The 57,671-nt window shown below is 38.5% G+C and carries 51 protein-coding genes and 1 tRNA gene (1 of these 52 running past the window's edge); 19 read left to right on the top strand and 33 right to left on the bottom strand.

Annotated features, from left to right (window positions below; translation table 11 throughout):
* The 6 genes from G6R09_RS08355 to G6R09_RS08330 all read right to left on the bottom strand — a co-directional run.
* Positions 1 to 771, bottom strand: the 5' portion of a protein-coding gene (locus G6R09_RS08355) for a diguanylate cyclase domain-containing protein (protein ID WP_163921649.1). 564 nt of this gene lie to the left of the window's left edge; 771 of the gene's 1,335 nt are visible here — the first part of the coding sequence; the start codon lies at positions 769 to 771; the stop codon falls past the left edge of the window.
* A gap of 299 nt (positions 772 to 1,070) precedes the next feature.
* A tRNA-Ser gene (locus tag G6R09_RS08350) sits at positions 1,071 to 1,161 on the bottom strand.
* A gap of 80 nt (positions 1,162 to 1,241) precedes the next feature.
* Positions 1,242 to 2,036: a phosphorylase gene (locus tag G6R09_RS08345; protein WP_163921646.1), complete on the bottom strand. Its 795-nt coding sequence runs from the start codon at positions 2,034 to 2,036 to the stop codon at positions 1,242 to 1,244.
* Between the two features lie 18 nt (positions 2,037 to 2,054).
* A complete protein-coding gene (locus tag G6R09_RS08340; RefSeq protein ID WP_163921643.1) occupies positions 2,055 to 2,444 on the bottom strand; it encodes a hypothetical protein in 390 nt (129 codons plus the stop codon).
* Between the two features lie 110 nt (positions 2,445 to 2,554).
* Positions 2,555 to 3,421 (bottom strand): tetratricopeptide repeat protein, encoded by an 867-nt coding sequence (locus G6R09_RS08335; RefSeq protein ID WP_163921640.1) that lies wholly within the window; start codon positions 3,419 to 3,421, stop codon positions 2,555 to 2,557.
* Positions 3,422 to 3,901: 480 nt separating this feature from the next.
* Positions 3,902 to 5,050, bottom strand: a complete 1,149-nt coding sequence (locus tag G6R09_RS08330) for a polysaccharide export protein (RefSeq protein ID WP_065166168.1) — start codon at positions 5,048 to 5,050, stop codon at positions 3,902 to 3,904.
* Between the two features lie 1,178 nt (positions 5,051 to 6,228).
* Here G6R09_RS08330 and G6R09_RS08325 point away from each other — a divergent pair.
* On the top strand, positions 6,229 to 6,708 hold the full coding sequence (locus G6R09_RS08325) for a hypothetical protein (protein ID WP_107204458.1): 480 nt from the start codon (positions 6,229 to 6,231) through the stop codon (positions 6,706 to 6,708).
* 89 nt (positions 6,709 to 6,797) lie between these two features.
* Here G6R09_RS08325 and htpX read toward each other — a convergent pair whose 3' ends face one another.
* Positions 6,798 to 7,682: a protease HtpX gene (htpX, locus tag G6R09_RS08320; RefSeq protein WP_065166171.1), complete on the bottom strand. Its 885-nt coding sequence runs from the start codon at positions 7,680 to 7,682 to the stop codon at positions 6,798 to 6,800.
* A 387-nt stretch (positions 7,683 to 8,069) separates the two neighbouring features.
* On the opposite strand from htpX, the gene G6R09_RS19850 reads away from it, so the two are divergent.
* The gene (locus G6R09_RS19850) at positions 8,070 to 8,234 is read left to right on the top strand and encodes a hypothetical protein (protein WP_205522989.1); all 165 of its coding nucleotides are present in this window, start codon (positions 8,070 to 8,072) and stop codon (positions 8,232 to 8,234) included.
* A 63-nt stretch (positions 8,235 to 8,297) separates the two neighbouring features.
* Here G6R09_RS19850 and bioD read toward each other — a convergent pair whose 3' ends face one another.
* From bioD to bioB, 4 genes are read right to left on the bottom strand one after another with little or no spacing between them, the layout of a single operon-like run.
* Positions 8,298 to 9,002 carry a dethiobiotin synthase gene (bioD, locus tag G6R09_RS08315; protein ID WP_163921637.1) on the bottom strand — a complete coding sequence of 235 codons (705 nt, stop codon included), beginning with the start codon at positions 9,000 to 9,002 and terminating at the stop codon, positions 8,298 to 8,300.
* Positions 8,995 to 9,822, bottom strand: coding sequence for a malonyl-ACP O-methyltransferase BioC (bioC, locus tag G6R09_RS08310; RefSeq protein ID WP_163921634.1), 828 nt, complete (start codon positions 9,820 to 9,822; stop codon positions 8,995 to 8,997). Before bioC ends, bioD begins: the two co-directional genes overlap by 8 nt.
* The gene (gene bioF / locus G6R09_RS08305; RefSeq protein ID WP_163921898.1) at positions 9,812 to 10,951 is read right to left on the bottom strand and encodes an 8-amino-7-oxononanoate synthase; all 1,140 of its coding nucleotides are present in this window, start codon (positions 10,949 to 10,951) and stop codon (positions 9,812 to 9,814) included. The genes bioC and bioF overlap by 11 nt, the downstream gene beginning before the upstream one ends.
* Complete coding sequence (gene bioB / locus G6R09_RS08300) at positions 10,938 to 11,990, bottom strand: biotin synthase BioB (RefSeq protein ID WP_163921632.1); 1,053 nt, start codon at positions 11,988 to 11,990, stop codon at positions 10,938 to 10,940. Before bioB ends, bioF begins: the two co-directional genes overlap by 14 nt.
* A gap of 207 nt (positions 11,991 to 12,197) precedes the next feature.
* Between bioB and bioA the strand changes: the two genes are divergently transcribed.
* From bioA to G6R09_RS08265, 7 genes are all read left to right on the top strand, one after another.
* Entirely contained in the window at positions 12,198 to 13,460 is a 1,263-nt protein-coding gene (gene bioA, locus G6R09_RS08295; protein ID WP_163921895.1) for an adenosylmethionine--8-amino-7-oxononanoate transaminase, read from the top strand.
* Between the two features lie 172 nt (positions 13,461 to 13,632).
* Positions 13,633 to 14,196 carry an LON peptidase substrate-binding domain-containing protein gene (locus tag G6R09_RS08290; RefSeq protein ID WP_065166175.1) on the top strand — a complete coding sequence of 188 codons (564 nt, stop codon included), beginning with the start codon at positions 13,633 to 13,635 and terminating at the stop codon, positions 14,194 to 14,196.
* A 610-nt stretch (positions 14,197 to 14,806) separates the two neighbouring features.
* A complete protein-coding gene (locus tag G6R09_RS08285) occupies positions 14,807 to 16,390 on the top strand; it encodes an L-lactate permease (protein WP_163921630.1) in 1,584 nt (527 codons plus the stop codon).
* Positions 16,391 to 16,494: 104 nt separating this feature from the next.
* The gene (locus G6R09_RS08280; RefSeq protein ID WP_065166177.1) at positions 16,495 to 17,214 is read left to right on the top strand and encodes a (Fe-S)-binding protein; all 720 of its coding nucleotides are present in this window, start codon (positions 16,495 to 16,497) and stop codon (positions 17,212 to 17,214) included.
* A 12-nt stretch (positions 17,215 to 17,226) separates the two neighbouring features.
* Positions 17,227 to 18,642: a LutB/LldF family L-lactate oxidation iron-sulfur protein gene (locus G6R09_RS08275; protein WP_065176627.1), complete on the top strand. Its 1,416-nt coding sequence runs from the start codon at positions 17,227 to 17,229 to the stop codon at positions 18,640 to 18,642.
* A gap of 11 nt (positions 18,643 to 18,653) precedes the next feature.
* Complete coding sequence (locus G6R09_RS08270; protein WP_065166178.1) at positions 18,654 to 19,397, top strand: lactate utilization protein C; 744 nt, start codon at positions 18,654 to 18,656, stop codon at positions 19,395 to 19,397.
* A 144-nt stretch (positions 19,398 to 19,541) separates the two neighbouring features.
* Positions 19,542 to 20,444, top strand: a complete 903-nt coding sequence (locus G6R09_RS08265; RefSeq protein ID WP_065166179.1) for a LysR family transcriptional regulator — start codon at positions 19,542 to 19,544, stop codon at positions 20,442 to 20,444.
* Here G6R09_RS08265 and G6R09_RS08260 read toward each other — a convergent pair.
* On the bottom strand, positions 20,441 to 21,655 hold the full coding sequence (locus G6R09_RS08260) for an ROK family protein (RefSeq protein WP_065166180.1): 1,215 nt from the start codon (positions 21,653 to 21,655) through the stop codon (positions 20,441 to 20,443). The genes G6R09_RS08265 and G6R09_RS08260 overlap by 4 nt on opposite strands.
* Positions 21,656 to 21,925: 270 nt before the next feature.
* On the opposite strand from G6R09_RS08260, the gene queE reads away from it, so the two are divergent.
* The 5 genes from queE (at position 21,926) to G6R09_RS08235 (ending at position 28,603) form a co-directional block, all read left to right on the top strand.
* Positions 21,926 to 22,606, top strand: a complete 681-nt coding sequence (gene queE, locus G6R09_RS08255; protein ID WP_065166564.1) for a 7-carboxy-7-deazaguanine synthase QueE — start codon at positions 21,926 to 21,928, stop codon at positions 22,604 to 22,606.
* Positions 22,607 to 22,869: 263 nt separating this feature from the next.
* Positions 22,870 to 24,270 carry an asparagine--tRNA ligase gene (gene asnS, locus G6R09_RS08250; RefSeq protein WP_065176628.1) on the top strand — a complete coding sequence of 467 codons (1,401 nt, stop codon included), beginning with the start codon at positions 22,870 to 22,872 and terminating at the stop codon, positions 24,268 to 24,270.
* A 202-nt stretch (positions 24,271 to 24,472) separates the two neighbouring features.
* Entirely contained in the window at positions 24,473 to 25,774 is a 1,302-nt protein-coding gene (locus tag G6R09_RS08245) for a GGDEF domain-containing protein (RefSeq protein ID WP_065166182.1), read from the top strand.
* 183 nt (positions 25,775 to 25,957) lie between these two features.
* The gene (locus tag G6R09_RS08240; RefSeq protein WP_065166183.1) at positions 25,958 to 27,244 is read left to right on the top strand and encodes a GGDEF domain-containing protein; all 1,287 of its coding nucleotides are present in this window, start codon (positions 25,958 to 25,960) and stop codon (positions 27,242 to 27,244) included.
* 168 nt (positions 27,245 to 27,412) lie between these two features.
* Positions 27,413 to 28,603: an amino acid aminotransferase gene (locus tag G6R09_RS08235; protein WP_065166184.1), complete on the top strand. Its 1,191-nt coding sequence runs from the start codon at positions 27,413 to 27,415 to the stop codon at positions 28,601 to 28,603.
* A 74-nt stretch (positions 28,604 to 28,677) separates the two neighbouring features.
* Here the strand turns inward: G6R09_RS08235 and G6R09_RS08230 are convergent, their stop codons facing one another.
* Both G6R09_RS08230 and G6R09_RS08225 read right to left on the bottom strand, forming a co-directional pair.
* Entirely contained in the window at positions 28,678 to 28,983 is a 306-nt protein-coding gene (locus tag G6R09_RS08230; RefSeq protein ID WP_060996693.1) for a hypothetical protein, read from the bottom strand.
* A 219-nt stretch (positions 28,984 to 29,202) separates the two neighbouring features.
* Positions 29,203 to 29,577 carry a hypothetical protein gene (locus tag G6R09_RS08225; protein WP_065166185.1) on the bottom strand — a complete coding sequence of 125 codons (375 nt, stop codon included), beginning with the start codon at positions 29,575 to 29,577 and terminating at the stop codon, positions 29,203 to 29,205.
* A gap of 297 nt (positions 29,578 to 29,874) precedes the next feature.
* Between G6R09_RS08225 and G6R09_RS08220 the strand changes: the two genes are divergently transcribed.
* Entirely contained in the window at positions 29,875 to 30,537 is a 663-nt protein-coding gene (locus tag G6R09_RS08220) for a DUF2982 domain-containing protein (RefSeq protein WP_163921627.1), read from the top strand.
* Between the two features lie 2 nt (positions 30,538 to 30,539).
* Here the strand turns inward: G6R09_RS08220 and G6R09_RS08215 are convergent, their stop codons facing one another.
* The 6 genes from G6R09_RS08215 to G6R09_RS08190 all read right to left on the bottom strand — a co-directional run bounded on the left by G6R09_RS08215 (position 30,540) and on the right by G6R09_RS08190 (position 37,368).
* Positions 30,540 to 31,835, bottom strand: coding sequence for an MFS transporter (locus G6R09_RS08215; RefSeq protein ID WP_065166186.1), 1,296 nt, complete (start codon positions 31,833 to 31,835; stop codon positions 30,540 to 30,542).
* A gap of 31 nt (positions 31,836 to 31,866) precedes the next feature.
* Positions 31,867 to 33,417 carry a signal transduction histidine-protein kinase/phosphatase UhpB gene (uhpB, locus tag G6R09_RS08210; RefSeq protein WP_163921625.1) on the bottom strand — a complete coding sequence of 517 codons (1,551 nt, stop codon included), beginning with the start codon at positions 33,415 to 33,417 and terminating at the stop codon, positions 31,867 to 31,869.
* Positions 33,417 to 34,025, bottom strand: coding sequence for a transcriptional regulator UhpA (gene uhpA / locus G6R09_RS08205; RefSeq protein WP_163921623.1), 609 nt, complete (start codon positions 34,023 to 34,025; stop codon positions 33,417 to 33,419). The genes uhpB and uhpA overlap by 1 nt, the downstream gene beginning before the upstream one ends.
* Before the next feature lie 208 nt (positions 34,026 to 34,233).
* Positions 34,234 to 34,887 (bottom strand): MBL fold metallo-hydrolase, encoded by a 654-nt coding sequence (locus G6R09_RS08200; protein ID WP_163921621.1) that lies wholly within the window; start codon positions 34,885 to 34,887, stop codon positions 34,234 to 34,236.
* A gap of 79 nt (positions 34,888 to 34,966) precedes the next feature.
* Positions 34,967 to 35,521, bottom strand: a complete 555-nt coding sequence (locus G6R09_RS08195) for a YcbK family protein (protein ID WP_163921617.1) — start codon at positions 35,519 to 35,521, stop codon at positions 34,967 to 34,969.
* Between the two features lie 152 nt (positions 35,522 to 35,673).
* Positions 35,674 to 37,368, bottom strand: coding sequence for a murein L,D-transpeptidase (locus G6R09_RS08190; protein WP_163921615.1), 1,695 nt, complete (start codon positions 37,366 to 37,368; stop codon positions 35,674 to 35,676).
* A 582-nt stretch (positions 37,369 to 37,950) separates the two neighbouring features.
* On the opposite strand from G6R09_RS08190, the gene G6R09_RS08185 reads away from it, so the two are divergent.
* Positions 37,951 to 38,451 (top strand): MarR family winged helix-turn-helix transcriptional regulator, encoded by a 501-nt coding sequence (locus G6R09_RS08185; protein ID WP_065166192.1) that lies wholly within the window; start codon positions 37,951 to 37,953, stop codon positions 38,449 to 38,451.
* Between the two features lie 204 nt (positions 38,452 to 38,655).
* Positions 38,656 to 39,501 carry a LysR family transcriptional regulator gene (locus G6R09_RS08180; RefSeq protein WP_065176631.1) on the top strand — a complete coding sequence of 282 codons (846 nt, stop codon included), beginning with the start codon at positions 38,656 to 38,658 and terminating at the stop codon, positions 39,499 to 39,501.
* Here the strand turns inward: G6R09_RS08180 and G6R09_RS08175 are convergent.
* The 9 genes from G6R09_RS08175 to cmoM all read right to left on the bottom strand — a co-directional run bounded on the left by G6R09_RS08175 (position 39,452) and on the right by cmoM (position 52,449).
* A complete protein-coding gene (locus G6R09_RS08175) occupies positions 39,452 to 40,231 on the bottom strand; it encodes a TSUP family transporter (protein WP_065166193.1) in 780 nt (259 codons plus the stop codon). The genes G6R09_RS08180 and G6R09_RS08175 overlap by 50 nt on opposite strands.
* A 135-nt stretch (positions 40,232 to 40,366) precedes the next feature.
* Complete coding sequence (locus G6R09_RS08170; protein WP_065166194.1) at positions 40,367 to 40,825, bottom strand: group II truncated hemoglobin; 459 nt, start codon at positions 40,823 to 40,825, stop codon at positions 40,367 to 40,369.
* A gap of 120 nt (positions 40,826 to 40,945) precedes the next feature.
* Complete coding sequence (gene torA / locus G6R09_RS08165) at positions 40,946 to 43,426, bottom strand: trimethylamine-N-oxide reductase TorA (protein WP_163921613.1); 2,481 nt, start codon at positions 43,424 to 43,426, stop codon at positions 40,946 to 40,948.
* Between the two features lie 71 nt (positions 43,427 to 43,497).
* Entirely contained in the window at positions 43,498 to 44,682 is a 1,185-nt protein-coding gene (gene torC, locus G6R09_RS08160; protein ID WP_065166196.1) for a pentaheme c-type cytochrome TorC, read from the bottom strand.
* Positions 44,683 to 44,722: 40 nt separating this feature from the next.
* A complete protein-coding gene (locus G6R09_RS08155) occupies positions 44,723 to 44,893 on the bottom strand; it encodes a periplasmic nitrate reductase, NapE protein (RefSeq protein WP_065166197.1) in 171 nt (56 codons plus the stop codon).
* A 216-nt stretch (positions 44,894 to 45,109) separates the two neighbouring features.
* Positions 45,110 to 49,570 (bottom strand): chromosome partition protein MukB, encoded by a 4,461-nt coding sequence (gene mukB / locus G6R09_RS08150; protein WP_163921611.1) that lies wholly within the window; start codon positions 49,568 to 49,570, stop codon positions 45,110 to 45,112.
* Positions 49,570 to 50,316, bottom strand: a complete 747-nt coding sequence (gene mukE, locus G6R09_RS08145) for a chromosome partition protein MukE (protein WP_065166199.1) — start codon at positions 50,314 to 50,316, stop codon at positions 49,570 to 49,572. Before mukE ends, mukB begins: the two co-directional genes overlap by 1 nt.
* Positions 50,297 to 51,619, bottom strand: coding sequence for a chromosome partition protein MukF (gene mukF / locus G6R09_RS08140; RefSeq protein ID WP_065166200.1), 1,323 nt, complete (start codon positions 51,617 to 51,619; stop codon positions 50,297 to 50,299). Before mukF ends, mukE begins: the two co-directional genes overlap by 20 nt.
* On the bottom strand, positions 51,616 to 52,449 hold the full coding sequence (gene cmoM / locus G6R09_RS08135; RefSeq protein WP_065166201.1) for a tRNA uridine 5-oxyacetic acid(34) methyltransferase CmoM: 834 nt from the start codon (positions 52,447 to 52,449) through the stop codon (positions 51,616 to 51,618). The genes mukF and cmoM overlap by 4 nt, the downstream gene beginning before the upstream one ends.
* Before the next feature lie 119 nt (positions 52,450 to 52,568).
* On the opposite strand from cmoM, the gene elyC reads away from it, so the two are divergent.
* Positions 52,569 to 53,375: an envelope biogenesis factor ElyC gene (elyC, locus tag G6R09_RS08130; protein ID WP_065166202.1), complete on the top strand. Its 807-nt coding sequence runs from the start codon at positions 52,569 to 52,571 to the stop codon at positions 53,373 to 53,375.
* 213 nt (positions 53,376 to 53,588) lie between these two features.
* Entirely contained in the window at positions 53,589 to 53,825 is a 237-nt protein-coding gene (locus tag G6R09_RS08125; RefSeq protein WP_065166203.1) for an RNA-binding protein, read from the top strand.
* 87 nt (positions 53,826 to 53,912) lie between these two features.
* Here the strand turns inward: G6R09_RS08125 and kdsB are convergent, their stop codons facing one another.
* From kdsB to msbA, 4 genes are read right to left on the bottom strand one after another with little or no spacing between them, the layout of a single operon-like run.
* Positions 53,913 to 54,659: a 3-deoxy-manno-octulosonate cytidylyltransferase gene (gene kdsB, locus G6R09_RS08120; RefSeq protein ID WP_065166204.1), complete on the bottom strand. Its 747-nt coding sequence runs from the start codon at positions 54,657 to 54,659 to the stop codon at positions 53,913 to 53,915.
* The gene (locus G6R09_RS08115) at positions 54,659 to 54,838 is read right to left on the bottom strand and encodes a Trm112 family protein (RefSeq protein ID WP_065166205.1); all 180 of its coding nucleotides are present in this window, start codon (positions 54,836 to 54,838) and stop codon (positions 54,659 to 54,661) included. The genes kdsB and G6R09_RS08115 overlap by 1 nt, the downstream gene beginning before the upstream one ends.
* Positions 54,819 to 55,853: a tetraacyldisaccharide 4'-kinase gene (gene lpxK / locus G6R09_RS08110; protein ID WP_163921609.1), complete on the bottom strand. Its 1,035-nt coding sequence runs from the start codon at positions 55,851 to 55,853 to the stop codon at positions 54,819 to 54,821. Before lpxK ends, G6R09_RS08115 begins: the two co-directional genes overlap by 20 nt.
* A 2-nt stretch (positions 55,854 to 55,855) precedes the next feature.
* Positions 55,856 to 57,613 (bottom strand): lipid A ABC transporter ATP-binding protein/permease MsbA, encoded by a 1,758-nt coding sequence (gene msbA / locus G6R09_RS08105; RefSeq protein ID WP_065166207.1) that lies wholly within the window; start codon positions 57,611 to 57,613, stop codon positions 55,856 to 55,858.
* Positions 57,614 to 57,671 lie beyond the last annotated feature (58 nt).

Here is a 57,671-nt window from a genome sequence, read left to right as displayed (position 1 = left end):
ATCATCAAAATAGTCAACACTGTGTTTACTATGTGAAAGATAAATACCCCACTGTCCAAATGGCAACTTAACTTCTTCATAAAAAAGATAATTATCTATTGCTTTTGGTTGTCCATAAATAAAATTCTTCTGCTGACTATCAGATTCATTAATAATCGACAAGTCATATTTTTCAAAGTTTTTCATCGACGTTAATGTTTCAAATAATTTATCGTAATTAATAACGCCACTTATCACTCCCCAATATTGATTATTATTTGGATAATCATAAAATACTGGAACTCTAACAATTAACGCCTTTCCTCCCTGAATTAAACTAATTGGACCAGAAATTAATATTTGCTTTGTCATTCTTGCTTTGTTTATATCTTTCCATTGTTCAGGATTGTTTTTATAAACAAGTCCAATCGCTTTAGAGTTCTTTTTAAATGGGTAAACAAAATCAATAATATCATTTTTTGCAAATCCGACACTTGTCAAATGTCCGCTTTTTAATATTACAGCTTCAGATATTTTATTTAATACTTCATTACGATTTTCAAAATCTATCGTAGCAATATCTGCCAATGTACTTGTTAAATAAATATCATTAACCAAATTAGATTCTAATTCAAAGCGTAATGCAGCTAAGTTTTCTTTTGCTTTGTTATTAATGTCATGAGTAATTTGTTTATTATAAGTAGAATTAATATTCTCAATCATTACAACACCAATAACGGTTATAACTAAAGTAACAATTAAAAATATTATAGTTTTTCGTTTTCTATCCATAATTAAGTTCTTTATTATTGTTCATTTTTACCACTCCAAATAAGAGTCTGGTTTATAACAATTTAGTAGCATTTCCTTGCTATGACCATTCTAAACCATTTACTTTATATTGCCAACCATTTGAAAATAAAACAAAAAAATTGAGAGATGTATCAAAATTAAGCAATGTTATTATCTTAAAATCAAAAAGCCACTGATGCTTTAGCTATGCGGAGTTGCTTGAGATATTGGAGGATTTAAACCTGCTTTTATACAAACGAAAAAAAACCGTTAATTTTCATTAACGGTTTTCTTAAATTTGGCGGAGAGATAGGGATTTGAACCCTAGATACGCTATAAACGTATGCCGGTTTTCAAGACCGGTGCTTTCAACCACTCAGCCATCTCTCCATGGCCGCTATACTAATCATAACCTTATCAGTTGTAAAGTCTTTATTGAACAACCGCTTAAATATCCAACGATCATTCGCTTATTTTTGCTTAAAACCGCAATCAATTAAAAACTGCATGAAACCATAATGCTCAAGCCACTCTAATTGTTGTTCAGAATTAACTAAAAAACGACCACTGAAATTCACACCATGGCCAGATAAGGTTTCGACCTGATTTTTAACCCGTGGAATAATCAACATCCAGCGTTCAGTTAATAAAATATTATAAGGTAAGCACTCGCTTAAGCCATTAATTAACTTAGTTGTATTTAACTGTAATAATGCTAGTGCATGTAAATAGTCACTGTATAGCTGCTGAGGATCTAATCCTGAATAACGAAATACCGCATGTTTAAATGGTAGCTGACCATTAATAATCTGAGACTCTAACGGAATTGGGGTTCTAACCAATTGCATGTGCCGATGCATTTGACTTGAGCCCGCAATTCGACCAGAGTTAAAAAAACCTAACACATCACTACGAGTAATGCCTTTAACCCATGCCGTAAAGTCCGCTAAGGTTAAAACAGAGGTCTGTGGAATATAATCTTTAGCACAAACCAACAAATGTGGTACAACAATTGGAAAGCGATTTAGAAGACACACATACTTCGCATCCATATCCGTTACATAATCACAATGCGTATATGGCTCAATAAAAGGATCTTGTGCTGAAACCGCTGGCGAATGTTTTATTTTCATATTATCAGTAACCAAATTAACAATATAGTTAACCCCTTGTTGCTGATAAATAATATCATCACTGGTTAAGGGCAATAAATCACCGTTACCCAATCCGATTTTTGTTTGTTCCTCGCAAGCATTCCACAGCATTCTTCTATCCCTTTTTAATTATTCACCAATCTCTTGGGAACAATAATCACAATTTTGAAGTGCGATTTCATGGTTAAAAATAGCCACCCCTTCTGCTGTCATATGTTCAGATATTTGATCGTCAACATCAGCAATGACTGTTGGTTTTATATTTCCGTGATTAATTTCTGACTCAGAATTATCATAATAATTTAGCAATAAAAAATCTTTTGCTTCATCTGCTGAACAAATAATTTTTACCGTAAAATAAGGTTCGTAAACACTACCGCGCTGCTTCAGCATTAAATCAATTTGATCAATAACATCGGCTTTCATTGCTGGTGTTAACCAACCAAGATCGGTTTTTGCTTTTTTAACATGGCAATTAAAACAAGATAATTCATAAGTATAAAACTGAAAGTTAGTCATATTTATTTCTTCCAACATTAATTCTAACTATAAAATTATGCTTCTTCCGTTGTTTTTACTAGCATTAAAAATGCAATGTTGAGTTGTAATTACAACCATAATTAAAAAGTTTAATCATCCACTACGGTTAGTAAAAGTTCAAAACGTTCATTACCGCGTAAGTTTTCAAAATCATCTTCATCTGCCGCTAATTCTCGTAGTGATAGACTATCTTTAATTGCTCGCTCTAAATCTGAAATAGCTTGTTCTTCAACCCCTAAACAAGCATAAGCACAAGCTCGTTGATACAAAGCATGTGCATTAGTATCATCGACTTCCAATACTCGATTACAAAGGCTTAATGCCCAATGGAACTCTCGCATTTCCATTGTCGCGTCAGCTTTATAGGTTAGCGCTTCTAAATCACCTGGTCGTACTTTTAAAATTTCATCATATATTTCTACTTTTTGTTCAGGCGTTTGAGAACTTTGCGCACGTAGCCATAAGTTATGTACTTCGTTAATTTTTTCTATTTCACGGTTATTTTCACTAATAATGCGTGTTTTACGCTTTAAATCGCGCTCTAAGGCTTTAAATTTTTGCTCATAATTTTCAGAAATATCTTTTAGCTGTACTTCTGCCATACGTTTGGTGTTTTCTTTTATTTCGCGCATTGACTGCCAGCCAATTAATGCAATTAATGACGCCACGCCGGCAATGATATAGAAGAAATACGTTACCGTTACATTGGCGTAATTCATCGATTTGTCAGCAACAGCTAATTCCCTATCTGTTATATCACGCGTAATTCGACGTTCGAGATCTTGTTGATCCATTCGTAAAGATTTCAATTCATCTAATACATAACGTTCAATCATAGGTTTTTCATAAATACTTTGCTCAGAATAAGGCTTAGTACTATTTTCATTAGCAGCATGAGTTATAGATACAGGTAGCACAAAATAAAGCACGACTGCACTTAACAACATTTTAAACATAACCTACAACCTTTCAGTAACAATTTGATTTTATATAAGAATAATACGTAAACTTAGCAGCTTTATTTTTTCTATTGTCAGTTTAGATTTAAAATCAATAAAATACGAAAAAACATCACTTTTTGATAAAAATTAGCATCAATGCCTCATTTTTATCAAAAAGTCGCTCTCAGCACCATAAATAATTCCTGTTACACAATAGTTACATCTACAGTTATCAGTGAAAGCCGTCAACATTCCCTCTCAGACACGGATATGCAGGAGAGAAAATGAAAAGTAACAAGAATAAATCATTATGGTTAATTCCTGCGGGTGTTAGCTTATTGCTAGCGCTATTAGGTGTGATCATACTTACGCCAATGATGTAACTTCATCTAGGAGACGCAGTCTGTCTCCCTTACTCTCAACGTATAAAAAAGGGATGCTATTTAGCACCCCTTTTTGAACGTTATCAATTATACCGCTTTAACTTACACTTTCTTATTTAAGGTTAGTGTAGTAATTAAAGCCTTCTGATAAGTTGTTAAAGCCATCAATAGTTGGAACAACCTGACGGATAACACGGTTCCAACGTGCAATCGGAGCAGCAGTCACATAAACAATATCATATGGCTGTAGTTCAAACTCAGTACCAATAACCAATGCTGTCGCATCTTTAATGTTTAACTGGTAAACATTTGCAATCGTCTTATCGTTTGGATTTTTCTTAACATCATTACGTGTTGAACGAATAACGAAAATACCAGTAGCATCAGCCTCAAGCTCATTAATACCACCGACATTACTTAACGCTTCAGTTAAGCTCATACCCGCACGATCAATCTTAAGTAGTCTAGGCTGATTAACCTCGCCCATAACAAAGACTTTCTGATCGTCGTTACGTGGAACGTGAATGATATCGCCATTTTGTAATAAACGGTTTTGAAGTAAATCACCACGTTGCATCAGTGCATATAATGAAATCTTCTGATCTTTACCATTACGCGTTAATGTTACATTACGCCAATCAGCATCTGCAGCTAAACCGCCAGACTTATCGATCGCATCAAGTAACGTAAGGGGTACATTGCTAATAGGTTGTTGGCCTGGTGTTTTCACTTCACCAGTAACATATGCTTTTTGAGATCGGAAAGCTGCTACGTTAACATCTACTTGTGGTCTTTCAATATAAGCAGATAAACGATTAGATATAATTTTACGTACTTCAGAAACTGTTTTACCTTGTACGTAGACTTTACCAATGTAAGGGTAAAAAATCGTACCATCAGCATGAACCCAGTTACCCGCTTCACTTGCACTACGGTATGCACCCGCTGGAATCGTTAATTCAGGGTGATCCCAAATTGTAACGTTTAGAATATCCCCAGGGCCAATATGGTATTCATAATGTGATAACTCCGCTTCCAAACGTGGATTTTGCTCAGCTTTCACTTTGGGAATACGATACTGATTAACAGTGTTCGCTGTTAAAGGATAAACATTAACGCGGTCTGAAATGTTAGTACTGTCACCATCAGCAACTTCAACAACATGCTTACCAGACAGTGTTAAGTTTGAACCAGGTACTGTACACCCAGCTAAAGTAGATGAGATTAATGCCGCTATTAGAATTTTCTTTGTCAAATCCATTATAAATTCACATATGTTGTTAAAATAAACTACCGTAATGCACATCTATCTGAATAATTTCAACAATAGTAATATGGCACAATAATTAACGTTCTAATTATTGATTACGATGATTAATATCTAGAGCGTTGTTCTTATCACATATATCATTCATATTTAATATAGTTCAATATCGAACAACCTGGGGATTCAGTTACATTACCGAATAGATATTCCCCATTAAGCTTATGCTAGGTGACCTGTACGCTTTTCAAGCACATAATGAAATAAGACGTTTACCAAACTCATTTCATAGCAATACTTCTACCTATAAGGGATCAACTTTTAGATATCAAAATAGCAATCCGTAATAGCTTTCTATAGTTAATATCGAAAACTACACATTATAAAATATTCACTATATAAATATGGTGTCTCATAAAAAATCTTATTACCACTACCATAATGAGAAAAGCAATAAGACCTTATATAGATATATCGTTAGCGCTGTAAGATACTTTGTAAATCTAGCCTAAGAATATGATATTAGTTAAAAAACAGCCATTAAATTAAAATATTAAATTAAAATAAAATAAAAAGAAAATTTATCATACACTATAAACATATACAAAACAGATGATTACAACAAACCTCAATATAAAAACGTAAAAACACACCGTGATTAACACTATTATCTCTACGCTCAAGTTTTCTGATTTTCAGATTAAATCAGGCCTATATCATTTATTATTTGAATCAAACAGCAAGAAAAAATTAACAACGATGATATAAAAGATATTATTATATCTCTTATAAATAACAAAGATCCCCCTTAATAGTAGCAGATAAAACTTGCGTTGCTTAAAATTCACTCAAAATATTATATAATTATTATGACTCTCTACAATTAATTTGTGTCATTAGGTCTAAAAAACACTTTTCTTAGTCACTTTAAAAAATAAATCATATTTTGTGAATTTAATATTCCATTTTTATTGGTGTTAACCTTTTTACATAAACCTATAATCACTGCCCTAATGATAAGACTATAATTTATCATTATTTTTAGAGTGTATTTTATACTATTAAGCTGTGCAATTTGATCGGCAATCTTCCTCCTTATTGCCAATAATGTACGCCTATAATAAATAAAATATTCATCACCTCAATTAATAGTAATATAAAGAACTATACCCATAATGAAATTAAATAACATAATTAATACTGTCAAATTTTTCCCTTTCTATTTACTTTTTGCTCCTTTTTGGTTTTCTAACGGTGTTGTTGATAAGTTCTACGGTGTGTTTTTTGGTACCTATGCCGGTAATAGTTGGGCAGGCTGGAAAGAATACATTGCGGGTAACTGGGCAAAGAAACCAGTAACAGACTTTCTATTAGTCCCCTCTTTTGACTACCTTTTCCCTGTGCTAATGTTATTACAAATATTACCGTTCATTTTATTAGCTGTATCATTCCTAAAAATGGAGTTCATGCCAGGTAAATCAAAGCTATGGTTAAAAGCTGGTATTCTTGCCTCTTTATTTGTCACATCAGCGATGTGCTTTAGCCAAACGCTAGCAGGCACGTCTGATGTTCAATACTTATTCCAATTCTGGGCAGTTTCATTACTGGGTTTCTGGTATGTAGAAAACCAAGAAAAAGCACTACTGAATAAATAGTTGTGTAAATAAGTAAACTGCACCTCAAAAAAAAGCCCCTACATAAATTGTAAGGGCTTTTTTATACATGATAGTAGTTTAGTAAATACTTACTTTACATACTCACCACGACGTAATGCATCAATACGTTTATCTAACGGTGGGTGAGTCATGAATAATTCTGATAATGATTTCTTACCATTAATACCAAACGCCATCATTGAACCTTCTAAATGTGGCTCTTGACTGACTTTTAAGCGTTCAAGTGCGGCAATCATTTTTTCACGACCGACCAATTTTGCAGAACCGGCATCAGCATAAAACTCACGATGGCGGCTATACCACATCGTTAGAATGCTGGCTAAGAAACCAAATAAGACTTCCATGATCGAAGAAACAATAAAGTAAGTCATGTAGCTACCGCCACCTTCCCCTTCTTCACTGTTATTATTAACGCCACTGATTGCACCAGCAACAAGTCGAGAAACAAAAATCACAAAGGTATTTACCACGCCTTGCATTAACGTCATCGTTACCATATCACCATTAGCAACATGACTGATCTCGTGTGCTAATACTGCTTCGGCTTCATCGCGTGTCATGCTGTGGAGCAAACCGGTTGATACTGCCACTAATGAATCATCACGCTTTGCACCTGTTGCAAATGCGTTGATATCAGGCGCATCATAAATAGCAACGGTTGGCATTCCAATTCCAGCTTGTTCTGCTTGACGAGCAACGGTATTAATTAACCAATGCTCAGTTTCATTACGTGGGCTATCAATCACAACCCCGCCAACAGAACGTAGTGCCATCGACTTCGACATCATCAAAGACACTAATGAACCACCAAAGCCAAACAGCGCCGCCATTACTAACAATCCAGAAAGGCTGCCTGGCTTCATTCCTGTTACCGCATAAACAATGTTTAGAACAATACTAAACACCAACATTACGGCAAGGTTCGTTGCTAAAAACAACGCAATACGTTTCATATCTGTTATCTTCTCCAATTGAAAGGACATTATTAATCTAGTTTATACCCTATAGACTATATTCTAACGTCTTATTGGTACATTCAGACTTTTATTACTACTATCTTCAAATAATATGACTGTAAATTAAAGTGCTAAATTGTTACCAATTCTTATCAGCTCAAGCTTTTCCACTCTCTGTATCGCAAAATAACCGCAAAGCTATAAGCTTATCTCGTCATATACTTGTCTTCATCTCACTTTTTTTAACATCACTAGTAACATTTAATTGCAAAAATAAATGCTGATTAGACTTTGGTCGTATTGCTTTAATAGCATAACTCTATTATTGTTTACATATTGTTATGAAACAATGCACGTAAAGACATGAGTACACAGGGAGGATTCATGGCTAATAATGAAAGTTATCAAGTTGCTATAGACATTTTGCGTTGTCATCTTGGTATGTCAATCGATGAAGCGCATAAAGAGCTAGGGCTTGATAACGCTGATAATCCAGTATCAATGACAGATACACAAGAACAATTGATTGGCCTTAACTCAGCTAATTAATTTTATCTTACTTCATTAAAACAAAAGGCACATTGGGTGCCTTTTGTTGCTTATAGCAGGTTGTTATCTTTCGCTTAAAAAACTTACATCAACATATTGAGCTAAATGCTGGTGTGGGGGTATTTCTTTTTCTGATTTGCTCATTGATACATAGGGGATCTCGGCTATTTTTTTCCCCGGTAAGTGCTGCTCTAACCACGTTATCATTGCTGTATAATTATCGGTTACTGGATGTATTTGATTAGCAATCCAACCGACAATAGTAAGGCCATCAGCCTGAATCGCTTCTGCGGTCAATAAAGCATGATTTAGACATCCAAGTTTAACACCAACGACTAAAATAACCGCTAATTGTTCTTGTTTTACCCACGACGAGAGGTAATCAGTAATATTAATAGGCACTCGCCAACCACCAGCACCTTCAATCAGCACATAATCAGCTTGTGCTTTAAGCTTGTTTAACCCTTGTGACAATACATTAAATTCAATTGTTTTATGTTCTTCATTGGCTGCAATATGCGGTGAAACAGGTCGATAAAAGGTATAAGGGTTAACGTCATCATATGTCACTGAAACGGATGATGCTTGTTGGAGCAATAAGGCATCACTATTACGCAATCCTTGCGGTGTATTCTCACTGCCTGATGCTATCGGCTTATACCCTACCATCGCAATATTTGCCTGTTGCGCTGCGTATAAAATTGCACAACTACACACCGTTTTTCCTACATCAGTATCGGTACCTGCAACAAAATAAGCGTTATTCATTGATCAATACTCCAAAACATACTTGATAAGTAGCGGGTAACAAACCATTGTCTAAGCGAAGGTCATCATAAGCTCGTTCTAAATCAATGAATGTTTGTCGACCAACCAAGCCAGAGCGCCGCTGTTGCTGTAAATGTGTGGCACCGATACCTTTTAGATCTTTCATCAGTTTCATTGCCGTTGAGTAATATACCGTTATAGGCTTACACTCTAAGGTTTCAATAGTTAATCCGACTTGGCTAATTTCGGCTGTAATTGTTGTGAGTGATTTAAAGCTATTAACATGTTGCTGATCATCAATATAAGACCATGCTTGAGTTAACTCACTCAACGAGCCTTCAGCTAGCGTTGTAAAAAAAATTTTACCTTGTGGTTTAACAACTCGTTGTAATTCTCGTAGCGGAACAGAAAGATCATCACACCATTGTAAAGCGAGATTACTAAAGGCAATATCATAGCGGTTATCAGCCATCGCAATATTTTCAGCATCTGTTTGTAAATATTGGCAATCTTGTCCACATCGTTGTTGTGCTTGTTGCAACATCTCTGCAGACAGATCAGCCGCTGTCACAGCGAATCCTTGTTGATGTAAAACTGCACTGAAATACCCCGTTCCACAACCCACATCAATCACTGTCGTAGACGACGTAAATGCTGAAATTGGTGGTGCGATAAATGATAATAATTGCTGTCCAACCTGTCGTTGAAATGCCGCTGATTTATCATAATCTTTAGCAGCACGACCAAAGGCATTGGCTATCGCTTGTTTGTTGTTCTGATCGATGCCGCATAGCGGTTTATTGATTAATCTATCTAACATCAACCACCTCATTAAGTGCCATCGCTAACTGACGAACATCGGCATCATTATGGTTTGCAGTAAGTGTAATGCGAAGCCGAGCGCTATTTGGTGCAACTGTCGGCGGACGTATAGCCCCTACTTTAATTCCCCGCTGTTGTAATTGAGCAGCAATTGCCATTGTTTGACCACTATCACCGATAATGATCGGTTTAATCGGTGTCATTGTTGACATCAGACCAATACGCTTATCAAGCTGGTGCGCTAAAGACTCAGACAAAGCCTGCAATTTTTCTCGTCGCCAAGCTTGGGTTTGAATCAATGAACAAGCACAGCTTAAAGCAACAGCCTGTGCTGGAGGCATTGCTGTCGAGTAAATAAAATGACGAGCAAATTGAATCAAATATTCAGCAGTTTCATCACTACACAATACCGCAGCACCTTGTATACCAAAGGCTTTTCCGAAAGTAATAATTAATATATCGGCTTTTATACCGGCAAGATGACAACTACCTTGCCCAGCCTCACCCAATACACCGCAACCATGGGCGTCATCAACCATTAACCAACTTTTATGTTGCGTTGTCATTTCTCGTAATGATGCTAATGGCGCACAATCACCATCCATACTAAAAACACCCTCAGTGACAACTAATGATGCAGTGTTTAGTGTCGGTTTTATTTTTGAAAGCTGTCGCTGTAATACTGACATATCATTATGAGCAAAACGCGTCATTTTCGCAGGCGATAACATACCCGCTTCTATTAAAGAGGCATGATTTAACTTATCTTGAAACAGATGATCTTGTGGCTGCAATAACGTAAATAGCACTGCTTGATTCGCACTAAAGCCACTATTAAATAACAATGCCCGTTGATAGCCCAACCATTGTGTAAGTTGTTGTTCTAAATCTGCATGTGGTGATTGAAACCCTGTCACTAAGGGTGAAGCACTACTTCCTGCACCATATTTAGCCAACCCTTGCTGCCATGCAGCTATAATCTCTGGCTCTTGTGCTAAACCTAGATAATCATTACTGGCAAAATTTATGGTTTTTGAAATGGCATCTTGGCACTGTAATTGTCGGTAAAGGCCTTGCTGCTGACGCTTGATAAGTGCTTGTTGATGACGCTGATTAAAGAGAGGCATCATAAAAAATGTCATCTTTAGTTGGACGTGTAGCAACCCGCTCTACGACTTGCTCTAATAATTCTTGCGCTTGAATATCATCTGGTTTTGCTGTCTGATGTTGGCTATTAATACCAAGTTTGGCAAACAGTTGCATGTCTTTATCTTCACCTGGGTTTGGCGTGGTTAATAATTTACAGCCGTAGAACACAGAATTAGCCCCAGCCATAAAACACAACGCCTGCATCTGCTCATTCATATCCTCACGACCAGCAGACAGCCTCACTGCAGAATGCGGCATCATGATACGGGCAACAGCAATAATACGGATGAAGTCAAATGGATCGACATCCTGCGCATTTTCAAGTGGCGTACCTTTTACTTTTACCAGCATGTTTATTGGTACACTTTCTGGATGAACGGGTAAATTGGCTAATTCCACCAGCAATCCGGCACGATCTCGCACACTTTCTCCCATTCCAATGATGCCACCAGAACAAATTTTCATTCCCGAATCACGCACATGCGCTAAAGTATCTAATCGATCTTGATAGGTACGTGTAGTGATCACATTGCCATAATATTCAGGAGAGGTATCAAGATTATGGTTGTAATAATCCAGCCCTGCAGCTGCTAATGTATTTGCTTGATCAGTGGTTATCATCCCTAACGTCATGCATGTTTCTAAACCTAATTGCTTAACGCCTTGTACCATTTCAAGCAAATAAGGCATATCTCTATCTTTAGGGTTTTTCCACGCCGCTCCCATGCAAAAGCGAGTTGCGCCTGATTGTTTGGCTTTTATAGCAGCATCAAGCACACGCTCGACTTCCAATAACCGTTCTTTTTCTATATCAGTACGATAATGCGCACTTTGAGGGCAATATTTACAATCTTCAGGGCAAGCGCCAGTTTTAATAGAAAGCAAAGTACTTACTTGAACCTGATTAGGCTGATGAAATTGACGATGAATTTGTTGTGCTTCAAACACCAAATCCATAAATGGCTTATTAAATAAAGCCTGCACTTCTGCAACAGTCCAATTACTACGAACTTCCACAATGCGTCCCTCTTTTATGCTTTTTATTTATATCTTGAAATAAAACCAATACCGATTGAGATCACAATCGATTCATAACTCATTGTTCAATAAACAACCACTAAGACACTTATTTGCCTTTCCGTTATTGGCTAGTCTACTAACAGCGCGTAGACTGTCAACCACAAAACATAAATTTGGTTTACAACAGTGCAAAAACAACCCGACATTGATCTTGCTTTTGATCAGCAGCATATTTGGCACCCTTACACTTCAACAGTGTCACCGCTTCCTTGTTACCCTGTAACTAAAGCCAATGGTGTCTATCTTACGCTAGAAGATGGCACCCAATTAATTGATGGTATGTCTTCATGGTGGTCTGCTATTCATGGCTATAACAACCCCCAATTAACAGCCGCAGCTAAAACCCAGCTTGATAAAATGTCCCATGTGATGTTCGGAGGTATCACTCATCAACCCGCGATTGATCTCTGTAAAAAATTAGTCGCAATAACACCATCAGGATTAGATACCGTTTTTCTAGCTGATTCTGGATCCGTTGCCGTTGAAGTTGCACTTAAAATGGCACTGCAATATTGGCATGCTAAAGGTGAGCATAGAGCCAAGTTTTTAACCCTCAGCCACGGTTATCATGGCGATACATTTGCAGCAATGTCAGTTACAGATCCTGACAACTCAATGCACAGTATTTATAAAGGATTTTTACCACAGCATATTTTTACTGATTCACCACAATGTGGTTTCTGGGATCAATGGGATGAAAATGACATTGGTGATTTTTCAAATAAATTGGCGCACAACCACCAACACATCGCAGCGGTAATTTTGGAACCTATAGTGCAAGGTGCGGGAGGAATGCGGCTATACCATCCCACTTACCTGCGTCGTGTTCGCCAATTATGTGATCATTATGGTGTGCTATTAATTGCAGATGAAATTGCGGTGGGTTTTGGACGTACCGGAAAATTATTTGCTTGTGAACATGCAGAAATTAGTCCTGACATACTTTGTGTCGGTAAAGCTCTGACTGGCGGCTATATGACGTTATCTGCCGTTATTACTCAAAAAAGTATTGCAGACACGGTATGCAGCGGTGAAGCTGGATGCTTTATGCATGGACCAACCTTTATGGGGAATCCGCTTGCCTGTGCCGTTGCCAATGCTAATCTCGAACTATTAGAACAAAATAAATGGCAACAACAAGTTGCAGCCATTGAAAACCAACTTGCCAATGAATTACCTCACATTGCTACCCTTGAAAAAGTCAAACAAGTACGTTGGTTAGGTGCCATTGGTGTGATTGAATTACACCAACCCGTTGACATGGTTGCCATACAGCAGGCTTTTGTTAATGCAGGAGTATGGGTTCGCCCCTTTGGTCGTTTAGTTTATATAATGCCGCCCTATATTATTACTTCGAGTCAATTATCATCGTTAACTCAAGCGATATATCAGGTGTTAAACATATAATGCTATTTATCTAAACAGCCTTTTATTTTAATGCAGTATCATAAAGCAGACATTACTCTATTTTAGTCTGCTTATACTGATTACAGGAGCCCGAGCCACAGAATAATAATGATAATCATATATCGAGCGACCATTTACTTATGTTAAAAACGCATTAGCTAGGGTTATCATTATGCAGTTACCTCTTTTCCCACTTGATATCTATTTGTTACCTAATGGTATTTGCAAATTACGTATTTACGAACAACGCTATATTCGATTAGTAAAACTTGCAACCACCAACCATCATGGCTTTGGGCTATGCATGAAGATTGATGACACCTTATGCCATTTTGGAACTCGCGCGATTATTACTGATTTTGATGCCCTCCCTAATGGGTTTATGAGTATTACTATTAAGGGCGTTGAAATGTTTTTAATTAATAATCACTGGCAAGACAACGATCGTCTTTATATTGGTGATACCTCACCTGTCCCAAATTGGCATAGCAAAGGGATTAATTTTATCGATCAAAGCATTTCAGACAACTTACAGCAACTGTTCCAACAGCATCCAGATCACGCCCGTTACTACCCAGAGCCTAAATTTGATGATATTACGTGGGTATGCCAGCGGTGGCTCGAGATCCTACCATTAGAAGTCAACCAAAAGCAGTGGTTTATGAGTCGTAATGATTGCAGTGCTGCATTATCTTTTCTACACACAGTTATCAGTAATAATGCGAATTTAAAATAAGTAAGTACCACCATAATCATTTTTCACACTCACCGACTTATGAGTAATTGTTTGCGATATTTAATAGAAAGTTAAACTTAATGCAAAATAATAGCTTCCTGTTATTATTTCTCTCTATTAATATATTTAACCACAACTAAATAAGGCTTACTGCATTTCAGATAACCATAACAAATGCATTATTAACCGTATTATTGCTTGTTATCTCGCTTAAATAATCACTGTAGTGATAATCATTACCTTTAATAAAAATAAACAAATAAAACAACGGCAATAAACACCTAAAATATTAGCTTATGTATGCAAATATATTGTTTCCAATAATGCTATAATCATTTGCTCTCCCCTTTTAAAGACAAACTCTAATGCATTGATTTTTTAGTCTTAATAAATAAAACAGTTACATCTATTTTTATGTTCACATCACATTTAATTAATACGTATGATAAATACACAAAAGAAATAGATAGAAAGTTTCTTTTTCCTGCCTAAAATAATATTCCCACTGAGGTAATCAGTACAAATAATACTATTCACATAGTAATAATAAATAAAAATAAAATTCGTCTGTTTGAATATGGAATAAGACGACTCAGTCAGGGAAAAAAACATGCTAAATCTAGCGATATCGATCATTCCAATTTTATTATTAATTTGGATGATGACGAAAAAAAATGCTCTACCTTCACATATTGCATTACCTGTAACCGCATTAATTATCGGTTTTTTACAATTAGTTTATTTTGGCACTAGTGGACGACTATTAACTGCAAATATTATTTCTGGCGCTTTATCAGCAATCACTCCAATTTCTATTATTGCGGGCGCGATTTTATTAAATCGTACCCTCTCAATTTCAGGCTGTGAAGATGTCATAAAACAATGGTTAGAAGGTATTAGTAAAAACCAAATTGGTCAGTTAATGATCATTGGTTGGGCCTTTGCCTTCATGATTGAAGGTGCGTCAGGATTTGGTACGCCCGCTGCCATTGCAGCACCTATTCTAGTCGGACTAGGCTTTAACCCGCTACGGGTTGCAATGCTGGCATTAGTCATGAACTCAGTACCAGTCTCTTTTGGTGCGGTCGGTACGCCAACATGGTTTGGGTTCGGTAACTTAGGGCTTTCTGATACTGAATTACTCAATGTCGGCAGTTTATCTGCCATCATGCACACTGTTGCGGCAATCGTTATTCCAGTTATTGCGTTGAGGTTTATTGTTAGTTGGCAACAAATTCGCCGTAACATTATTTTTATTCAGCTGAGTATTTGGTCATGTACGCTACCTTATGTTTGGCTTGCACAATGGAACTATGAATTTCCAGCCCTAATTGGTGGCGCTATTGGTTTAACATTATCAATCTTTTTTGCACGCTATAACATTGGTTTAGAAAAGAAAGAGCTAACTGACATAGAAAAAACAACGACTACGTTACCTTTTGGACACGTATTTAAAGCTATGGCACCAACTCTATTACTGATCTTTATTTTAATTGTCACTCGTATTAAGCAATTAGGATTAAAAGGCATGTTAAACGACGCAACGCCAATGTGGAATTTCCACTTAGGTTTTGCTGATTTACATATTAGCCAAGCGTTGATTATTCACATCAATCAAATTTTAGGCACTGATACTGCTTGGGCATACAAAACCTTATATGTGCCTGCATTAATTCCTTTTTTCTTGGTTGTTTTTGTGTCGATTCCTTTTTTAAAAATGAACAAAAAACAAGTAACCACCGTGTTTAGCGACACAACATCACGAATAAAAACGCCCTTTATTGCTCTTGTTGGTGCGTTAATTATGGTGAAGTTCATGATGATTGGTGGCGACCATTCACCGATTATGACAACCGGTAATGCTTTTGCGGCACTTTTAGGTAAAAACTGGCAATACTGTGCCGCTTACCTTGGCGCTTTAGGTGCATTTTTCTCAGGTTCCGCGACGGTTTCTAATCTTACTTTTGGTGCGATTCAACAAAGCATTGCTCACACCGTTGGCTTACCTGAAACCATTATTCTGGCCTTGCAATCTGTCGGTGGTGCAATGGGTAATATGGTATGTATCAATAATATTATTGCAGTATCAGCCATTCTTGGTATTGCAAATAAAGAAGGTTACATCATTAAACGAACCGTTATTCCAATGGTTTTATATGGCGTAATTGTCGCAATTGTAAGCATTTTTCTTTAATCACTTAACACAATCGGTTTACGCGCTGTGCCGCAGTGTAACAGGTGTAAACCAACAGTATAACATTAATATCTCAGGCGCCTTTACGCCATTGGAGCAATAAAATGAAGGTAAACTTTTTTGTCACTTGTCTTGGTGATACCGTAAAAGCAGAGGTTGCTAAAAAGACAGTGCAACTGCTTGAACAACTCAAGTGTGAAGTGATTTTTCCAGAACGCCAAGGATGTTGTGGTCAACCAGCACTAAACAGTGGCTACATTGAAAAAAGCAAGCCAGCAATGAAAAGCATGATCGAAGCATTTGAAATTAACGATTATCCAATCGTGACCCCTGCTGGCTCATGCGCCGCTTCAATAAAGAAATATCCACATTATTTAGAAGATGAGCCTGAATGGGCAGCTCGCGCACAAAAAGTTGCTGACCGTTTATTTGAATTGACCCAATTTGTTGTACGCCAATTAGGCGTGGAAAATGTTGGTGCGCGTCTTAAAGGTAAAGGGGTTTATCACCCATCTTGTAGCCTTATTCGTAAATTAGGCGTACGTGAAGAACCACTTATTTTATTAAATAACGTTGAAGGCTTAGAGTTATTACCGATTGATAACCAAGAAACATGCTGTGGTTTTGGTGGTACTTTCTCAGTCAAAATGTCTGAAATTTCAGGTGAAATGGTAACAGAGAAAGTACAGCACATTAGCGCAGTAAAACCAGACTTCTTAATTGGTGCTGATATTAGTTGTCTACTCAATATTGGTGGTCGTATTAGCCGCGAAGGTCAACCAATTAAAGTAATGCACATTGTTGATGTGCTGATGAGTCGTTAAGAGGTCATTCTTATGTCAATGAAAACAAGCAACGTTAAATTTAAAGATCGTATTCATCTAAAAATGAAAGACGAGTCAATGCGTGCCGCCGTTGCCAACGCACAAGAACGTATGTTTAAAAGCCGTGCTGTTGCTGCTGAAAAACTCGGTAATTGGGAAGAATGGCGTGAAATGGGCATGGATATTCGTAACCATGTACTTGAAAATCTTGATTACTACTTAATGCAGCTTAGTGAAAATGTAGAAAAAAATGGTGGTCATGTTTTCTTTGCCGCAACAGCTGAAGATGCAACCAACTACATAGAAACAATTGTACAGAAAAAGAACGCTAAAAAAATCGTAAAATCTAAATCGATGGTGACTGAAGAAATCGGTATGAACCAGATGATTCAACGCAATAATTGCGAAATCATCGAAACGGATTTAGGCGAATATATTCTACAAGTCGATGATTGTGATGCGCCCTCACACATTGTTGTGCCAGCATTACATAAAAACCGCACTCAAATTCGCGAAGTGTTCAAAGAAAAGCTCGGTTATGACGGCACCTCAGATCCTGAAGCCATGACCCGCTTTGTCCGTGAGCATATTCGTCATGATTTCCTTGAAGCAGAAATCGGTATTACTGGGTGTAACTTCGCCATTGCAGAATCTGGCACTGTCACACTAGTGACTAACGAAGGTAATGCACGTCTAGCCACCAGCTTGCCAAAAACCCATATCGCCGTCATGGGCATGGAACGTATTGTTCCTACTTTTGAAGAATTTGATATTGTTGCGAGCCTATTATGTCGCAGTGCCGTTGGCCTACCATTAACAGGTTATGTCACTGCGCTAACAGGTCCTCGTGAGGGTGATAATTGCGATGGTCCAGAAGAGTTCCATCTTGTTATTGTTGATAACGGTCGTTCAAAGATTCTAGGCTCAGAATTCCGCCCAATCTTACGTTGTATCCGTTGTGCAGCGTGTGTTAATACCTGCCCTGCATACCGCCATATTGGTGGGCAATCTTACGGTTCAATCTATTCAGGTCCAATTGGCGCAGTATTATCGCCTTTACTTGGTGGTTATAAAGATTTTAAAGACTTACCCAATGCTTGTAGCTTATGTCGTGCTTGCCATGATGTCTGTCCAGTAAAAATTCCACTGTCTGATTTATTGCTAAAACACCGCCAAATTATGGGTGAAGAAAAAATCACAGCAGCATCAGAACGTGCTGCAATTACGGGTTTTAACTTTATTAACTCTCACCCATTCATCTGGGATAAGACCGTAAAAATGGGCGCGATTATGGCGGGAAAACTGATTAAAGATGGCAAATTGCCATTCAAAGTAGGTCTGCTTAGCGCTTGGACACAAACGCGTGATTTACCCGACCCCGCAGGTCAATCATTCCGTAGCTGGTTTAAAAACAGAAACAATAAATAAGGGACTTCCGCATGTCAGAGCAACGTATTTTTAACCGCGATAGTTTCCTTGATAATATCGCGATACAACTTGGTCGTGAGCGTATTACAGCGCCTGTAGTACGCCCAAATTTAAAATATAACTGTCATAAAGAGGTTTTTGCAAATAAAAGCCCTGATGAGTTAAAAGCCATTTTAGTTGACTACACTGAAACAACATTAGCCTCTCAGGCCGTGGTTACAACCAAAGATAAGCTAACAGAAACGTTACGTAATGTATGTTTTCACTATTGTACTGATGATGGCGAAGGCCTAAATCCTATCGGTGAAACCATCTTTACAGCAGATAATCGTCTGCTAGATATCATTAATCCGAAAGATTTGACTGAAAAACAACATGGCGTCTATATCTGGGATCATAGTGCAGGTTATGAGGCAAATATTGCGGTTGCGGAACGGGCTAAAGTCGGCGTAGTATTTGCCGAACAGGCACTTGCAGAATCAGGTACGATGGTGCTTTACAGCCAAGCTGCACAAGGTCGAGCAGTTAGTTTGCTCCCTGAGGCGTCTGTGTTTATCGTACCTAAAAGTAACATTGTCCCTCGCTTAACCCAAGCGACAGAAGTCTTACATCAAAAAGCACGTAATGGTGAACGTATACCGTCATGTGTAAACTTTATTTCAGGTCCTAGTTCGACTGCAGATATCGAGCTGATCAAGGTTGTTGGTGTGCATGGGCCCGTCTTTGCCACCTACATCATTATTGATGATATGTAGTTTTACCTATCACCAATAGTGATAATCAAACTAGCAGGATGCTAGTGGTTAAGCACTTAAACGGGAATACGAAAAAACGCAGTTATCGGACTGCGTTTTTTTTCGCGTATAATTCGGCAATAAACCGACTCATGGAATATTAATATGCCTGCCATTGATGATCTCGTTCTTTTTACTCAAATTATTGAGCATGGATCGTTCAGTAAAGTTGCTGAACTCAATAACATCACCAAATCTGTTGTTAGTAAACGTATCAGCAAGCTTGAGACAAGTTTAGGATTACAACTTATTTACCGTACCACGCGTAAGCTAACACTGACCGAGCCTGGTGAAGTGCTCTACCATCGAGCAAAAAGTATCAATAATATTGCTCAAACCGCGTTTGATTCTGTTACCGGCTATAGTGAAGCACTCTCAGGTAAAATACGGATGTCAGTCCCAACGATTTCAGGCGAACTGGTGCTAGCGAATGCTGTTTCTAGTTTTTGTCAAAAGCATCCTGGCCTCACCGTTGATATGTCACTTAATAATCACTTTGTCGATTTGGTTGCAGATAACTACGATCTGGTTATTCGTACTGGCTACCTTGAAGACTCAAGCCTTATTGCGCGGCATATTTTTAACTCTCGCTGGGTTATCTGCGCCTCACCCACTTACTTTGAACAACACGGAATACCTGAAACGCCAAAGGCATTAAATAGCCACAATTGTTTAGGTTATAATCCTCAAAGCTCAGGTCCTTTTGAATGGCAATTTATTCGTCAAAATAAGATCTATACCCATAAGGTCAGTGGTAACTTTTCATCAGATAATGCCGCCGCATTAAAAAAGGCGACTCTTGCTGGTAATGGCATTGCATATTTACCGACTTGTTTAGTCTATGACGAATTACAACAAGGAACACTGATTGAAGTATTAGCCGCCCATGCAGGAAAAGTCGTTGGTATTTATGCCGTTTACCCTTACACCCGTAAACCTGCTAAACGCATTCAAGCCCTCATTGAACATATTCGAGAGAGCTACATGGAAATTAAAGAACAATTTTAGCCATCGACCAATTTCATTAATAAATGACCGTCATACAACGCTTGTTTAACTAAAGCAGCCCCAGGCATGGTTGCTTGAGTATAAAAACAACTTTCTTTCAGCTCTAAATCGCGATTATAAATCGGTAAAGTTTGACCAATAATACATTCCATTATTGCCGGATATAAGACCGATTTAGCGCGATTTAACTCGCCGCCAATAAGAATCCGTTGTGGATTAAACAGATTAATCATAATCGCTATTGCTTGCCCAAGATGATGACCAAGATCGATGATAATTTGACGAGCAAGTGCATCACCCGCAACTGCTGCATCACAGATAGCTTCAATGGTTAATGTCGATGCTACCAATGTTGATGTATGCCCTTCTTGTAAACGAAGCGCTGTTTGCTCTAATACTGCCGTTAAGCTGGCAACGGTTTCTAAACAGCCATGATTGCCACAAAAACAGCGCTTACCATAAGGTTTAATCTGAATATGGCCTAATTCACCAATATTACCGGTTCGACCTTGAAGTACCTTATCATCTAAAATAATTCCTGCACCAACACCATGATGGACAGACACTAAAATAGAATTTGAAACCCCTTGTGAATTACCAAACAATTTTTCGGCCAGCGCCCACGAGCGGGTGTCATTACCCACAAATACTGGTAATCCTGTTTCTTGATGAATAATGTCACTTAACGGTAAATTATTTATAGTGTAATGCGGCATTTGTAATACGATGCCTTCATCAGCATTGACAAGTCCTGGTAATGAAACAGCAATGGCTGAAATACGATCAAGAGCACTAACGTGATTAGCAAAAAAAACATTAATTTCAGTTAATAATTTAGACACCACATCATCTTGCTGCACTTGTTTAATATCTTGCCGTTCCTCAACCAAAACATCACCACTTAATGAGTGTAATGCGATGGTTAAATAACCTCGACCTAATCGAATCGATAAAAATTGCCAACCTTCATTGGCAGGTACTAGTCCTATTGCCGGACGCCCACGACTCGTCGATTCTTGATATTGTGTTTCTTTTATTAAATGCGCTTCGATTAATTCACGGGTTATTTTGGTAATACTCGCAGGAGCAAGTTGACTACGTTTAGATAATTCAATCCGTGAAATAGGTCCGTACAGATCAATAAGTTTATATACGCTCCCGGCATTATTTCTTTTAATATGATCAATATGACCTGGCTGAGCGACGTACATGTCGATACTCCTAGGGGAAAAACAGCGCTAAATATCATTCAGTTTCTAATTTTTTTACTTTGCGAACTAATTGTGAAGTCTCTTGTTCTCAGGACGTGACAGATGTCACGAGGAATCCCTAAAGACTTCCGCTTTCGGTTCTGACATAATGATAAATCGACATTTCGTCGAGTATAAATTCAACTAGCAAATTTAATCTCTTGCGTGCTTTTACTCAGCCATATTTACTATGGTCTCTCATTGGTAATGACAAAAGTAGCGGTAGAGAATATGAGGTTCCACGTGTACAAAATTAATGAAGTCTTCGAAACCATTCAAGGTGAAGGTGTATTCACCGGCGTTCCTGCTATTTTTGTTCGTTTGCAAGTCTGCCCTGTTGGTTGCTCATGGTGTGATACTAAACAAACATGGACTGCTGAGCCTGAAGATTTAGTCAGCGTTGAACGCATCATGGTAAAAACAGAAGACTCTCCACTTTGGACACAGCTTGATGCTGATGGCGTTGTAAATTTATTAATTGCTCAAGGTTATACTGCTAAGCACGTTGTTATCACTGGTGGCGAACCTTGTATTTATGATTTACGTCCATTAACGGCGGCATTAGAAACCGCAGGCTTTAATTGCCAGATAGAAACCAGTGGTACTTCTGCTATTTTAACCAGTGATAATACCTGGGTTACGGTATCACCTAAAATCAATATGAAAGCGAAATTACCGGTTTTAACTTCTGCCCTAGCCCGTGCTAACGAAGTTAAACACCCTGTTGGTACACAAAAAGATATTGATCAATTAGATGCTCTTTTGGCAACGGCAACATTACGTAATGATGTCACCATTGCTTTACAACCTATCAGTCAAAAGCCTCGCGCAACTGAGTTATGTATTTCAACCTGTATCGCACGTAATTGGCGTTTATCAATTCAAACCCATAAATATTTAGCGATTGCTTAACTTAAGCCTTTAAAATTATCACACTATAATTTCAACAAATAATAAGGCAATGATAAGGCTCAGTTTGATTATCATTGCTAAAATGATCGTTTCTTAACCGATCTTGTGGGTGAATTATCACTTTCCCACATCAATTTATCAATCTGATGAGATCAATGCTTGATGCTTGACGTAAGAAAGGTAATATTACTAATACAACGATATCTTTAAGCACGTCATACTTTAATTCCAAAGTGAGTGCCTAAACGGAGAATAACTTAAACATGACTTACGCGCCTGTAACAGACGTATTAAGCGGTAAGCTAGCAGTTGACAGTGAAATTACTGTTCGTGGCTGGATCCGTTCACGTCGTGATTCCAAAGCTGGAATTTCTTTCCTTGCCATTTATGACGGCTCTTGTTTCGACCCGATTCAGGCCGTGGTCTCTAATGAGTTAAATAATTACCAGGAAGAAGTACTTAAATTAACAACGGGTTGCTCTGTTGAAGTCACTGGTACTATTGTTGCCTCTCCTGCTAAAGGTCAAGATTTTGAGCTAGTAGCAACCGCAGTTAAAGTTGTCGGTTGGGTTGAAGACGCTAACACTTACCCAATGGCGAAAACACGCCACTCAATTGAGTATTTACGTGAAGTTGCTCACCTACGTCCACGTACTAACGTGATTGGCGCAGTAGCACGTGTGCGTAACTGTCTATCTCAAGCAATCCACCGCTTTTACCACGAGCAAGGTTTCTTCTGGACATCATCACCACTTATCACATCGTCTGATTGTGAAGGTGCGGGTGAAATGTTCCGTGTATCAACACTTGATCTAAACAACCTTCCTTTAGACGATAAAGGCAGTGTTGATTACGATAAAGACTTCTTTGGTAAAGAAACATTTTTAACCGTTTCTGGCCAATTAAATGCTGAAGCTTATGCATGTGCATTAAGCAAAGTTTACACGTTCGGTCCAACTTTCCGTGCTGAAAACTCAAACACTAGCCGCCACCTAGCTGAATTCTGGATGGTTGAGCCTGAAGTTGCTTTTGCTGATCTAAACGATGTAGCAAAACTTGCTGAAGACATGCTGAAGTATGTTTTTGCCGCTGTTCTTGAAGAGCGTCGTGATGATCTTGAATTCTTTGCTTCTCGCATTGATAAAGAAGCTATCACTCGCCTTGAGCAATTTGTTAACGCTGATTTTGCACAAGTGGATTACACTGATGCAATCCAAATTCTATTAGATTCTGGTAAGAAATTTGAGTTCGATGTTGAGTGGGGCATCGATATGTCTTCTGAGCACGAGCGTTACCTTGCTGAAGAACATTTCAAAGCACCTGTTATCGTTAAGAACTACCCGAAAGACATTAAAGCTTTCTACATGCGCTTAAATGATGATGGTAAAACAGTAGCAGCGATGGATGTTCTTGCTCCAGGTATTGGTGAGATCATCGGTGGTGCGCAACGTGAAGAGCGTTTAGACATTCTTGATGCACGTATGGTTGCTATGGGTATCGACCCTGAGCACATGGGTTGGTACCGTGATTTACGTCGTTACGGTACAGTGCCTCATGCTGGCTTCGGTCTTGGTTTTGAGCGTCTAGTTTCTTACGTAACAGGCATGGGTAACGTGCGTGACGTGATTCCATTCCCACGTACTCCACGTTCAGCAAACTTCTAATTTTCATAGTAAGTTCGCCTTTCAAAAAGCCACTTTAAAGTGGCTTTTTTTATGTTTAATTAAAATAAATCAATAAAAGTGCACGCGTAAATACTCACAAGAAATCCAAAATCATTGATTTAATAGCAAAAATAGATTAAATTCCACTTAATAATTCACCAGCAGAATACATTCCACCCTGCTTTTATAATGAAACATCAACATGAGAACGAAGCATTACCCATTTAGCAAACATGCTATTACTTCCCTTAAATATTTTGCTTTATTTCTTTATCTGTTCTCTAGCCTTTATTTAATTTATAACATTTACCATATTGAAAGATTTCACCAACGCTATATTACTAAAATTAAATCGGTGTATTCATATACTCGCCGTTTTAACTCGTATTACAACAATACTCAAGAGGAATATAAAGCAGCAAATCATTATAAAAAAGATAATGTATCATTAATTGTTAATACTGCTAGTCAAGTAAAAGTGCTGTCAAATGGTATTAGTAAATTACGTTCAGAGTTAAACCAACTTACTAATAATAATATTTGGACTATTGCTGTTCTTGAAAATCCCGCTGATTACGCACATTTTGATCCTATTCGGCCAGAATATTTGAATCAATTTGATAAATACGGTGAAAATTCAGTTATGCAACGTATTGTTGAACGAGAAGGTTTACTTAATACATATCAATCTTTTTATGGCTGTAATTTAAAACTTACCGAAAATTACATCGAAGATGGTTCACAAACACGTATTAGAACACTTTATTATCCTATTTATAATAAAATGCATCTTGATGCCCTATTGGCTATTGATATAAAAAGTCAATTTTTAACTGATGCTATAACACAATATAATAATAAATATCTAACAATAATTAATATGAACACACATCATAATATTTATAAAATAGTAGAGTTGCTTCCATGCTCACAATCAAACCCAATGAATATTGGTATTAATTTATTGTCTATTTTAAACGCCGTTTTTTTACCTTCTCTATTATTAAGTCTTTTTTATCGTTATTTTAGAATATACTTTATTAAGAAAAAAGATCATTTTCAGCGAGATCAAATGACAACATTTTATCGTCGAGATTACTATGAGAAAAAATGGCTAAAACAACGTGATTTTAGTTTGTTAATAATAGACATTGATTTTTTTAAAAATATTAATGATACCCAGGGTCATGAAGTTGGTGACGATGTTATACGTCATGTTGCTAATCGAATTAATAACCGTATTCGAACTAAAGATATTGCTGTCCGCTGGGGTGGAGAGGAATTTATTATTACCTTTAAAGATATGACGAATGAACAATTACATATTAAAGCACATCAAATATGTACTTCAATTGCATCAAGTCCTATATTGGGGCTTGATATTACCGTTTCTATTGGTGGTACTACAGCCACTGACACTCACTTTAATGATGTGTATAAAGTTGCCGATAAAGCACTCTATTACTCAAAACACAATGGCAGAAATCAGTACACTATTGTCTAATAAATAGTTAGATAATCATTCTGTTACAATTTTTATTATGCACATTGTAGCACTCAATACCTGCAAGGTATATTTATACTAAAAACAAAATATTTTTATGGAAAAAATTAGTGTTTTTCATTTTAACGTGCCGCATGAACCTATAAAATGCAACCATTGATATTTTCAACCTCATGGATAGTAATGATTATAAATATAAAAGCTTTTTTCAAGAAAACGCTACGTCACTTTAAGCTTTTTAGTTTGTTTTTTATAATCTGCTCTAGCCTTTATTTTATTTATAACATTTATAATATTAATAAATTACATGGCCAATATCTCACAACTTTAAATAATATCTATTCTGCTGCTCGTCGCTTTGGTTCTTTTTATAATAATACCGGTACAGAAGATTTAAAAGAAGGCCAATACTTATTTAACGGCGTTTCTGTCGTTGTCAACTCGTCAACACAAGCAAAAATATTATCAACAGGCATAAACAAGCTACGTTTACAAATAGATAAATTAGCTGAAAACCATATTTGGACAGTGGCTGTTTTTGAAACATCTGCTAAATATTCACATTTTGATCCGCTTCGCTCTGTGTATTTAAAACTCTATGATCATGTGGTACTTAACTCTATTGTTAAAAATGAAGGTCTAACAGATACCTATCAATCCTTTTATGGCTGTAATATAAAGCTAACGGATATATACACTGAACAAGGTACAGATGAAATTCTTCGTACTGTTTATTTCCCTATATATAATAATAAAAAATTAGACGCTTTATTAGCTATCGATATTAATAACTCAATGTTTAAGAATATATTAGATAATTATAATCGTAATAAAATGACAATTATCAATATGAATAATAATAACCTTTATCAAACCCATGATTTATTACCATGCTCAGAAGTTGATCCTATTCATTTAGGCGTTAATTTTTACACTCTACTAAAATTCACCTTTTTACCTTCTATATTATTAATGTTTTTATATCACTCTTTAACAAAACTTATTGCGAATAAAAACTTCATTTTACGTTATGACCAAATGACTCATTTTTATCGTCGTGATTTTTATGAAACAAAACTACTTAATCAGTCTGATTTTAATTTATTAATTATCGATATTGACCACTTCAAGAAAGTGAATGATAACTATGGTCATGAGGTTGGTGATGAGGTTATTCGAGCTGTAACTAAACGAATCAATAATTGTATTCGTAATAATGATATTGCCATTCGTTGGGGAGGAGAGGAATTTATGCTTTCATTCCCAAAAATGAATAGCGAGCAACTTACTAGAAAAGCCCAGCAAATATGTGACTCAATTGCGTTATACCCTATTTCTGATATTGATATTAGCGTATCTATTGGTGGTATTAGCGCAAAAAACATCCATTTTAATGATGCTTATAAAGCAGCGGATCAGGCACTTTACCATTCCAAAAACAACGGTCGAAATCAAGTTACCATTGTTTAAGCTTGGTATTTATAAAGCAACATAACAATACCATCACTTATGGTAAGCGTAAAAATGTACAAAAAATATAAATATATATTCACAATTTTGTTGCATCCTCTTGTCAAGGTTCTATCACTAAGGGTATAAATAGGGACATAACTATTTACTTACCCATGGATGACAAATATGTTTGAAAAGATTACAGCTGCACCCGCAGATCCTATTCTCGGTTTAACAGATGACTTTAAAGCTGATCCTAGAACACATAAAATTAACCTCGGTGTAGGTATTTATAAAAATGAAGCAGGCAATACTCCTGTTTTAGCGACAGTAAAAAAAGCCGAAGCAATTCTATTAGCACAAGAAACAACCAAATCTTATTTAGGTATTCCAGGTACGCCTGAGTATGGTCTAGCAGTACAACAACTTCTCTTTGGTGAAGACTCTACCCTAATTGCAGAAAAGCGTATTCAAACAGCACAAGCTCCTGGTGGTACAGGCGCTCTACGCGTTGCTGCTGAATTTATTAAACGCCAGTTAGGTGAGGTTACGGTTTGGATCAGTAATCCTACATGGGCTAACCACCATGGCGTATTTGGTGCTGCGGGTTTAGAGACTAAAACATACGGTTATTATAACGCTGACACAAAAGATATCGATTTTGATGCGACGATTACAGATCTTAATCAAGCAAAATCAGGTGATGTTGTCTTGCTTCACGGTTGTTGCCATAACCCGACCGGTATTGATCCAACCAATGCCCAATGGCAAACATTGGCTAAACTTTGCCTAGATAAAGGCCTATTACCTATGTTTGATTTTGCATACCAAGGCTTTGCTCGTGGTGTGGAAGAAGATGCTCAAGGATTGCGTATCTTTGCTGATCAAGTGCCAGAACTTCTTGTTGCAAGTTCATTTTCGAAAAACTTCGGTCTTTATAACGAGCGTGTTGGTGCTTTTACCTTAGTGGCTCAAAATGCACAACAAGCTGCAATTTCTTTTAGCCAAGTAAAATCAATTGCACGCGTTATTTATTCAAATCCACCAGCACACGGTGCTGCTATTGTTACTCAAATTCTCAACGATGCGGTATTGCGGGCAGAGTGGGAACAAGAAGTTGCTGACATGCGTGATCGTATTCAAGAAATGCGGGTACTTTTTGTAGCGACACTAAAACAATGTGGTGTCGACGCTGACTTTAGTTTTATTGAACGTCAAAATGGTATGTTCTCATTTTCAGGCCTCAACAAAGATCAAGTCGATCGTCTTAAAAACGAGTTTGCTATCTATATTGTTGGTTCTGGCCGTATCAGTGTTGCAGGCATGACAAAATCAAACATGCTGCCATTATGTCAGGGAATTGCTGCCGTTTTATAAGCAATAATAGCTAACATAAACCATAAAAAAGAGGATATTTATCCTCTTTTTTATCAACTATTGTAATAATAATATTAGCCTGATTTGTTTAATGGTAGAACATTACAATAAAGATCATGTTCATAATGTTTCTCTAGTTGTTCACGCCAAGGCCGCTGTGTTATTGGTACTAGATAAAACATTTCTCTTGTTGTGTCAGTGACAAACGCCATCCCTTGTCGCATAACTTCATAATGTATATCGTGAATATAGCCAAGAGAAAAACTCTGTCTCCCCGTCAGCATGTTGATATCTTCGCGACTAAAAGATACTCCCTGTGTGTCATCTGCAAATCGTTCAAGTAGCCAACCAGAAAATTCCTTTGCACTTATCATCGTCATAAGATCAGTTTCTCCGAATTTTACGCACTCCTTGAGAATCATTCTCTATCTAATAGTTATAGCAGAGTACAAAACAACCGTAACTGTTATTTATATAAAGATAATAATAGTCTAAATAATTACAGTAGTATTAAAGAGATGAAAAAAATAGCATTACGGAGAGAATTGAAACAAACAACAAAAAACCCGCTTCTTAACGAGAAGCGGGATTGGCATCTCTTAAAGTGCTTTATATAACACTTTATTCCCTGCCAACTGGATACGTTCCACTAACCCTTCTTCAGTTAGTTTTTTTAACGCACCGGTAGCCCAAGAAGCTGCTTTCGCATCTTCCTGACCTGCTTGTAAACCAATACCTTTGGGATTTAATCCGTCGGTATTATTAACGATAATGTCTAACACTTGTTGCTGTTTAGGCGTTAATGTCACCACTGATTTAGAAGCAACAACTGGCTGAACCGTCACTGCAACTTCTACTTTTTCAATTACTGTTTCAATTTTTAGAGTATCGTTAACTGCAGAGATGGTATTAGTTAAAAGGGGTTTCTGTTTATGCAGTTTTCGCTGGATATTACGTTTGTGAGAAATTCTCATGGTTTTATTTGCTCCGTTACACTACTTTCGATCACCACTATTTTCAGCGAGAAAAAGTGAGCGCGTTTTATACCAAGGTTATTTCGCAATTACCAGTAAACGATTATTTATCCATCAATAAATATGATCACTCGCAAATGAAAGTCAAATAATCATGAATTTTGGCATACTATAAGTAAAAACAAGCCTAAAAATCGTCATATTCATCGAAATACGTTTTAAAAATACACGTCTAAAATATATTTGATAACAGCATTGATAGAATTATTATAGCAATAATGGTCAAAGGAGGTCGTAATGGAGACGCTTCATATTCATGCAGAAAAATTAACACCCAAACATTATATTGGGTTATTTATCGCCATAATGACTATAACCCTCGCTTTTATAAGTTATTTCAAATCGCAATTATCAGCGCTTAGCGTTGGTATTATGGTTATTTTAATGATGTTAATGTTACTGCTGATGATAAAACTGATGAATTCGCCAACCGTCAGTTTTACACTGTCCTTTATGCACTGCCAATATCATAGTCGTTACGGTGGGTGGACAACAACATGGCACAATATTGCCGATATCGGTCATGCAACGCTGGGCACTCAGGGCTGGTACACATCCCTGCCTTGGATCGGCATTCGTTTAACAAATTATGATGATTTTATTGGTTCCATTTGCCCACGTGTCGCCTCTAGAATATTACTGGAACAACGTGTTTTACTGGCCATGGCGCTGAAATCTCAGCCTAATTCACCCTATCTACTTGAAGATATGCTATTTGATGACTCACCTTTTATTACAACCAATGGTGAGCAATTTCGTGGACTACAAGCCATGCTTGCCAACCGAATGCGTTATAATAGAATCTTCTTTGGGTTTGATTTTTTTATTGCTGATGATGTTATTGATAGGCCTGTTGCGGATTTCATTGGACTCTTACGCCGCTATAAAGCGGCAGCTTAACATTATGATAATGGTACCTTCGTGGCTGTTTGTACTTTAAGAAAAGGTAGTAATAATAATCCAATAAAAGCTGACGCCACAGATATCACCACAAAAAAACCAGTCCAATGGTAATGGTTCATAATGATTGCCAGCGGATATCCAGCTAACGCCGCTCCCATATAGGCAAATAACCCCACAAAACCCGTAGCGGCACCAACAGAGTCTTTATGAGAACACTCAGCAGCAGCCATACCAATCAACATTTGTGGCCCAAAGATAAAAAAACCAATCGCAAAAAAACAGCCAGATTGTAATATATAGCTCGTCACTGGCATTACCCATAACGCCGCAACCGCTAAGAATATGCCCATCGCAAACAGTAAAATCATTGGGCCACGATTACCACCAAACAATTTATCAGATCCCCACCCGCCAACCAACGAACCTAAGAATCCACCCACCTCAAATAATGACAATGCGCCATTCGCAGATAGTAAACTATAGTGATGCTGCTCGGTTAAGTAGAGATTTCCCCAGTCATTAATTGCTGTTCGCACGATATAAACTAATACATAGCTCACCGCAAGTAGCCACAAATACTTATTGGTTAATACATATTTAAATAATATTTGCCGCTGCGAAAGACCAATACCTTCATTTTCTTGAGCTATTTCTAAATGATCATGACGCCATGAACCAATACTGGGTAGCCCCATCGCTGTTGGCTTATTTCGCAATCGCCAACATAAGCCAAGACCAATCACAATCGCGATGATGCCAGGAATAAAAAAGCCATAGCGCCAGCCATAATGCAGCGTTAAAAAGCCAACCAGCAGCGGAATAAATGCACCACCAACATTATGGGCGGTATTCCAACATGACCACCATAATCCACGTTCAGATCGCGAATACCAACTCGTCAGCAGTTTAGAACATGCAGGCCACCCCCAACCTTGAAACCAAGCATTAGCGACCCACAGCAACGTAAACACCACAATAGAACTTGAAAAACCAAAACAGATATTAATAATACCGGTAGCAATTAAGCCAGTACCCATAAAATAACGCGGATTAGAACGATCAGATATCATTCCTGATATAAATTTTGAACAGCCATAAGTAAGGTAGAACAAAGTCCCCATCATACCGATGTCTGATTTATCCCAACCTAAATCAGCAATCATTGCAGGCATAGCATAAGTGAAGTTTTTACGGGTTAAATAAAATCCAGCATAACCAATATACATACTCACCATAATATGCAAACGCCAATATTTATAACGTTGTTCTATTGTCGAATGTGATAAATCAGCCATGCTACACCTGAGAATATAAATATATTTATGGTTATGCCAACGGTAATACAATTACCAATGTTGTGCCTGTTACTTGTTTTGGTAATACAAGATGCTGAGATTCATCATAATGGTTACTGATAATTGAACATTGCCCGCCTAACACTTCTACCCGCTCACGGATACCTCGTAAACCAAACCCCTTGAAGGCATCTTCTGCTTTAAATCCAATACCATTATCTTCAATTTGCAATCTGATTTTTTGGTCAATATTTAATTCAATAATAACTTCTGTCGCGTGTGAATATTTAGCAATATTATTTAAAGCTTCTTGGCAAATACGGTATAGCGTCACACTCGTGGTATCACACAATGGTTGCTGAGAGTGTCCCCATGCCATTGCAACATCTACGCCTTTATCTTCTAACTTTAAATCACAGACCACTTGCTCAACCGCTTTTGCTAAACCAAGATCATCCAGTGTCTTAGGTCGCAATCGTGATAACAAGCCCTTGGCCGTATCATAAACATTGAGCGATAACTGTTCGATAGTCGAAGCGCATTGTTGAGTAACAGGGGTTGTTTCTACTCGCTTTAAAATGCTCGCTTGCATTCTTATTGCGGTAATATTTTGGCCAATTTCATCATGTAATTCTCTTGCGACATCTCGTCTGACTGATTCTTCTGTTTTAATTAACTGTCGCGATAATACATGATTTTTCCCTAATTCTGCAGACAGTTTGCGGTTAAGATCCCGTTGACGTTGAATGCCTAGACCTAACAAAATACCGGTTAGACTTTGCGCTGATAGCGATAATAATAAATCGGTGATCTCCATATTATTAACATCACTTCGCGCCGCAATTAAGGCAATGCTATTAAGTAGCGTGCCTAATAATGCCCCTTGCCACCCATGCCGAAAAGCAAACACGATAATGGGTATCGCTAAACAAAATGGCGCAAAGCGACTTAATTCTTCTGGTAAGTTTATTTGCAAAAAGATGTTAGCAATAAAAAGTAATGCGTATAAGCATAGATCACGATAGCGTAATTCTAAGGGGCGAGAAATTAAAGCAACAGTCAGTGGAATCCAAGAACGGCTAAATAAAAAGCTCCATAATAAATAACACGTTGGCACTAACATTAAGCCGCCAGTGATACTAATAAGAAAGATCATCCCGGCAGGTGATACTGAGATTAAGTTAATAGAACTAAACACAATCACCACTACAACATTAATCGTGGCGGTTGATATAATGCTCACAGCCATGACTAATAATTGTCGCCACTGATCGCCATAATAATAACGTCGTAAACACCATAATAATGGCCACGATAAACCACTGGCTATTAATATTGGCCACCACGGTAAATCATTCAGCACTTTAGCCAATAAAACAATTAGCCCCCACTCAGCAATATAAATAAAAAGCCAATAGCGAGCAGCGGTATGTAAGGTTATGCCTAACCGCAAAGAGAAAGGAAACAATAAAATCGCAAGTGCTGGATCACCGACAAAATAAAAAGCAATCACCCACAAACAAAACCAGCTGCAAATAAAAAATAGACATCCGCCTAATGAAGTCAGTAGATATTGCCGCATTACAACACTTCTTGTGGAAAATATTTCGCTAATTCAACATTATTACTCACATTAAGTTTATCCATTGCATTAGCACGATGCACATGAACGGTTTTATGACTCAGCCCTAATTCAATCGCAACCGCTTTCACATCTAAGCCCGTTGCAAGCATTTCACTTATTTGACGTTCACGCTTGGTTAGACAGGCAACAGATTGCTGGTAAGGATCAATGTTACCTAACTGAGTCGTTATATCAGATCCTAAATAACATTGGCCAATAGCGACTTTTCGTACTGCTTGGATAAGCTCATCAGGGCTGCAGCGTTTACTTAAATAGCCTTTTGCTCCCGTCGTAAGTGCTTTATTCACGACTGTTGCCGTATCATGGACACTTAACATAATACATGCCATATGTTGTGATAAGTCTTCAAGTAACGTTAAGCCGCTCTCATTTGGCATTGATATATCAATAATACACACATCAACAACTTGCTTAGCTAATCCATCACGAGCTTCTTGGGCGGAGCTAAATTGACTAACCACTTTGATGTCTGATTCTAATGATAATAATTGCGCAAAACCAGAGCGGACAATAACGTGATCATCAACTAAAGCAACAGTAATCATGACGAAATATACCTATACAAGCATTAAAAAGAACAAATCCAACCCTAATGCGCATAAAATACCGTTTACAATAACCGTACGCAAGTTTTTGGCATGTTAATTATTAACAATAAAAAAACCCATAAAAAAACCACTGACAATAAAACTTATCAGTGGTCTCAAGTTAATCTATTTTGAACTTTTCGCTAACACATCATTAACCAACTCATTAATACAATGGCATTTCATCTGCTACAAACGGGTTTGTGACACGCTCGTGGCCAAAAGTAGACAATGGGCCATGTCCAGGAACAAATGTAACCTCATTACCTAAAGGCCACAGTTTGGTCTTAATCGAATTAACTAATGTTGGATGGTCACCTTGTGGAAAATCAGTACGACCGATACCACCTTTAAATAGCACATCCCCAACAAATGCTACTTTAGCATCTGCACTATAAAATATGACATGACCAGGTGTATGGCCTGGAGTATGAAATATTTGTAGGGTTTGGTTACCAACCTTAACGATGTCACCATCATTTAACCATTGCGTTGGCGCAAAGGGTTCCGTCAATGGAAAACCAAACATTTCACTTTGACGGGGTAAACCTTGCAGCCAAAAATCATCATCTCGTTGAGGGCCAATAATCGGCACATTTAATATCTGAGCAAGAGGCGCTGTACCACCTACATGATCTAAATGTCCGTGGGTTAATAATAATTGAGTAACGTTAACACCAAGTTCTTCAACTACTTGCTGAAGCTGCTGAATATCACCACCAGGATCAATAATCGCTGCTTGGTGAGTTTCATCACACCATACAATAGAGCAATTTTGCTGAAATGGTGTTACTGGCACAATTTTGTATTGAAGACTCATTCATAGTTCCTCGCTGAGACATTATGCAGCGCAGCATGCCACGAATATGACTAAAAATACAGATTGATACAGTAATAAACTACCCTCTCCAATTACGCACAGGCCCAGTATCGATATGAATAAATTGGCTATTTGGATAATAACCCACGCCACCAATATTTAAATCTAGCGCTGCTTTACGTATCTTAGCTAAAGGAACACCTTCAAGATTGAAGTCGATAGCCTGTGCTTTCATATGATAACTTTTCTTGGCAACACCACCACGCTTTGCCAACATCTTATTGGTCTTAGGTGAACGATAACCAGAAAAGAGCTGGGCGTAACCTTCATGACCAAGATAAGATTGAATTTGTGCAATTGCATCATATAAACGACGATCTATACGCGCAATTTCATTTTGGCGAAAATCACGGCAAAGATGATCTAAGCGTCGAACTTCTTTACCAACATAGGTTTTTCCATTGAAATATTTGGTTTCTAACTCTTCACCAGTATGTAAATTGCGCACTAACATTGTACGAGGTGTTGTTGCTTGAAAAGGACTAGCAATTGCAATATTGGGTAATACACATGCGCCTACTGCTAATCCACCTAATGTTAAAAATTTGCGACGACTAATATCTAAATTTGACATATCTTACACAACCGAAAAAATGACCTTTATTTCTAAAGCAATCCATATACCAATATCGCAAAACATTATCTTTAGTTAATAAATCAGTCAAATGCATGAGTCACATAAAATAAAACTTATATCTCTATTTTTAATATATCATTAGGTTACACTCAGTTATTATTGTAAGCAGAGGTTAATGACACCATATTTTGTTGTTGTCTATCATATTCATAAATATCAAACCGATAATTAACTTCTCCCTCATCATTAATCCATGCAGTTTGATAAATAATTTCTACTGGAACTTTTTTGTTTTTACTGAGTCTAATTGTGCGCGTTTTTTTACTTCTAGTATATGTGTTAAATTGCGATTCACTTTTGCCTGAATATTCTAATAATGCAAATGCCAGTGATTTAGACTCAAGTACACGCACACAACCAGAACTCAGTGCACGCTCATGCTTATTAAATAATACCGGGTATGATGTATCATGCAAATAAATAGCTTGGTTGTTAGGTATATTAAATTTATATAACCCTAATGCATTTTTTTTACCCGGTTTTTGACGCAAACGGTATGGGAATTTATTTGATGAAAATAGATTATAAGGAATTGAATTAATATTTATTTTCTCAGAACTTCCCCAGCTACGGATTACCTCATAATTATGGCGCTTTAAATAGCTACGACTGCGTCTGACCTTCGGCAAGATATCTCTTTTAGTAATTGAATTAGGGACATTCCAATATGGATTAAATACCACTGAATTAATCCTTGAGTTAAATATAGGTGTTTGTCGTGTTGGCCGACCAACAATCACTTTACTGGTCATGATCCAACGCCCCTCAAGCCATAAGTTCATATAATAATTAGGGATATTAACAACAACACCGGTATAAATAGTTGTTGACCATAGACGTAACCGCTGTGCATTTAATGCTAATAACCGTACTCGCTGAGTAACATTTAATGCAAGCCATTTCTGAGTTTGAGTACCAATAATACCATCACTATTTAAACCATGCCGCGCTTGAAAGCGCTTTACTGCCAGCACTAGGCTACCTGTATAACGCGATTTATGCTGCTGCTGATAACGCTTAGCTTCCCGTGGCGAAAAATCCCCTAATCGCTCAAGAACGGTGACTAAACTCGACATAAATTGGATTTCATTACCTGGCTCAGCGTTACCGTGAAAAGCAAATACCGGCCAACTAAAAGTTGGATTTGATTCGAGGCGATTAATTGATGCGACTAATTTCTTATATTCAGACGTTTGTGGTTTTAGGCGAACAATAAATTGATTAAATTGATTATTTTCATAATTCATCAGAATATTTTCAATGACAACCTGACTAGGTATGGGAAGTTGTAACGGTGGTTTTTCACCAAATAACCACATTTTTCCTTTACCCTGTAATTGTTCAATAAAACTGAGATAAATTAATAAGGTATCCATTGCTACAACATCATATTGTTGCCAGTTTCGTTGCGGCTGTAATTGAATAAGTAAATGGTATCTTGCTGTTAGCTCTTTATTGACTTGAGATAAACTAATGATTCGCAATTGATCAATAAAATCATTGATTGTTCGCTCATTTTGCCAAAATTGACTAAATCCCGTTGATGAATATAACTCAACTAAGGTTTTAGAATATTTAAGTCGGGTTATATTTGCATTGGCATCTGTGACCCATTGTTGCGCATGATTGAGCATATTCCGTGGTCGTACAGCAGTAGATGTCTTATTCAAAGGCCGTAAATTATCGTCACTAACAATAGGCTGAGAATAGACGCTGGATATCTGCCAAGAAAAACTAACACATACCGTGATGACAATTAAAAAAGTATCTTTTACTACAGCCATTAAATACCTCCGCAACCCATTTCCAACATTTCAAATAAAAATTTATTTGATGATTAAATGTAGAAGAAGATAATGCTCGTAATTCTTAAATATACAACAATGAGTCAACATTTAAGATAATTAGCTCTTTTAATGACAAATATATAATTTCAGAATCAGTAACAATATATCGCAACGATTACTCTCGTCACGTTACATTACGATGGTATAACTTAGCAGCTGGTATTGAGCACCAATGATTATCTCAAATAATAGCTGTTGGAGTAAATTTCGATTGTCTACTAATAGAGACATCTGCTTGCTATATCAGGTTAATGTTTGCGGTGAATGAGTAACAATCACCAATACGGCAGTGTAATTAATAATCATTTTCATTAATGCTGCATGGTAAACACATTTCTGAAATACTAAAGCTCGAGTTTAATAGCCTATAATTACATTTATCTACAAAAATTTTAATTAGAAACCGATAAACAGCAATGAAAAGACAAGAATTCTTGTATACTCTCACCCATCAAAATACCCTATACATCACGATGATTTTATATGGTTATTACGTACAAATTTAATTGGGAGAGTTAGATGGATAGGCACGAAGAAGTACTTATTGCTCTGAGACAAATTATTCGAGCAATAGATCTACATTCTAGGAAATTAAATAAGAATGCCGGACTGACTGGCCCACAGTTGGTATTAATGCGTGCAATCCGTGGTTCTGGCGAAATTACTATTCGCCAACTGTCTAACAACACTAATATGAGTCAAGCAACAGCTACGACTATTCTTGATCGTTTAGAAAAACGAGGTCTCGTTGTTCGTAAACGTAGTGTGCTTGATAAACGTAAAGTGCATGCACATCTTACGGAAGCAGGACTGGCCTTACTTGATAAAGCACCGCTGCCATTACAAGATAGTTTTATCTCTCAATACCAAGATTTGGAAGATTGGGAGCAATCATTACTACTTTCTTCAGTGCAACGCATTTCAACCATGATGAACGCTGAGCACCTTGATGTCGCACCACTACTTGAAGTCGGCAGTATCACCAAGCAAGAAAAAACCAATAGCGAATTAGACGAATAAACAGTTAATCGCTAACAACAGATAATAAAAAACCGATCATTTGATCGGTTTTTTGTATATGCTAATTTGTATTGACTAAATAGCCGCTAAGCAGTGTATTGCCAATATAACACGCTACACAGCACACTATTCTTCAGTCTATCTAGCCCATTGACTCATCATTCCGTATCATTGATTCCTCTCTTTCATCAATGGAATGAACCGATGTTGCTTGAAGGTATTGAAACCTTATTAGTATTAGCTGAAGAAGGTACCATGAGCCGTACTGGCAGCCGATTGTATATTAGCCAATCGGCAGTGAGTAAACGGATTGCCAAACTTGAAACGACATTAGGGACCAAACTAATTATTCCCGCAGGTCGATTAATTAAACTTACCCCCGATGCTCATGCGCTAATAAAAAACGTTGGCCCAAGTTTTAATGAAATTCGCGGCTTAATTTTTGAGCATCAGAATCTAGACGATCAAACGATTATTACGCTAGATTGCTCTGAAACCTTGGTTGCAGGCTATTTAGCCTCAGCATTAGGCAATTATTTTCAGCGTGATAAGTATATTTCAATTACCACTCACCACACGCCTGTCATTGTTGAAAATGTTCAATCAGGTCAAGCTTCTATTGGTTTTTGTGCTGGGCATTTACCAGCAAATTATAACTTTATTGCAGAGCATTTAATCGATGAACCATTTAAGGTTATATTTAATCAACCGCTGTCTGAACTGCCTAAAGCGATTGTCGTGAATGATTTAAAAAATCCGTCCAACATTTCCCAAGCAGCAGTATTGCAAAAGCATGGCATCACACCGTTAATGGAGATGGATTCTTACACAGCCTCAGCACAGTTAGCATTGGCAGGCATGGCACCTGCCCTCGTGCCAAAGTCTATAGTGAAAACCTTAGCAATTGACGATAATTTCTGCTTTGAGTTTGAGGAGTTAGCCGAACTCACTCGCCCTATTAACCTCATTTATCGTCAAAATAGTTATAAATCACCGCGCGTTAAAACCCTAATTGAAACCATTGCGGATGTTGTTGCCACAGCAATTTAATCGCCATTCCCATTGACATGATAACCACCATAGGTCGAATGAAACGCTGGCCTTTGCTAATAACAATATGCGCACCTAACCGTGCGCCAATAAAACCACCAGCAGCCATGATCAAACCCACTTTCCAAATAGGTAAACCTGCCAGAATAAATAAGACTAATGCTGCAATATTAGAAGTGAAGTTTAAAATTTTAGTGCGAGCCGTTGCTTCAACTAGCCCTAACTGTGCAATAACAACAAAACAAATAGTAAAAAATGAACCAGTACCAGGGCCAAAAAAACCATCATAAAAACCAATACTCGTTCCGACAGAAAACGCAAATGCCGCTTCTGATAACTTTGGTGTACCACCGCCTGCGCCTATATTGGGTGAGAATAAAAAGTACAGTGAAATACAAACCAATAATATTGGTATAAGGCTCGTTAGTATCGTCGCATCAATATGTTGTACTAATATTGCTCCGATTGCTGAGCCTGCAAATGTACAGGCAATCGCTAGCCGCATTTGCTTTAAATTCACCAACCCATTACGAACAAAATACCAAGATGCTGAAAAGCTACCAAATGAACTTTGTAATTTATTAGTCGCTAATGCTTGAGCTGGAGGAATACCAACCGATAATAATGCTGGCACTGTCAGCATACCGCCACCGCCAGCAATCGCATCAATGAACCCAGCAGCTAATGCCACCAAAAATAAAATCGCGAGTAGATCTACACCTAATTCCATTTACTATCACTTTTATTAGTTAACACCTTGATAGCAGAATAATAACGGTGATTTGACACAGCGAATAGTGAAAGCTTGGATAGCTATCCATTCCGATTTGGAATTGATTAAATAACAATAATTATACTGATTAAACTAATTTCGATTACGGCACATCTCAGCAGGAAAAGATAAACGAACCATAATAAAGCGTTTTAATAATTCATCATAAGATGATTGAGCATCTAACGCTTTTTGCATACAAGCTAACCATGCTTGCTTCTCAGTGAAACCAATATCAAGATGACGATGAGCACTGGCAAGGTTCATGCGTCCATAACGTTCAACATAACGATCTTCTCCTCCCATCCATCCAATAAGAAAGGTGGTTAACTTTTGTTGTGATTGCGTAAGATCATCACTATGCATTGCACGTATTGTTGCTGCTTCTGGCTCATTATCCATATAGTAATAAAAATCAGCGACCAACTGTTGGACACCCGCCTCACCGCCCGCTGCGATCAAAGTACTATCGCCTTGTCCGAATTCTGGCACATCACGCTTTTTTACACCTGAAAAATCATCGCCCTCAGGAAACTCACTGTTATTAACCATGTTTTAATTATCCTTTTCTTTATTACAGTCCTTTATTAATTGTATAAGAAATGAATAAAGAGCCACCGTAGTGACTCTTTATTATTGATGGTGGATCACGTTCTACTCGCCTATTTTTAATTAACTCACATAGATAGGACCACTGAACGATGTTACAGGAGGAACTTTGCCAGTAAATTTTTCAATATCAACCACAACAGTATTAGCACTGGTCGCTTGCGCTAACTGTGAAGTTGGAATATCAATGGTGACAGTATTAGGATCGCCATAAGTATCTATTGCACCAATGTCGTTATTCAATGGCCCAAACCATGCTCCTTCGTAAATTCTTATTACGCCCGTTGGGTAATCTTCCGATAATACGGCCCCAGCTAATAACTGCCCACGATCATTAAACACCCGTACAATATCACCGTCTTTAATGCCTTTTTTCTTAGCATCATCAGGGTTGATATAAACAGGTTCATGACCTTTTACCGCATAAGTATTACGAAACTCTTCTGAATCACACATTTGTGAATGTAAGCGTTTATTGGGATGGCATGATTGCAGCCAGAATGGAAATTGATTCGATTTAGGGCCACCATGAGAACGCTCTTCTTTTTCAAACCACATTGGGTGGCCTTGGCAATGCTCATAGTTATAACGCGCAATTTTACGGCTATAGATTTCAATAAAACCAGAAGGTGTTCCTAGACTGTTAATCTCAGGATCTTCTCTAAATGCAGCGTGACTAACATAAGTTTGATCGGTTGGGAATTCAACCAGTCCTTGCAACCAAAACTGTTCAAATTCTGGCATTTCATGCTTACCTTTATTCGCTTTTCGACAATCATTATACAGTTGTTCTATCCACTGCATTTCAGTCATACCGCGCGTATATTGCTTACTTTTACCGAATCGCTCGGTAAGTTCAGTGAAGATCTGAAAATCTGTTTTTGAGTGATATAACGGATCAACCAATTTATGCATAGCTAACACACCAGAGGTGGAATACGTGCCGTATTGGTCGAGATCATTACGTTCAAACTGCGTACATGCAGGTAATACAATATCGGAGAAACGACAAGTTGGCGTCCATGTGTAATCAATATTAACCACGGTTTGTAATTTTCTAAATGCTTGTTTCATACGATTACGTTGTTGATGGTGATTCCATGGATTACAGCCACTAAACACCATCATTTTAATATCAGGCAAGACGACATTACCGCCGTTATATTGTATTTTCTTACCTGGCTCCATAATCGCATCGATCCACCTTGCCACCGGAATTGTCGAACTATAGCCTTTAAAATCGTTATTATTCCAAATCGGCTGCTGACCTTCATCAACATTACGAGGAAATCCCCCAGGCCCAGCCGCGGTACTGAATGGTAATCCAACACCACTATAGAAATGAGAATAAGAAACCCCACCACCGGGTAACCCAATTTGTCCAAGCATGGATGCTAACACCGCTCCCATCCAATACGGCTGCTCACCGTGTTGTTGGCGTTGTACTGCCCAACCAAACATTATCATGGTACGGTTTTTTACCAACCCACGAGCAAACTCTCGAATCGCATCAGCTTTAACACCACAAATAGGCTCGGCCCATTCTGGCGTTTTAGCTATTTTATCTTTACCTGTACCCAGCAAATAAGGTAAGAACTCATTGAAACCCAGCGTATACATTTCAAGAAATTGTTTATCGTAGAGGTCATCTTTATAGAGCGTATACGCTATAGCCAGCATGAAAGGCACATCAGTTTGCGGATTAACGTATTGGTGCTCACAATTAAAATATTTTTGCGATTTTGATACTACAGGATCAACCGAGATCATGCGGATCTCACCATTGGCTACTTTTTGCTTTAATTGCGCATAATACTCATAAGAACCGTGGGTTTCACATTGCCAACCTATTTGACTGTTTTTAATTGGATCATTTGACCACCATATCAAGGTCTTACAATCTTTCAATATTGTTGACCATGTGGTGGCTTGAGCATAGACTTCGGTGGAGCCTAAAACATAAGGCAAAATGGTTTGACCAGCCCCTGTCGAATAATCACCGACTTTCTTAATAAAGTTACCATGCATACCTACTGCACGTTGCATGTGTGAAGTACAGCTTTGGAACTGTCCCGTTTCTCGCCACCCTGTTTGACCTGCATGTAATGCCCACGGACCATAGTCTTTCTGTACCCGTTGTAACTCTTGATAAAATAAATCAAGTGCTTCATCCCATGTCACTCGTACAAAACGGTTATTACCGCGGGTTTCACCACTGTATTTATTTTTCTTAAGCCAATCTAAACGCACCATTGGGTAACGCACTCGTGAAGGGCTATAAATTAACCCTTTGATACCATTAAGCATCTCTGTAGGGTTTTTATCGAATTCTAACGGTTTAATTTCAGCGACTTGACCATTATAAATCCGCGCTCGAAATGCCCCCCAATGTGAACCTGACACTTTCCATATTCCCGGTGGCTCTGAAGATTTTGTCACCTCTTCAGCAGCCTTTGCGACTTGCATCAATAACCCAGGGCCAATAACAGAAGCAGCACTCGTAGTTGCTAAACCTTGCAAAAATTTACGTCTACTCAGTGACATAAACAATTCCTCACGATTAAAACGAAAAAAAGCTGCTAAACATGGAGTATGTTAAGCAACCTTTAGTTTAATTAATGTTCAGTTTTAGAAAAATCTGACGAATGGTTTTGTAAATATTTCAAAACAATCGCTTCGCTATCAGTATCAAAGTTCACAAATGCGAGCATACCGTTAAACATGCCAGGCCAAGTGTTTGCATCAAAATGGTTTTCTGCAGGCTGGGTATGACAGACACTACAGTTAGTGTTATACGCAGATTTCGCAGCGCTCCACACTGTACTGATATCGCTGACAAAATTCTTTTTATCAACCCATAAGGTTGCTGTTACTTGTTGCCATTTTAACCCGGTAACATCATCTTCTTTTTGCTCAAAACCTTTCACAATCTCAGGATTTTGCGCTGCATTTTTACTTAAAGCAGCGGTGGGAATGTTCATCCCAAAATCTTGATTAATAACTCGACCGAAACCTTTCTCTTTGCGCCAACCATTCAACTCAATTTGTAACATCTCGCCATTAATATCGACCACTTTCACTGCTGAAGCTGGCTCTAAAGAACCGCCATCTTTGGTTTTAGCTTCATCTTCATATAACGGCAAAAATTGAATGCTGTAGTAAGTATCACCTTTTGAATAATCGGTACTTTGTGCAGTGGCTGCGAGATCTGACACAATACCACCAGATGATGCCATATCAGCAGGTAAGTGATGTGCAATACCTTTATGACAATCAATACAGCTTTGATCTTTAGCTGCTGCTTGTTTCATTTGAGCCTGCGCTCGAGGAGACATTTCATCCCATTTCATACTGTCGTAGCTATGACAACTTTTACATTCGAGAGATTTATTGGCTGCAAAACGTTTCCACTCATGTTGCGCCAGTTCTAGCCGTTTAGCTTCAAATTTTTCAGGGGTATCAATGGAACCAACAATCGCACCAAATACTTCTTTACTGGCCTGCATTTTACGGGCAATTTTATCAGTCCAATTATGGGGAACATGACAATCAGGGCAGGTTGCTCTAACACCTGAATGGTTCTCCCAATGGACAGTACCTTGTAATTCAGGATAAACCGTATCTCTCATGGAATGACAACTGATACAAAATTTTTCAGTATTGGTAACTTCAAGCGCTGTATTAAAACCACCCCAAAAGATAACACCTGAAATAAACCCCCCAAGGGTAAGTACACCAAGACTTATCTTTGCTGCTGGACGCCAAAAAGTTAACCATAATTTTTTGATGAACGTCACCATTGTTCTCCCTCCGTTGCTTATTTCATCGAAACGCTAGCGCCTAACCATGCCCTGGAGGACCAAAAATAAAGACTTGTAACGCCCAGATCGTAAAACCATAACCACTCACTAATGCTATAGATAACAATGGAAATAACAGAATAATAATGAATAAAAAGGCCTGCCATTCATAGCGACCTCGCTCTTGCTCGGTGATCTCAGTATTAGCCATAATCAACCTCTCAGTGATCATTACAAAATGTGATATACCATTTACGAATAACAATGGAATGATAAAATTATAGTCAATGATAATTAACCGTCACGGTCTAACAGCAAATAAATACCCTAGTTTTTTATTAATATTCCAAATTGCAGCCATAAAAAAGCCAGCATCTCTGCTGGCTTTATGGGCTTAATCAATAGATCTTACTGATATAATTATTGTTTATATTGGCTCAATATCCAATAGCGTTTGTACTGGCATTTCTACTTTCGGTTTGTTACCAAAGCCGCGTAAACCCACCACATGCACATGCTCGCGATCTTTAAATATTTTACGTACCAATTTATAGGTTGTGCCTTTTTCAGGGCTAATATTTTCAGGTGCTGCAATCAATAACTGCATATCCAATCGCTCACACAACTCAAACAAGGTTGCGATTGATTTACCATCAAGTCGTGCAGCTTCATCCAAGAACAATAGTCGACAAGGAATAATATCTTTACCACGTAGACGGCGAGATTCTTCTTCCCAACTTTGAACAACCATCAATAGGATTGCTTGACCAGTACCAATCGCTTCACCTGTCGATAATGCGCCAGACTCTGCTTGCAGCCAACCATCAGTACCACGGTTAACTTCAATGCTCAGCTCTAAGTAGTTACGGTAATCAAGTAATTCTTCGCCCAGAATTTGCGGTGAACGTTGACCCATATCAATATGTGGATTTAAGCGTTGGAACAGTTTCGCAATCGCTTCTGAGAACGTTAAACGATTATTGCCAAACAAATCATTATGCTGATCTTTTTGATCAATTAATCCCAGCAATAATGATTCGTGAGTATCACGAACCTTAACGTTAAGACGCACGCCACGTACTTGACCAAAACCAATATTTTGCAAACCTTGGTTAAGCATACGAATACGGTTTTGTTCACGTTGAATCGTTTTACGAATAATGTTTGCAACCGAATCAGAACTGATTGCTAAACGTTGTTCACGTGCGGTAAGTTCTTCGGTTAAACGTGCCAGTTCAACTTCCATTTCTTCAATGGCTTCAACCGGATCATCGGTACGAATAATATCGTGACGAATACGCTCACGTAGATGTTGATACACCGCAATATAGAACAATACCTTACGCTCAGGACGAGACACATCTTCTGATGCTCGTAATGCGTCACGTAAGTTTTCGTTATCAGCGACCGCTAAACGCAATGCACCTAAGGCTTTATCTGATAATGAACGCAACTCGTCAGCTGACATATAGGCCATTTCACGACGGTGTAAACGGCGCTCAACATCACTTTCACGTGCAAGGCGTAATACCGCACACCAGCCCGCTTTTGCATTGACTACCAGCTTACGGAAATCTTGGTAATCTTTACCTACTTTACGTAAACGTTTCATCAAGCCTTTCATTTCAAGCTCAATAGAAGTGGTTGATTTTTCTAGTGTACTGCGACGGTTACGAGAGCTATGTAATCGCTCATTAAGCTCATTACGACGAACCAACGCGCGCTCTTCAGCTTCAACATCAGCACGTACACCTAGCTCTTGCAACTCACGTTCAAATTCAAGTACGGTTTCATTCTTGGCTTGATGCGAACTTTTCAGTGATGCCATCAACTGATTATACTGGTTCGCCTGTGCACGTGATTGCTTCAAGCTCGCGCGAGCAGTATTACGTTGTTGCTCAGCTGTCGCGAGTTTTAGTTTTAACTGCTCATTAAGCTCTGAGCTTTTATTTAATAGCTCGACTGAATCAGCATAACTGAAGTGATGACGACGCTCTGCTAAATCTGCAACTGCAAAAATCAGAGTTTTAAGTTGTTGCAGTTTTTGATCGGCAGCTTCGTAATTAGCTTGTAATGCATCAAACTGCTCTGGATCAGCATCAAGTGCTGACACTAAACCTTCAAGTTCAGTTAATGCTTTACCGTAACGATCAAGGTAGTTACGCGCTTCGTCCATTTGCGATAATTGCTGTTCAACCTCAGCAAAACGTGCTGTTAACGTTTCATCTTCAAGCAAGGTCACCACAGGGTTTAATTTACCCAATAAGGTTAAACCTTCACGCGCAGCTGCTAATTGACCGCGTTGCTGTTGCTCTTGTGCTTGTGATTCTGCTAACTGACGCATGATCTGATTACGTTGATCACGTGCTTGTTTCAGTTCAACTTCTGGATCAGCATTAAATGCAATCGCCATATGGGTAGCAACAAAACTATTAAAGCTTTGGTATAAACGCTGCAGCTTTTGGGAATCAAACGCTGCTTTAGCGTGATCTTCAACCACTTGATCGCGTTCATCACGTAAAAACTCTAATCGTTGCTCACGCGCAGCACGACCAAATAATGGTACTTTTGGAAAGCGAGAATAACGCAATTGGCGATCATTTAAGTGAACACAAACAGCACTCTCAAGTTCATCAACATCAAAACCACTGTCATCAAATGAATCAGCATCGCCTTCAATGATATACAAATCATCAGGGCAATCATCTAGAGCAATTAGCTTTTCTTTGATGCCACTTAAATCAGGAACCACAATCGCATGACGTGATGGACCATACATCGCACTGAAATATGGTGCGTCAGCAAGGGTAATGTCATCATAAATTTCAGATAACATGGTTCCGCCAAGAGTATCAGCTAGTGCACGTAAGCCTGAATCATCACTACCGCCTGGCTGTGCTAAGCGTTCAATATCTTGCTCTAAGGTTTGCTTTTGTTGCGCTAACTGGTCGCGTTTAGCTGACACTTGGCGTTCATTATCAAGTGTTACTTGCATCGCATCCATAACAGCTTGGCTGCTAGTTAACTCAACATTGGCTTGATCAGAAAGTGTCTCTAATGCATCTGACGCAGCAATCCACGCTGGAGCAGAAGCTTCTAATGCTGTAATGCGTGCTGCCAATCCTTGCTCGTTATGACGCATATCGTTGCGCTGTTCAACCAAGCTTGCTTGATCTTGCTCTAAGCTTTCTAAGGTTGCTTCATGACGAGCTTGCTCTTCGGCTAATGCCAACTCACCATCAATAGTGGTCGCAAACTTTTTGGCGTAAGTATCGGCAAATTCAATCGCTTGACGTTGGCTACGAACACTACGCTCTAAATCACGGTATTGCGCTTTAAGCTGGTCGCCACGTTCAGATACTGAGCGTAATTGACGGCCATGCTCTATTAGCTCACGCGCTTTATCACTCGCATTGGTACGATCGACAACACCGGCAATCGTCGTAACAATCGCTAAGCCTTTTTCAAACTGCTGCGCTGCAGCTGATGACATATCAAGCTTGTGTTTTAATGCTAATAGCGCGGTCGTTTGTTGCTCTTGCTGCTGTTTAAGCTGCGATAAATACGGCGGCGCTTGATCAGCTAGCATTTGTGGATCGCCCGATAGCTGGCGCGCCTTTTCTAATGCTTGTAATGCTTGTTGATATTGCAGCGCACGAGTTTGCTGCATATCGAGTGCTTGTTGATAATCAGCAAGTTGAGTTTTTAAACTATCAACTTCTTCTTCAGTAAGTTGTGATTGTTCTTCAGCAATAGTCAGTTGTTCTGCTGCCTCTTCAACCACCATCACTTGCTCTTCAAGACGTTCTGTCAGCTCTTCAAGATCTTCTTTATAACGTGCAATTTTCTCAGCTTGACGAACCGCGGCTTGCACTAGTTGTAAGTGATCAGATGCTGATTGATGATCTTGCTCAAGCGCCGTTTCTTGATCGGCTAATTCTGCTAACTCAGCGTTCATGTTATTTAACGATGATTGCTGATCAATCAAGGTTTGACGCGAACCCATGAGCTCGCCACGTAAACGTAGAGTTTGCTCTAGCTTCTGTTGGCGTTCGTTAGCATGACGCATATAATCGGCAGCTACATAATTAGTTGCTTCTGAGATTAAATGCTTAAATAAGTCACGATCACTTTGGGTTAATTTAATCGCTTCCAACGTCATGCGGTTCTCACGCAACGCCGCTTCCATATCTTGGAAAGCTTTTTTTACCCCTGAATTATGCGGTAATAAATAATCACGTAATGAACGAGTGATCGCACTTGAAATACCACCATATAAAGAGGCTTCAATTAAACGATAGAACTTTGAACGATCTTGGCTATTACGTAATTTCTTTGGCAGTACACCCATCTCAAACATTTGTACGTGGTAATCTGTTACCGAGTTAAATGTTTTAAACTGCACCCCTTCGTATTGGCTAACAAGATCTTTAACATCATTAAGCTGACGTACACGCGCTTGATTGTCTGAAATCGTTTCAACTAAGATTTCAGCTGGCTTGATATGTGACGGTAAGCCTTGAATCAAAAAAGGCTTAATATCTACCTTCTTATCACGGCCAGCAACTTGCTGTAATTTAACAGCAAAAACAATACGTTGTTGCTTTGAGTTAACCACATCAAGTGCCGCGTAACAGGCACCTGGTTTTAATTTACCATGCAGGCCCTTATCGCGTGATGCATTTGAGCTACCGGCTTCGGTGGTATTACGAAAGTGAAGTAAACTTTGGTCTGGGATCAGTGTCGTGATAAACGCTGCCATTGTGGTAGATTTACCCGCACCGTTACCGCCTGAAAGCGTTGTCACCAGGTTATCAATATCAAAGGTTCGTGCAAAAAAGCCGTTCCAGTTAACCATGGTGAGCGATTGATACTTGCCGCGTTCCATTAAATACTACTCTCCTGTACCGCTTGCTCTACATCTTGTTGCATTTCAAGCTCTTCTTGATTGTTAGTGTCAACGTCATCAAGCAAACTTGACTGACTTGACGGTTGCTGATGCACTACGGCTTCACCGTCACGAATCAATCGTAACTGTGCTTCACGCACATCATCGCCAGTACGAACATCAGCACCAAAACGGAATACCGATTCGCTGATACGGAATTTACCATTCTCACCAATTGGAATCAGCATTCCAAGGCGACGTAAACGACGTAATGAGGTTTTTACTTTATCAAACAACTTTTCACGATCAAGATCAGAACCTGAAGCGCGGTTAGTAACCAGTTTCATGAGCTTTTGCTCATCAGCTAATACTAATAGCTCATCAAATAGCTCTTGGTTAGTGAAGATACCTTCGTGTGCTAAACGCTCAGGACTAAGGTAAAGAAAACACAATACCTTACCGACCAGCATGTCAATTTCAGACAATACTGAACGTCCAATCAGTGACGTTGAACGAGGACGTAAGTATAAAAATCCTTCAGGTGCTCGTACTAATTCAGCATTGTAACGACGATAAAACATCGCTAATTCTTTCTCAAACTCAATTAAGTAAGCGTGGTTATCTAAATCTTCACTTGAAACATGGCGACCAGAACGCAGAGCGTTATCTAGTGCAGGGAAAAGTGGGTTAGCAATCGCTTTTGCCAACTTTTCCGGCATAAATTCTTCAATATTTGTCAATGACATGGGCTTGTACCTTAGCTCCGTATTCGTTAATCGCTTCCCAATCAGGCTGAATGGCATTGAAATCAGCTTCGGAATACCCCATTCTTACGGCCTGATCTATCACAATCCGTGCTAAATCAAAATGTTGTGCATACGGATGTTGTGACAAATAGTCTTTAAGTAACGCACTCAAATTAATCGGTGCACCCGTCGCTTTATGGGCCTTTAACATCAAACCAACTTTTTCAGCTAGCTGATCATTAACCAAATCGAGCTCTTCAAATTCCATCTCACCAGGAACAATACCTGTAACTTCATCATCGCGTAACGTTAGCGTTTCATCACGCATATCAAGTAAACGTTCGGCATCTGCAAATGTCAGTAGCCAAGGCGCATCAAAGTAATCGGTAACCGATTGACGTAACCGTTGACTAAAGGCGCGGTTTTTATCCATATCAATCGCAGTACGAATAAATTTATGCACATGGCGATCATAGCCGATCCATAAATCGATAGTTTGCTGACCCCAACTTATAATACGATCTAGCTTCGTTTGCAGGATGTAAACCATACCATCAACGAAGTCGAGATCATCATGCCCTTGGGTGGCTTCTTGAATCGCAAGTAACTGGCTTTGAAGTTGATCACCTGCCGCTTGCAAGGTATCTTGCAATTCACGCAAGGTCGATGATGTTTCATCAAGCAATGCTTCACAGCTACTGATCGCAGCTTGCCAGTCTTGATTTAATAATTCAGCGATATCGAGCTTAACTTGTTGCTGCTGCTCATCCATTGCACGCTGGTTTAAATCAATGCGGTCAAATATTTCAGCCACTGAGTATTTTAAGACTGCGTGCACATTATTACGCCAATGTTTCTCATCGCCGCCTTCTTGTGCTGCTGTTGCTGCCTTATTAATCTCATCCGCTACCATTGCTAATTGAATAGATAGCTTTAGCGTTGAAAACTCACGTTGTCGCACATAATAATCCGTAATACCAAGCGCTAACGGACTTAATCGATAAATGCTAGCACCGTCAGTCACCTCACTGGTAAAGCGTGAAATTAACCGCTGTCTTACCAATTCATTTATGGCGTTATTGGCACGAAAAGCCAGGGTTTCCTTGGTTTGGCCGAACATATCGCTCACAATGCGAAATGCATCAACCAACTCGCCTTCCCCTAATTCTTCATCAAAGCGATCGCCACTTAATATCGCAATCGCTAACAAGAACGCCAGCCGTTCAGTGGGTAAATTAAGGGCAAATTCATTATTTTTGACCCAATTTACTAACTCAGGAACAGTCTGGGTAACGTCACTCATCCCTTGTCCTTATTACTATCATTTAAATTTGTCGTTAATGGCGGTATTACTTCAGCAATAGGCTTTCGCGCATACACGTGAATATAACGCCCTAACGACAAAAACGGTTCCTGACGACAAAGCTTTTGCTCCATATCAAGAACTTGCTCAAAAGTGTAATCGCCCATTCGATCATGCTGCATGTAGTCATGGAATGTGCGTACGCCGGTTTTCCCCATTATGTCAAACCCAGCCTCTGTTAGACACTGATATACTTCATCAGGTTTGATACCTTGCTGAGGTTGTAGCTTAAACCGTTTACGGTGTGGCATGCCTTGTTCTATGTGGGTCAAATTTCCACAAATTAAATTCTTAAACAATAGCCCGTTATAGTTATAAAACATGACCGAAATAACACCGCCGGGTTTTAGGTTATTTAATAAACCAGCCAATGTTGCTATCGGATCAACCAACCATTCCATCACGGCGTGGAAAAGAATTAAATCAACAGGTGCTTCAATGTGCTGATTGATTTCTTGTACTGGTGAATGCACTAACCGATATTGCTCAACTAAGCCGTTTTTAGCAATTTCTTGCGCTGCTAATGTCAACATTTCGCTAGAAAGATCACATAACGTTACTTGATGACCAAGCGCTGCTATTTTTTGAGATATCTGGCCAATACCACCACCAGCGTCTAAAACTTGCAGCGATGCATCAGCATTCAATTGTTCCAATATATATTCAATATCTTGCCAAACAACGGTTTGTCGTATTTGGCCTTTCGCTGTGCCATAAATATTTTCAGCGAATTTTTTCGCCAAATCGTCAAAATTTCGGTCTTTTTTCATGGCTCATTTACGTTATGATAGCGACTCTAGAATGTGACTTATTTTCTCACAAGCGGTAAAGGAATAAAGGCTTGTGATCGGTTTTATTGCTCAACTGCTGAAATTTCGGACGACATACTATGTTTATACTTAAAAAAATCATCTCTGCGCTGCTGATGCCACTACCGTTTCTATTATTGGTGGGTGTTATCGGTCTATGTGTACTGTGGTTTACACGCCAAAAGAAATTAGCCTCTATTTTGGTTAGTGTCTCTCTAATAGGCATCTTTTTATGTTCTTTCCAACCATTAACCACTTCACTATTACGCCCGCTGGAACAAGAGAACCCAGCCTTTGTGAGTACAACTAAACCTATTAGCTACGTAATGGTATTAGGCAGTGGTCAAGTCATTGATAAAACTTTCCCTATTACCTCAGAACTGTCGCCAACGGCAATTACACGTCTTGTTGAAGGCATTCGAATTTTCCGTATGTACCCTGGCGCTAAATTGATTTTATCCGGTTACGGTGGCATTGCTTCTCATGGTATCAGCCATGCTCGATTAATGGCTCACCTTGCAGTGGCATTGGGGGTAAATAAACGTGATATTTTATTATTTGAATCCACTAAAGATACCAAAGAAGAAGCTTTCCAAGCTGCAGATGTCGTTAAAAATAAAAATATGATCTTAGTAACCTCTGCCAGTCAAATGTCACGCGCGCTTTACTATTTCCACCAAGCTGGATTGCAACCAATTGTTGCACCAACGAACTTTAGAGCCAGTAATCAAATGCGCAATTACGTTCCTGATTCAACCTATTTAACACAAATGGAAATTGTTGAACATGAACGTTTAGGCCAATTATGGCAGCGTATTACAAGCACGTTTTTAAACCCAAAAACTGAACATTTACAGGCTGAAAAAGTAAAACCTGAGACATTATAGGTTTTTCAATGTCATCTTTTGGTTAATTAATATAAAGCCAGCGACTGCACTAAACCGTCGCTGGCTTTTTTTAAAATAATGCCTTTTTGCATAACTATTAAAATTATACCGTTCACAATAATGTTAATCTGATTATTTCATTCCAATCTCAGCATCCTTTTCTGTATTTCATGGTAAAATAAATTGTTTATTACTTAATAAAGAATTTAATTCATGAAACTTTTAATCCGTAATCTTTCTCGCAGTACAACTGAAATCCAAATTCATAAAATGTTTGAAGAGTTTGGCAAGATTAGTGCGTGTAACCTTGTATTAGACCAAACAACAGGTAAATCAAAAGGTTTTGCATTTGTTGAAATGGCTGATGATGAGCAAGCAACTCGCGCAATGAAAGCACTTCATGAAATGATGGTTGATAAAAGCCGTATCCGCGTAAAAATCGCTGAATAATCACCGTTTATAGCGTAATTTGAAGACAAAAAAACCGAGTAAACTCTACTCGGTTTTTTATTATATGGTATTAAGCATGTACGCTAACTAGCCAACCAACTGACGTACCTTTTCTAGATCTTCAGGCGTATCAACCCCTGCAGGTGGTGCATCTATTGCAACATCAACATGAATTTTCTCGCCATACCACAACACGCGAAGTTGCTCTAAAGATTCAATGTGTTCAAGTGGGCTTGGCTGCCAATTAATGTAGGTATTAATAAACCCTGCACGGTAAGCATAAATCCCAATATGACGCAGTAAATTATGATGAACAATACGTGGTTGCTGAGCAAAATTATCACGATCCCAAGGAATAGCTGCACGACTAAAATACAACGCGTAACCGTCTTTATCGGTTACAACTTTAACTGCATTGGGATTAAAGATTTCATCATGATGATCAATCTCTACCGCTAATGTTGCCATTGGTGCATTAAAGTTAGCAATATTGTCGGCTACTTGACGAATTATCGTATCGGGGATCAATGGCTCGTCGCCTTGCACATTCACCACAATATGATCATCAGCAAGTTGATATTTCGCCACAACTTCAGCTAAACGTTCTGTGCCTGATTGATGATCGGCACGCGTTAAACACACTTCCCCACCAAAATCTTGTACCACATCGACAATCCGCTGATCATCTGTTGCTACAATCACTTGATCAGCACCAGATTTGCATGCTTGTTCATACACCCATTGCACCATAGGTTTACCAGCAATATCAGCTAACGGCTTACCGGGTAAACGGGTTGATTGGTAGCGCGCTGGAATAATAACGGTAAATGCCATTATTTAACCTCGTCAGAACTTAATGTACGTGCTTCTGATTCAAGTAAAACTGGAATTCCATCATCAATAGGATAAGCAAGACGATCAAATTTACACACTAATTCATTATTTTCTTTATCGAAATTCAATTTGCCTTTACATACAGGGCAAGCAACGATTTCAAGCAGACGGTGATCCATACTTTTCCTTAACCTCTATAATCTGTTTAATAATAGCTGATGCTTGTGGTTCGGAGATAACTGCGTCAACAGGCAAATACCACCAATTATCCTCAGCAAATGGGTAACATTTTACCGCATCTTTTTCAGTCATTACTAAGTGTTGCCCTTGTTGGGCTAAATCTAACAACGCCTGATGTGTAAAGGGTTGATGATCAGCAAAAGGCTGACAAACAATGGGCTTTACACCTAGCGTATTCAATGTCGTAAAAAATCGTGGTGGGTGACCAATTCCAGCCATCGCTACAACAGCGGTTAATGATGCAGCAGCACAACGAGCACCGGTCTTAATATTAATTAATTCTGATGGTGCTAAATGCATTGCAGCTTCGTTAGTGTGCGCTTGACCGCCATTACAGATAAGAAAATCAACCTCAGTTAATCGCTGGCATGACTCGCGAAGTGGGCCTAAAGGCAATAACTGTTGATTACCAAATCGACGTTGACCGTCAATGACAACCAACTCAGTATCACGCGCAAGGGCATAATGTTGTAAACCATCATCGGTAATAATGACATCAACATCATGTTTCAAAAGTAATTTTACCGCTTCACTGCGCACAGGTGCAACGGCAACAGGCACACCAGTGCGGCGACGAATTAACACAGGCTCATCACCCGCAATATCGGTACTGGTATCACTCTCAACAAAATAAGGATAATACGGCGCTTTACCCCCATAACCACGCGATACCACGCCAGGTTTTAATCCTTGTGCTAATAGTTGTTCAACTAGCCACACCACAACGGGCGTTTTACCATTACCACCTGCAGTAATATTACCGACAATAACAACCGGAACAGGCGCTCGATAGGCTGTTTTTTTACCATTAGCATATTGCTGTCGTTTACGACGACTGATTACACCAAATAGCGCACTAAGCGGCCACAATAATGGCCATAGCAGCCAGTAAACAACCCGTACTTTTCCGCTAAGTGCAGGTTGATACCAGATAGCTTCAATCAATGAGGCCACTATTAATCACCAAATTGAATACGATGAAGTTGCGCATAAGCACCATTATGGCTAATTAACTCACCATGGGTGCCACGTTCAATAATTTCACCATCATCAACCACTAGAATCTGATCGGCATTTTCAATTGTTGATAAACGGTGAGCGATCACTAATACAGTACGATCTTTTTGTAGTTCATCTAATGCGCGTTGAATCGCACGCTCAGACTCGGTATCCAACGCAGATGTTGCTTCATCAAGTACTAAGACAGGTGCGTTACGTAGCAATGCACGTGCAATAGCAAGACGTTGGCGCTGTCCGCCTGACAAACTCACACCATTTTCACCGATAACAGTATCCAACCCATGCTCCATGTCTTTAATAAAGTCCATCGCATAAGCAAGCTCTGCTACTCGTTCAATATCCGCTCGAGTGTAAGTATCACCACTGGCATAAGCGATATTATTCGCAATAGTGTCATTAAATAAATGCACGTTTTGCGATACTACCGCCACCTGAGAGCGTAAGTTAGCTAAGGTATAGTCTTTTAGCTCAATACCATCTAGATGCAGTTCGCCAGAGTCAATATCATAAAAACGGGTCAATAAGTTAGCAATGGTACTTTTACCAGAACCAGATCGGCCAACCAATGCAACTGTTTTACCAGCAGGAAGTTCAAAACTAACATTACATAATGCAGGTGTATCTTTCGTCGGGTAAGTAAAAGTTACATCTTTAACTGATACATCACCATTAACACGCTTAACTTCATGCTTACCGTTATCTTTTTCAGTTTCTAAATCCATTAACTCAAACAATGTATGACATGCAGCCATACCACGTTGAAACTGAGAAGTAACATTAGTAAGTGATTTTAACGGACGCATCAAACCAAACATCGCACCAAATACAACCGCAAAGGTACCTGGTGTTAATGTTTCTCGTAATGATGGTGTGTTCGCTAGAATTAACACCACAACCAATGCCAGTGAAGCAATAATTTGAATAATTGGGTTTGCTATTGCTTGTGCAGAGACAAGTTTCATGCTTTGACGACGCATTGAGTTACTTACATAATCAAAACGTTCTTTCTCAACTTGTTGACCACCATAGCTTAATACGACTTTATGGCCTTTAAGCATTTGCTCTGCTGAAGAAGTTACCGATCCCATTGCATCTTGCATATTGCGTGAGATTTTACGAAAACGTTTAGAAACAATGCTAATACTAATCGCAACCACAGGCGCGATGACGATTAAAATTGCTGATAATTGCCAGCTATTCCAAAACATCAGCACCATCAAGCCGATAATAGATGCACCTTCACGAACGATACTTACTAATGCACTACTAGTGGCTGAGGCAACCTGCTCAGAGTCATAAGTGATACGTGATAGTAATGCACCAGATGCTTCTTTATCAAAAAACGCCACTGGCATTTTCATAAAGTGTTGGAATAATTGGCGACGAAGGTTCATTACAACGTTGCCTGAAACCCATGATAAACAATAGGTTGAAACAAACCCACTGATACCACGCATGATCATGAGGCCAACAAGATAGATTGGCATCATCGCTAAAAAGCCAGAATCCATGCTATCAAAGCCACCAAAACTTTTATCTAGTAATGGTTTAATCATCGACAGCATTAACGTGTCACCCGCTGCATTTATGATCAGCGCAATGACAGCTACAATAATACCGGCTTTATAAACTTTGATATAAGGCCACAGTCTTTTATAAGTATCTTTGGTTGATTTTTCTGTTAATTGCGTCATGAATGCCAATTTGGATGAAATACAATACTTCTATTCTACCCTTAACATTGCTATCAAC

Origin of the sequence: Photobacterium sp. Alg240-V54 (assembly GCF_900537155.1) — a bacterium.
GTDB lineage: Bacteria > Pseudomonadota > Gammaproteobacteria > Enterobacterales > Vibrionaceae > Photobacterium.
Note: the sequence above shows the minus strand (reverse complement) of the source record. Positions and strands in the feature narration are given on the sequence as shown.

Bases quoted from the DNA above. Each gene is read 5' to 3' on its own strand.
- mukF (WP_065166200.1), bottom strand. From the start codon at position 51,619: ATGAGTGACGTTACCCAGACTGTTCCTGAGTTAGTAAATTGGGTCAAA.
- G6R09_RS08265 (WP_065166179.1), top strand. From the start codon at position 19,542: ATGCCTGCCATTGATGATCTCGTTCTTTTTACTCAAATTATTGAGCAT.
- G6R09_RS08280 (WP_065166177.1), top strand. From the start codon at position 16,495: ATGAAGGTAAACTTTTTTGTCACTTGTCTTGGTGATACCGTAAAAGCA.
- G6R09_RS08330 (WP_065166168.1), bottom strand. From the start codon at position 5,050: ATGGATTTGACAAAGAAAATTCTAATAGCGGCATTAATCTCATCTACT.
- G6R09_RS08345 (WP_163921646.1), bottom strand. From the start codon at position 2,036: ATGCTGTGGAATGCTTGCGAGGAACAAACAAAAATCGGATTGGGTAAC.
- G6R09_RS08230 (WP_060996693.1), bottom strand. From the start codon at position 28,983: ATGACGATGATAAGTGCAAAGGAATTTTCTGGTTGGCTACTTGAACGA.
- G6R09_RS08335 (WP_163921640.1), bottom strand. From the start codon at position 3,421: ATGTTTAAAATGTTGTTAAGTGCAGTCGTGCTTTATTTTGTGCTACCT.
- G6R09_RS08285 (WP_163921630.1), top strand. From the start codon at position 14,807: ATGCTAAATCTAGCGATATCGATCATTCCAATTTTATTATTAATTTGG.
- G6R09_RS08270 (WP_065166178.1), top strand. From the start codon at position 18,654: ATGTCAGAGCAACGTATTTTTAACCGCGATAGTTTCCTTGATAATATC.
- G6R09_RS08225 (WP_065166185.1), bottom strand. From the start codon at position 29,577: ATGAGAATTTCTCACAAACGTAATATCCAGCGAAAACTGCATAAACAG.
- torC (WP_065166196.1), bottom strand. From the start codon at position 44,682: ATGGTGACGTTCATCAAAAAATTATGGTTAACTTTTTGGCGTCCAGCA.
- htpX (WP_065166171.1), bottom strand. From the start codon at position 7,682: ATGAAACGTATTGCGTTGTTTTTAGCAACGAACCTTGCCGTAATGTTG.
- G6R09_RS08200 (WP_163921621.1), bottom strand. From the start codon at position 34,887: ATGAGTCTTCAATACAAAATTGTGCCAGTAACACCATTTCAGCAAAAT.
- G6R09_RS08170 (WP_065166194.1), bottom strand. From the start codon at position 40,825: ATGGTTAATAACAGTGAGTTTCCTGAGGGCGATGATTTTTCAGGTGTA.
- G6R09_RS08125 (WP_065166203.1), top strand. From the start codon at position 53,589: ATGAAACTTTTAATCCGTAATCTTTCTCGCAGTACAACTGAAATCCAA.
- G6R09_RS08175 (WP_065166193.1), bottom strand. From the start codon at position 40,231: ATGGAATTAGGTGTAGATCTACTCGCGATTTTATTTTTGGTGGCATTA.
- uhpA (WP_163921623.1), bottom strand. From the start codon at position 34,025: ATGATTACTGTTGCTTTAGTTGATGATCACGTTATTGTCCGCTCTGGT.
- kdsB (WP_065166204.1), bottom strand. From the start codon at position 54,659: ATGGCATTTACCGTTATTATTCCAGCGCGCTACCAATCAACCCGTTTA.
- G6R09_RS08115 (WP_065166205.1), bottom strand. From the start codon at position 54,838: ATGGATCACCGTCTGCTTGAAATCGTTGCTTGCCCTGTATGTAAAGGC.
- G6R09_RS08245 (WP_065166182.1), top strand. From the start codon at position 24,473: ATGAGAACGAAGCATTACCCATTTAGCAAACATGCTATTACTTCCCTT.
- msbA (WP_065166207.1), bottom strand. From the start codon at position 57,613: ATGACGCAATTAACAGAAAAATCAACCAAAGATACTTATAAAAGACTG.
- G6R09_RS08180 (WP_065176631.1), top strand. From the start codon at position 38,656: ATGTTGCTTGAAGGTATTGAAACCTTATTAGTATTAGCTGAAGAAGGT.
- G6R09_RS08235 (WP_065166184.1), top strand. From the start codon at position 27,413: ATGTTTGAAAAGATTACAGCTGCACCCGCAGATCCTATTCTCGGTTTA.
- bioD (WP_163921637.1), bottom strand. From the start codon at position 9,002: ATGAATAACGCTTATTTTGTTGCAGGTACCGATACTGATGTAGGAAAA.
- G6R09_RS08340 (WP_163921643.1), bottom strand. From the start codon at position 2,444: ATGACTAACTTTCAGTTTTATACTTATGAATTATCTTGTTTTAATTGC.
- bioC (WP_163921634.1), bottom strand. From the start codon at position 9,822: ATGTTAGATAGATTAATCAATAAACCGCTATGCGGCATCGATCAGAAC.
- G6R09_RS08215 (WP_065166186.1), bottom strand. From the start codon at position 31,835: ATGGCTGATTTATCACATTCGACAATAGAACAACGTTATAAATATTGG.
- G6R09_RS08185 (WP_065166192.1), top strand. From the start codon at position 37,951: ATGGATAGGCACGAAGAAGTACTTATTGCTCTGAGACAAATTATTCGA.
- G6R09_RS08325 (WP_107204458.1), top strand. From the start codon at position 6,229: ATGAAATTAAATAACATAATTAATACTGTCAAATTTTTCCCTTTCTAT.
- cmoM (WP_065166201.1), bottom strand. From the start codon at position 52,449: ATGAAAAAAGACCGAAATTTTGACGATTTGGCGAAAAAATTCGCTGAA.
- G6R09_RS08290 (WP_065166175.1), top strand. From the start codon at position 13,633: ATGCAGTTACCTCTTTTCCCACTTGATATCTATTTGTTACCTAATGGT.
- G6R09_RS08275 (WP_065176627.1), top strand. From the start codon at position 17,227: ATGTCAATGAAAACAAGCAACGTTAAATTTAAAGATCGTATTCATCTA.
- bioF (WP_163921898.1), bottom strand. From the start codon at position 10,951: ATGCCTCTCTTTAATCAGCGTCATCAACAAGCACTTATCAAGCGTCAG.
- mukB (WP_163921611.1), bottom strand. From the start codon at position 49,570: ATGGAACGCGGCAAGTATCAATCGCTCACCATGGTTAACTGGAACGGC.
- elyC (WP_065166202.1), top strand. From the start codon at position 52,569: ATGTTTATACTTAAAAAAATCATCTCTGCGCTGCTGATGCCACTACCG.
- G6R09_RS08195 (WP_163921617.1), bottom strand. From the start codon at position 35,521: ATGTCAAATTTAGATATTAGTCGTCGCAAATTTTTAACATTAGGTGGA.
- mukE (WP_065166199.1), bottom strand. From the start codon at position 50,316: ATGTCATTGACAAATATTGAAGAATTTATGCCGGAAAAGTTGGCAAAA.
- torA (WP_163921613.1), bottom strand. From the start codon at position 43,426: ATGTCACTGAGTAGACGTAAATTTTTGCAAGGTTTAGCAACTACGAGT.
- G6R09_RS08190 (WP_163921615.1), bottom strand. From the start codon at position 37,368: ATGGCTGTAGTAAAAGATACTTTTTTAATTGTCATCACGGTATGTGTT.
- G6R09_RS08240 (WP_065166183.1), top strand. From the start codon at position 25,958: ATGATTATAAATATAAAAGCTTTTTTCAAGAAAACGCTACGTCACTTT.
- G6R09_RS08220 (WP_163921627.1), top strand. From the start codon at position 29,875: ATGGAGACGCTTCATATTCATGCAGAAAAATTAACACCCAAACATTAT.
- queE (WP_065166564.1), top strand. From the start codon at position 21,926: ATGAGGTTCCACGTGTACAAAATTAATGAAGTCTTCGAAACCATTCAA.
- G6R09_RS19850 (WP_205522989.1), top strand. From the start codon at position 8,070: ATGGCTAATAATGAAAGTTATCAAGTTGCTATAGACATTTTGCGTTGT.
- asnS (WP_065176628.1), top strand. From the start codon at position 22,870: ATGACTTACGCGCCTGTAACAGACGTATTAAGCGGTAAGCTAGCAGTT.
- G6R09_RS08260 (WP_065166180.1), bottom strand. From the start codon at position 21,655: ATGTACGTCGCTCAGCCAGGTCATATTGATCATATTAAAAGAAATAAT.
- uhpB (WP_163921625.1), bottom strand. From the start codon at position 33,417: ATGCGGCAATATCTACTGACTTCATTAGGCGGATGTCTATTTTTTATT.
- G6R09_RS08155 (WP_065166197.1), bottom strand. From the start codon at position 44,893: ATGGCTAATACTGAGATCACCGAGCAAGAGCGAGGTCGCTATGAATGG.